This is a genomic window from Oligella sp. HMSC09E12, from assembly GCF_001808505.1.
GTDB classification, from domain to species: Bacteria; Pseudomonadota; Gammaproteobacteria; order Burkholderiales; family Burkholderiaceae_B; genus Oligella; species Oligella urethralis.
The window spans coordinates 1-57,671 of record NZ_KV793587.1 but is presented as its reverse complement, the minus strand read 5'-3'; the positions used below and the strand labels follow the sequence as shown (position 1 = coordinate 57,671).

The window sequence follows — 57,671 nt, the reverse complement described above, 5'->3', positions numbered from 1 at the left end:
CAGGCAATAAGCGATTTTCCCAAAGCTGTGAACGATCCTCAAGTAGACGCTCTTCTTTAGCCTGATAAAAGCGCAAAATCTCGGCTGAGGGATTAACCACAATATCACCACTTTCACCATCAATCACAATTAAATCATGATCATGAATGAGATGACGCGCATTGGTCGCACCACAGACCGCTGGTACACCCATACTTCTCGCCACAATGGCTGTGTGTGAGGTAGGTCCCCCAATATCGGTAATAAAGCCAGCAAAGTGTGCAGCACGCAGTTTAACCATCTCAGCAGGAGTGATATCTCGTGCCACCACAATCGTGGAAACCCCTTCGGAAATCTTGGACACGAGATCCATGGGCTTATTACCACCACCCTGCAACTCATTGATAACTAACTCTATGACTTGTCGAATATCTAAGGCCCGTTCACGCAAATAGGCGTCATCCATCGCCTCAAATTGATGCGCTAAATGCTGCCCCTGAGCACTCAAGGCCCATTCGGCATTATAGGCATTGTCACGAATTAAGACCTTACACTCTTGCGCCAGCATCGGGTCACTGACTAATAGGCTATGCACATTCAATAAGGGAGCAAGCTCCTTTGGCGCATCCTGAGGAAGCTCACGCTGTAACTGATCCAGTTCATCATAAACCGCTTGAATGGCACGATCGAGACGCTCACATTCGGCATCTAACTGAGCGGCATTAAGATAGTAATGGGGAATTTCTAAATCGCTCTCATCCACGATAATGGCGCGACCAATCACAACCCCTTTGGAGACCCCCTTTCCTTTAAGCAATAGCGTCGCTTTGCCTGTGGTCAAACTCTCCATTAAAACTCCTGCACGATGCTTTTAACTACCATAGGACTATTCACCTTCGCCGAATTTATCATCAAATAGCTGCTTAATCGCGCTCACAGCAGTCTCAGCATCCTCACCTTCGACCTCTAGCGTGATGGTCACACCCTTACCCGCTGCTAACATCATCACTCCCATAATGCTTTTAGCATTCACTCGTAGCTCGCCACGACGAATAAAAACTTCACTATTAAAGCTCGATGCCAATTGCGTCAATTTAGCCGCGGCTCTGGCGTGTAATCCTAATTTATTACTAATAACAATATCAACTGTCTGCATAGTTACGATTCGCTTGTGAAAATCAATTAATCGGCTCTGGCCTCAACCAAACTACGAATACTCTTAATACCACCCTCAATCACCTTTTGCGTAAGTTCGGATAACGCATGTGCCCGATAGGCAATCGCTGATAGGACCATGCCGGCATTTACCCCCCCGAGTAACTCAGTGGGTACTGCATGCTCATTTAACTTACTAGCAATCCGCACGGCGATATTAGCTGGTGTGGCACCGCATAAATCAGTCAAAATCAAGACCTTGCGCACATCCATGTCATAAAGCGCATCAAAAATCAGCTCACTGACGGCATCTGGGCAGCAATTTGCCTGAATATCAAAGGGATAAATATCTGTGGTTTCAGGAAACACATGCAAAGCCACATCCAGCAAAGCCGATGCCATGGGCTCATGGGCAATGATCGCAATACGAACCATAAGATACCTCTTAGGATGATAGGACTTGTTCCAATTGCTCGGCAAAATGATTGCCCACGTGGAAATCCGTCTGCTCCGTAATCTCAACAAAACACGTTGGACTCGTGACATTAATCTCCGTGATATGTTTACCGATCACATCAAGGCCGATCAGGAATAAACCGCGACCCTGCAGACGCTTAGCTACATCCTTGGCCATGGCCCTATCATGCTCATTAATCGGTTGCGCCACACCACGTCCACCGGCTGCTAAATTACCACGATGCTCGCCAGCTTTGGGAATACGTGCCAACACATAGGGAATCGGTTCCCCGTTAATAATAAGAATACGCTTATCACCCTCGCTAATGGCAGGAATAAATTGCTGCGCCATAATGCTCTGCGCGCCATTAACCGTCAGCATTTCGATCATCGTACTAAAATTACCGTCATTTGGCTTGACTCGGAAAATACCGCTCCCTCCCATGCCATCCAAAGGCTTAATAACGATATCCTGATGCTCATCATAAAAAGCGCGTAAACGATCCATCGAACGACTCACTAAGGTCGCTGCGGTGTATTCTGGAAATTCAGCAATTGCCAACTTCTCGGGATGATTACGCAAAGCCGAACCGCTATTAAAAATACGTGCGCCTTGCGCCGCCGCCAAATCAAAAAGATGCGTACTATATAAATACTCTAGATCAAACGGCGGATCCTTACGCATTAAGACAGCATCAAACTGAGCCAGCTCAGCTTCTACCCTTGGGCCGCTAAGACGCCACCAATGTGCTTGATGCAAATCCACATCCTCAGGAATCTCTATGCCTTGGGCTGAGGTCAAGACCTTACCATTAAGTAGGTACAAATCACCTTGTAAACAATAGCTTAGCTGATGACCACGTGCCAATAACGCCCGCATCATGGCAACAGAACTGTCTTTATAAGCGCTTAATTTCTCAATCGGGTCAATAATAAATAAAATATGCACAATTCGTCCTCAAATCGCTTATAAAAGCGGATAGCAAAAAATAAGCCTTAGTCCCTAACAAAATACGTAGGGACTAGGGCTAATCGCATAAAATCGCTTGTGACAAGATAGCTTAATGTCGGCAGCATTAAAGCTAAACGCTAAACTACTTCTTAGCGCCACCTGGGCTTAGGATCATCACCATCTGACGCCCTTCTAATTTGGGCATCGATTCTGGTGTACCAAGATCAACCACCTCATCACGCACTCGGTGCAACATCTGTAAACCCAGCTCCTGATGCGCCATCTCGCGGCCACGGAAGCGAAGGCTTACTTTGACCTTATCACCATCTGTTAAGAAACGTTTGACATTACGTAATTTAACCTGAAAGTCACCCTCATCCGTTGCCGGACGGAACTTAACCTCTTTGAGTTGAATTACTTTCTGCTTGGCGCGGGCTTCTTGTTGACGCTTTTGTTCTTGATAACGGAACTTACCATAGTCCATCAGACGACAAACGGGGGGCTTAGCATTTGGTGAAATTTCCACTAAATCTAAACCGACCTCTTCGGCCTGGCGCAATGCCTCTTGAATCTTAACAATGCCTAACTGCTCACCTTCAACGTCAATTAAACGAACCTCAGGGGCACGAATATCCGCATTGGTGCGGTGTTGTTTATCAGTTGCGATATTAATATCTCCTAATACGTTATTAATCAAACTAGCTGCTTTAAACGGTCACATCACGCTTTAAAGCAATATCATCAGCTAAACGCTGAATAAAATCTTCGACCGGCATCACACCTAAATTGTGGTTACCGCGGGCACGTACAGAGACGGTACCCTCGTCTCGTTCTTTTTCCCCTACCACTAAAATATAAGGGACTTTTTGCATGGCATTTTCACGCACTTTTTTATTGATTTTCTCGTTACGAATATCCGCCGAGGCACGGAAACCCATGTCCTTGAGACGTGCTACCACTGCCATGGCATAGTCATCGTACTGACCTGAAATGGTACAGACCCGAACATGCTCAGGGGCCAACCACGGTGGCATGGCACCGGCATAATGCTCAATCAACATCCCAATAAAGCGCTCTAAAGAACCTAGGATAGCACGGTGTAGCATCACCGGGGTCTGGCGCGTATCATCGGCAGCCACAAACTCCGCACCCAAACGCTTAGGCATGGAGAAGTCTACCTGAATTGTACCGCACTGCCAGTGACGACCGATGGCATCTCTCAGTGTATACTCAATCTTAGGACCGTAGAAAGCGCCCTCACCCGGTGAAATTTCAAACTCACAACCGGATTTCTTTAAACTCTCCATCAAGGCCGCTTCGGACTTATCCCATACCTCATCGCTACCAATACGCTTTTCAGGTCGTGTTGCTACCTTAAATAATACCTCGGTAAAGCCAAAATCACGGTAAACCTGCTGCAGCAACTCGGTAAACTTAGCACATTCCTCCTGCAACTGCTCCTCAGTACAGAAAATATGACCGTCATCCTGAGTAAAGCCGCGCACCCGCATCAAACCGTGCAGTGAGCCAGAGGGCTCATTACGGTGACATTGACCGAACTCACCATAGCGAATCGGCAACTCACGATAGGAGTGTAAGCCTGAATTAAAAATCTGCACATGGCCCGGACAGTTCATCGGCTTTAATCCGTAGACACGGTTCTCCGACTCGGTGGTGAACATATTATCCTGATAGTTGTCCCAGTGACCAGTCTTTTTCCACAGTGAGACATCAAGAATCTGCGGTGCCTTCACCTCTTGGTAGCCATTATCCACGTAGACACGACGCATGTACTGCTCGACCTGCTGCCAGATTTGCCAACCCTTGGCGTGCCAGAAAATCAGTCCTGGCGCCTCGTCTTGGAAGTGGAATAAGTCCAACTCACGGCCTAATTTACGATGATCGCGCTTTTCGGCCTCTTCAAGCATTTGCAAGTAATTATCCTGATCCTGCTTCGTCGCCCAGGCGGTACCATAAATGCGCTGTAACATCTCGTTATTCGAGTCACCACGCCAGTAAGCGCCAGCCACCTTCATCAACTTAAAGACTTTGAGCTTACCGGTTGAGGGTACGTGCGGACCACGACATAAGTCGATAAACTCACCCTCACGGTATAAAGAAATCGGCTCATCGCTAGGAATCGAAGCAATAATCTCAGCCTTATAGTCCTCACCGATGCTCTTAAAGAAACTTACCGCCTCTTGGCGATCCCAAAGCTCACGCGTCACCACCTCATCCTTGGCAGCAAGCTCGTGCATTTTCTTTTCAATCTTTGCTAGATCCTCAGGCGTAAAAGGACGCTCATAAGCGAAATCATAATAGAAGCCATTATCAATGACGGGACCAATGGTCACCTGCGCCTCAGGATAGAGCTCTTGTACTGCATAGGCCATCAAATGCGCAGTCGAGTGACGGATAATGTCCAAACCCTCTGTATCCTTGGCCGTAATAATCGATAAGGCCACATCCTCGTCGATCACATAACTGGTATCAACTAAACGGCCTTCGCTCTCCGTCTTGCTCGTCTGCTGCTCAGCGCTAGGGGTAATTTTACCGGCCAAGGCGGCCTTGGCCAGACCAGAGCCGATAGAGGCAGCGACCTCATGCACAGTAACGGGTTGCTCAAACTGTTTGATAGAACCGTCGGGTAAGCTTATATGAATCATTATGAACCTTAAAACACAAAAACGCGAACACAAAGGATCCGCGCCGCAAAGAAAAAGGATCTTCGCACAAATTAGCACTCGCTATTTTAACACTTAAACTAGAGAATTTTAAACCTAAAGGCTGTTAATACGCTATTTTCCTTAGTCCAGCACTGTGCTGCGGGAACGCGTGATTTAGCGATTGAATGCGACGAGTATGCTAAAATCCAACTATAATTCAATCGATTAGCCGGCTCTGCATGCCGGCGATTTTTTACTTAATGCATGATGAAAAAATCGCTATCCACCCTTGTCTTACTCGGCATCTCAGCCTTAATTATTCTTTTTATTTTAAGCTCTTTTTATAGGGTTCTGAATCGCGCCCCTAAATACAATCAAGAGCCTGCAATCGAAACCACCGTTGAGCAAGCAAACGCTCCTAGTGCAGCAGCGGATGACACTAGCCCAGCTGAAGCCGATGAAGCCGCAGCAGAAAACCCGATGAACAGCCTCGTCACTGCGCCTGCAAGTGCAGAGCAAGCTGAGGAAGCAGCAGAGCAAGAAACGAGCGATGATGAGGCCGAGCTCATGGGCACACCAGGTCAGTTAATTCATGACAACCCACATTTGCAAAATGCCGTGCCCCCAGTACCACAAGCACCACCTAGCCCACAAGGCTCGCCAGTAGTGACCGCACCCAATGAGCAATCCTACTCGGATACTGGTGATAGCGGCCAGCAAGGTAGCTTCCCACAACCGATTATCGTTGAGCCAACATTCCCTGACCGGGATAGCGGCGGCTCAACTAGCTTTCCGGCACCTGTCAGCCCTAATAACCAAGCAGCGATTTCCGATTTAACCCGCCCTGCCCCGGCACCTAGCGTGGCACCAACGGGCAATCGCTCCTTTCCAGCGCCGATTATTAACAACAATACCAGCGGTAGCTCGAATATCCGCAGCTCTAGCAGCTTCCCTGCCCCACAATAACTCTGCAAAAATTAAAGGTCGAGGAAAATGATTCGCTCGACCTTTTAACCCTATCAGTGAGGCATTAATGCTTTAACTTCGTCTCCGCATCATCTGTCGCACCACTGACCTTAGCACTCGCTGCGGCCTCAGCGGCCAACTGCTCAATCTCCTCATCACTTAAAGGGGTCGGCATATACTCAAGTGCCTCCTCAAGCACCTGATCAATCCACTTAACTGGAATGATCTCTAAACCACTTTTCACATTGTCAGGGATCTCCTGCAGATCCTTAACATTTTCCTGAGGAATCAGCACCTTCTTAATGCCGCCACGCAAGGCTGCCAAGAGCTTTTCCTTAAGACCACCAATGGCTAGTACCTCACCGCGCAAGGTGACCTCACCAGTCATTGCGACATCAGCACGCACCGGGATACCGGAGAGCGCAGAAACCAAGGCGGTAGTAATGGCAATACCGGCGGAAGGACCGTCTTTTGGTGTGGCTCCCTCTGGCACATGGATATGAATATCCTTTTTAGAGAAAATGCCATCCGCAAAACCTAAGCGTTGCGCACGCGCTCTGACCACGGTACGGGCGGCCTGCATGGACTCCTTCATGACATTACCTAAAGAACCGGTATGCTGAATTTGACCCTTGCCATTAACCACAGCAACCTCAATGGTCAGTAAATCACCGCCCACCTCAGTCCAAGCCAAACCAGTGACCTGACCTACTTGATTCTCAGCTTCGGCCAAACCAAAGCTAAAGCGTCTTACGCCTAAGAAATCAGATAAGTTATCCGCTGTCACCACAATAGCCTTAGGTCTAGCTGCTTTTTTAGCGGCTGCCTTCGTCGCTTTTTTGGCGGCTGTCGCGGTGCTCTTAGCTTTAGCCTCAGCACTCACAATTTGCTTAACCACCTTGCGGCAAATCTTACCAATCTCGCGCTCCAATGAACGTACACCCGCTTCACGCGTGTAGTATCGCACCACATCACGGATAGCCGATTCCTCAATGCGGAGTTCACCATCGTTAAGACCGTTATTCGTCATCAGCTTAGGAATCAAGTGATTACTTGCGATGGCCACTTTTTCATCTTCGGTATAACCTGAAAGACGGATCACCTCCATCCGGTCTAATAAAGCCGGTGGGATATTCAGCGTATTACTCGTGGCTACGAACATCACATCGGACAAATCGTAATCCACTTCGGCATAGTGATCCTGGAAGGTGTGATTTTGCTCGGGATCCAATACCTCTAATAAGGCTGAGGACGGGTCACCACGGAAGTCCATCCCCATCTTATCGATCTCATCCAATAAAAATAAGGGATTACGTACACCCACCTTGCTCATATTTTGCAGAATTTTACCCGGCATCGCACCAATATAGGTACGACGGTGACCACGGATTTCCGCCTCATCACGCACACCACCAAGTGCCATCCGCACATACTTACGGTTAGTCGCCTTGGCAATGGATTGGCCTAAGGAGGTTTTACCTACGCCCGGAGGACCAACCAAACACAAAATCGGCGCCTTAATTTTATCCACTCGTTGTTGCACTGCGAGATACTCTAAAATACGCTCTTTGACACGCTCTAAACCAGCATGATCCGCATCGAGCACTGCTTGCGCATCAGCTAAGGAGGTATTAATTTTGCTGCGCTTTTTCCAAGGTAAGCCGACTAAGGTCTCGATGTAATTACGAACCACCCCCGCCTCAGCCGACATCGGTGACATCAGACGCAATTTCTTTAGTTCACCCTCAGCTTTTTTGCGGGCTTCAGCCGGCATCCGCGCTGCTTCAATCTTGCGCTCCAACTCTTCAATATCAGCACCGTCTTCGCCCTCGCCCAATTCCTTTTGAATGGCTTTGACCTGCTCATTTAAATAGTAGTCACGCTGACTCTTTTCCATCTGCTTTTTAACGCGACTACGGATTCGGCGCTCAACCTGAAGAATTTCAATTTCACTCTCGATATGGTTAAGCAATAACTCTAAACGCGCATTAACATCTAAGGTCTCTAAGGCCTCTTGTTTTTGCTCTTGCTTCATTGCTAAGTGTGAAGCAATTAAATCGGCTAAGCGATGTACATCCGTCGTGGAAGCCACTGAAGCCACGAGCTCTGGCGCCAACTTTTTATTAAACTTGGCATATTGTTCAAATTGCTCTGTGATGGTGCGACGCATGGCCTCAAGATCAGGGCGCTCCTCTTCGTCGGGTAGCACCGGTAGGGCATCAGCCGCAAAAAAACTCTGACTATCGTCAATCGATTGCAAATGCGCACGTTGAATCCCCTCAACCAAGACTTTTAGCGTACCGTCAGGTAATTTCAATAGCTGCAATACATTAGCAATCACGCCCATCTGATAAATATCATCGGGGCCTGGCTCATCCTGATTGGCAGACTTTTGAGCCACCAACACTATACGCTTATCCGTATGTGCCACCGACTCCTCTAAGGCTGCAATTGAACGCGAGCGACCAACAAATAGTGGGATCACCATGTGTGGAAAAATCACCACATCGCGCAATGGCAACAAAGGCAAGGTAATTGGTGACTCGGGTAATAAATTAGTATTTGACATATATTCCTGTCCCATCAAAAGACTATTATTCAGACATAATGGGGCTTAAACATGAAAGTTCAAGCCCCAAACTGCGTTTGTCAAACAAATTTTAAAAAACTTGTAATATGCTATCGCTACGATACATCAGAGATTGAGCTAGCTACATCGTCAGCGGCGACTAGATTACGTTGCCCCTTAACCAATATTGGCTTAGCCAAACCTGCCACGGCCTCCTCAGTCAAGATGACTTTGGCAATTTCTTGATAAGACGGTAAGTCAAACATCACATCCAACAGGCTATTTTCAACAATAGAGCGTAGACCACGAGCGCCTGTCTTGCGCTCAATCGCACGCTTAGCAATGGCAGTCAACGCTTCATCCGTCACTTCAAGCTCAACACCCTCCATTGCGAAAAGATGCTGATACTGCTTGATAATGGCGTTTTTAGGACGCGTTAAAATCTGTACTAAGGCGTCTTCATCCAATTCCTGTAAGGCAGCAATCACCGGTAAACGACCCACCAACTCAGGAATCAAGCCAAACTTGATGATATCGCTAGGCTCAACTAACTGGAATAACTCACCGGTCGCACGCTCTTCCTTAGCGTGAACAGCCGCCCCAAAACCAATACCAGACTCCTCGGTACGATTCTGAATCACCCGATCAAGACCATCAAAGGCACCACCAACGATAAATAGGATATTAGTCGTATCGACTTGAATAAAGTCCTGATTAGGATGTTTTCGTCCACCCTGCGGTGGTACCGAAGCAACCGTACCCTCAATCAGTTTAAGTAAGGCTTGTTGTACCCCCTCACCTGAGACATCACGCGTGATGGAAGGATTTTCAGACTTACGTGTAATCTTATCGATCTCATCAATGTAAACAATCGCCCGCTCTGCTTTTTCCACATCATAGTCGCAATTTTGTAAGAGCTTGGTGATGATATTTTCCACATCCTCACCCACATAGCCTGCCTCGGTCAAGGTGGTCGCATCAGCCATCACAAAAGGCACATCCAACAAGCGTGAAATGGTTTGAGCTAATAAGGTCTTACCTGATCCGGTAGGTCCAATCAAGAAAATATTACTCTTAGCCAATTCGACCTCATCCTCGGTGCGATTCTGCTGATGACGAATCCGCTTATAATGGTTATAAACTGCGACTGCCAAATTACGCTTAGGCTTGTCCTGACCAATCACGTACTGATCAAGATGGGCCTTAATCTCTTGCGGCGTTGGTAACTCCTTTGCCATATCATCATGGACCGTCTGACGTACCGAATCAGCGATTAAATCGCTACTCATTGAGATACACTCGTCACAAATATAAGAGTTATTAATGCCTTTGATAAGGTGCCTAACCTCATCTGCACCTTTACCGCAAAAAGAACACTTCACATGCTTATCCGAAGATGAGCCACTTCTAGTCATAATCTATCTACTTAAAAAATCGTGCCAAAAAACTACTCGCGCTTAAGCAACACTTTATCCACAATACCAAATTGCTTGGCCTGCTCGGGATCCATGTAGTGATCGCGCTCGGTATGCTCACGAATCACTTCAATCGACTGACCGCTATGCTTAGCCAATAAAGCGTTCAAACGATCGCGTAGACTTAAGATCTCACGCGCCTGAATATCAATATCAGTGGCCTGACCCTGCGCACCACCTAAGGGCTGGTGAATCATAATCCGTGAATTCGGTAGGCTGTAACGCTTACCGGCGGCGCCTGCATTTAGCAAAAAAGCACCCATACTAGCCGCTAAACCAGTACACATCGTGGATACATCGGGCTTGATAAACTGCATCGTATCGTAAATGGCTAAGCCGGCATACACCCCACCACCCGGTGAGTTGATGTAGAGCGAAATATCCTTGTTAGGATTTTCAGACTCAAGAAATAATAACTGCGCCACCACTAGGTTGGCTGTTTGATCATTGACTGGGCCGACCATAAAGACGACACGCTCTTTAAGTAATCGTGAATAGATATCATAAGAGCGCTCACCGCGACCCGACTGCTCCACCACCATGGGGATATAGCCGAGTCCGTGCGGACGCACGGACTCATCACCATGAATGGAAGCATAAAAATCAGTAAACTGACGATTCATTAAGCTTGTCCCATTAACTCTTTAAAAGGCACCTCTTCCTCGGTGACTTTAGCTTTAGATAAGATGAAATCGATCATATTATCCTCAAGCACTAAGGCCTCTAAACCAGCACGCTGCTTTTGGTCGCTCAGGTAGTAGGCAACAACCTCTTCAGGTTTTTCATAGTTTTGAGCAAACTCTTCAATGCGTGCACGCACCTGTTCAGCGGTTGCTTGTAGTTTTTCCTGCTCAACAATTTCAGCGACTAATAGACCTAAACGCACACGACGCTCAGCTTCAGGCTTAAAGGTTTCAGTAGGAATCTGAGAGAAATCAAAGTCCTTCATGCCTTGAGCAGCGAACTCCTCACGTAAACTGTTTATACGCTCATTAATCTCATTATTCACCAAGGCAGTCGGCACTTCAAAATCAGTGGCATTAACTAAAGCGTCTAGTACATTAGACTTGGTGCGCTGTAATAAGCGGTTATCGCCCTCACGCTTGATATTGGCAAGAATTTCTTCGCGTAGCTTGGCCACATCGCCGTCTTCTTGACCTAAAGACTTAGCAAAGTCGGCATCTACCTCAGGCAACTCAGGCACAGCCACTTCCTTAACCTTAAGCGTAAACTCAGCAGTCTTACCAGCGACTTCCTGACCCTGATAATCCTCGGGGAAGTTTAATTCAAAAGTCTTTTCCTCACCCGCTTTAAGACCCTTGGCCGCTTCTTCAAACTCTGGCAACATCATGCCACGACCTAAGACAAAATTAAAGTCCTCAGCCTTGCCACCTTGGAACTCTTCGCCATCAATTTTACCGACGAAATCCACTAATAAGCGATCGCCATCCTGCGCAGCACGACCCTCTTCCGGCTTGTACTCAGCACGTTGCTCACGCAAAATAGCTAAGGTGTCTTCAAGCTGCTGCTCGCCGATGTCACTGGTGTACTTAGTCACTTCAAGTGTGCCTAAATCAGGGATCTCAACCGTTGGGAACACTTCGAACTTAGCGGTAAAAGCTAACTTACCGTCTTCTTTTTCAGCTTCGCTATCAACAATCTCAGGGAAACCGGCAACACGTAGATCGGTCTCTTTAATCACGCGATCAAACTCTTCACCAACGCGTCTATTAATCACATCATAACGGATACTTGGACCGTGTGAACGCTCAACCACCGCTAAAGGCGCTTTGCCAGGACGGAATCCATCGACTTTGACCTTACGGGCTACTTTTTGTAATTCCTGTTTTACTTCAGCCTCAATAGCATCAAGTGATAACACGAGATCAACTTGACGAGCTAGGCCTTCAAGAGTTTGAACTTCCATTGTATTTCAACCTTTAATTTTATGGTTTGATGAGATATTTATAAAATTTTAACCCTATATTCTACCTTGTAAACGCATGAAAGGGCTACAAATCTCACACTAACTGTCTAAAACATCCGCTATCGGCTAAGCAATCGCCGCTACGCATCACTAGAAGCGCATGCCGCCCCCAATGCCAACACCGATACCACTATTGCTGCTACCACCAATGCCTACGCCGCCACCGATACCCACGCCTGTGCCTGAGCTGCTGCAGGCACTAAGCAGTAAAAGACTGGCTAGCAATACATACTTAATAAACTTCATTTTATTCTCCAGATAAAATAAACGTTCGAACTCGCTCAAACACGATAAGTATTGATTTTTACCATGGCGATGAATGCAACATTGTAATTTTCTGTGTAAAATGCAGGTAGGCTGAGTGCAGGATTGATAGCCTAGGCTGAATCACTGCGCCACCCATTGCTTATTATATATTGTAGTGCTTATCTACTTATCAATAGACATATCAATACTGACCACACATTTTATAAAGATATAGGAGTTTTTATGAGTGAAAATCAAGTAGACCCTACACCAGCTGCTGAGGCATCGACTGAGCCACAGGATTTGCTGCAAGCAGCACCTAAAAAGACTTTATTCAGCAGCGGCACCTTTGTGATTGCGCTGATTGTTTTTTCTTTATTTATTACCTTAATTACTTGGTCAGTGAGCTTTTTATCCATGTTCTTCGGAGCAATTGGTGCCCTGATTATGGCGGCTAAGAACTGCCTCTGCCAGGATAGTGAGCTGCGATTTGCCGAGATGGATGGCGCTTGCTGCCGCCTCAGTGATGAAAACTTTGCCTATCTAGCCTTACGTGCCGTGATTGGTATGTTGACGGGTACCGCCTTGTATTTAATTGCTTTTCAAAATGTGGCCGCCCCTTGGGCTGCGATTGCTGCTTTAAGTATGTTTGGCGGTTTAATCTTTGATCGTCTGCTATTCGGTCGCAAATAAATTGCTGTTTCAAAGCACACTAGCCGATTATCAAGACTCGAATTTTGGGTCAATGATAATCGGCTTTATGATGCCCATCACTAATTGATAATAATTGGCGTCTCTTGTTGCTTGACATGATCCGGCACCAATTCAATCGGCTTTGAGGGTAACTCAATTTGCTTCAGTTCAGAGCCTTTGTCCTCTTTAGTATCACTTTGTGGCCTTGCCGGTATGGTCGGTGTCGAATCAGACTCTAGCATCTGAGTCTTGGTCTCACTTGCTTTAGACTGCTCAATCGGCACCCCATCAATATGAATCTCATCCAGTGTACCGCCCACCTTAAAGCGCTGAGTTAAACCCTGTTCTAAGGGACTTCGTAAAAGCCATTGTGATAAAAATGCCGCCACACCAACAGCCGGATTAACTAGGACCCCAGTTAACACGGCAGCACCACTAATATCCAGATGCGGTACCGCCACCACATCCAAATCAATGACTTTACTCGCTAAATTACCCTGTCCTTGCGCCACAATGGCGAGGAGCGGACTATCCAGTCTAAAGTCGGGCAACCATAAGACACCGTTTTTTAGCCCCAGATGAAAGCGTAAATAGCTGTAATTAATGGCATTTTTCCCCTCGGAACTAAATATCTTATGCAACTCGGGTAGCTTACTTAAGGCCTGCAATGATAGTAAGGACAAAATTCGCGTTGCACCATTGCTAACATGATTAATATGGCCATCACGCAATACGCCTAGCACATTTAATTCCATCTGCTCAGTCTCAAAATTCAGGACGTCGCGAACGGTTGCGCTCCCTTGAATATCCCCATGACCCGTGAGTAACTCCTCACCAGGCGCAAAAGCCTTAAATACAGCACCGGTATTTAAGGCATTGATATTAAAGTTAATATCCGCATTGAGTCTGTCTTTGACTTGACGCAAATAGGCTGCCCCAAAAAGATGCGCCTCCTGATCTTGAACAGCTAATTTATCTAGACGCCAATTGCGTGTATCCTCTGCCTCACCTTGAGCCTCAATATTCCTAAAATGATATTGATAAAAAGCTAGGTCCTTAATGTTTAAATGTAAACTATTAAGCCTCCAAGGACTATCAGCTGAGCTTTTAATGGGGCTATTGCTACTCGCCGTCTCATCCACTGGCGAGGGGGCTTGCTCATTTAAACGCCAATGCAAGTGCTGAATATCCGCCCTCACATCATAAGCACCCTTAGCCGTGCTACTTTCTTGAAGCTGTAGCTGCCCCGTGATGGTGGGACCTGATAAGGATAAGGGTAAATGTTTAACACTTTTTAGCTGACTGCTCACACGCACCTCAGGCAGTGTCAATCCACCCACGAGCAGCTCCTTTGCCCGCACATCAAAGCCACTAAGGACAGGCTCGCTGCCACCACTATCAGCAAAACCAAAGCGTTTAATCCAATCGCTTAGCGCGTCCACATCGACTGTATCAACGCTACCATGCAAATGCAAGCCACGCTCCGGCAATACCGGCGCTTCACTAAAGCCAAGGGCACCCCGGCTAAATGCTAAACCCTGACGGTTATCACTAAAAAACTCACTGCTTAGCTGCAATGCTTTTTTATCATAATCCGCACTGATACGATCAATAAACTGATTGGCAGCCTGAGCCGGACGACGTTGCCACTGCACCACTAAGGGCGCTGCACGGCTTGCCGCTTTTACATACACCTTAGGATAGTCAATGGCTAAGCCGACTAAATCGCTAGTCAGCTTCGCATCAAAAGCCTCCTTATCTAAAAATTGCAATCTAAATTCATAGGGCGTCAAACCCTTAAGCTGACGTAGGCCTGGCAATGAATAGTAATCATAAATCCCTTCACCACTCAATTGCCCACGCATCGTAAACGCATGACCAACACGACCGATATCACCACTCAATTGCACCGGACCACCCAACAATTGCGCGTTGACATTATCGACGCTCAAATAGCGTTCATTAAAGGATAAGCGTCCGTTCATTGCCGTCGCCTTTGGAAAAGCCGGTGTGAATCTAAAGCTAGCGTCCTGTGCGATTAGCGTACCCTCAATCGTGGCACTGTCCATCGCCTTGAATGGAATGCCTAGCTGCAAAGAGGCGCGCAGCTCACCCGTGGCCTCACTTTCATCTAAGGCATGATTCAATAAGGCACTGAGTGGCGTTTCCTTCATCAGCGCCAAAAATTGCTCAGCCGAACTCTCTGCAACCGCTGTGATTTGCAAGTTTGTGTCTGCTTCAAGGGAGTCAATCGTCGCGTGCAAATTATCATAGACAATGCTTTTCTCAGCAGCTGAATTATTCATCCAGCCACGATTCGCATCAATCACCATGCGATCATTTAAGAACTGAAAGGTACCCTGCTCCATATGCAGCACCGGCCATTTATCCCCTGTGGCTTGATGGTCAAAGTCCAGTGACATATCCTTAAAATGCGCAATAATGCGATTGACACCAGACTGTGGATAGCGTCCATAGGGATAGTGGTCGGCTAAACCATCAATTTCAAAATTGCCATGTTCCAAGGTACCATTAAGAAAAGCCCCATCTAACCAATCCAAGGCATCCGCCCCAATCACGATAGGGAGTAAACGTGGCAAATAAGCTGCCTGCAGCTGCTGAATATCACCTGATAGCTGTAGATGCCCACTGGCGTGATCTGGCACTGCATGCCAACTACCTTGTGCTTTTAGCTGCACATTTGGATCGTCCACCCGTAGTGCCTGCACGGACAAGACGGGTAAGGCTGCATCATCCAATTCATAGGCGCCATTGATACTGACTTGCGCTAATTCAAACTCATGGCGAAAATAATCCCTCGCATGCACCCGAGCATCTTCCAACCGGGCCTGAAAATGCAGAGGTGCATGTTGATGCCCCTGTCCACTCACAGCGGCTAAGGCATCCGCAACCTCACCACGTAGACTCAGGTCAAGCCCTTTAAACTGGGCTTGGGGCATGACAAAATCGCTTAATTGCACGGCGCTCTCAAAACGCTCCCAAAACCCCTGATGCAATTGCGCCTTGAGATCAAATTGGCGCACCACTAGCTGCTCAATTTGATACTGTGCCATTGCCATTGGTAATAATTGATCAGGCACGATGTCACGTGCATGCACACTTAAATGGCCTGATACCGCACGGTTTTTCTGCACTTCAAAGTCATGATAATCAATCAGACTATCGATAATAATGTCATGCTCAGATACCCTATCCGCATGTAGCACAAGCTCGCTTTTAATGCGCTGATTCTCTATCGTTAGCTGCGCTTTTTTCAATAACAGCTCAAAATCAAAGGCCGCATTTTCAGTAGAAGCATCACGCACGCTGAGCCTTAAATTCTCAATCGAGAGCTTTTTTAGCCATTTAAACAGTTTATCCCGCTCTAATAAATCAATTTGCTCACTAAAATCCTGGGTGAGAAAATTACTCAGTGCTGCAATAAAGGTCGCACTATCAGGCGCCTCCGTATCATGCGCCCGCTCGGGCAACTTACTAAAGCTAACATCACTCATTGGCAAACGATGCTGCCCTACCCACACATCACCTGTGCCATCAATAAATACCGGTAGCTGAGAATTACTCAGGCTAACACTAAGCAATTCACCTTGCCAAAATCTAAGTCCCAGCGCCAGACTCAGTCGCAGCTCCTCTGCCCAAGCGGGAGGCAATGCCTGGGTAGTATGCGCTTTAACGGGATTACGAAAATGGATATCACTCAGTATTAATTGCGGCTGTATCCCATCCCAACTCAAAGAGATGCCGCCAAACTCAATCGGCATGCCACTATGCTTTTGCACCATCGCTTGAATCGGCTCCCGCCATTGATCTAGACGTGGTGTAACATAGCCAACTAGGACGATGCTGATAAGCAACAAAAGCCCAATCAGGATGCCAAGTAGATAGGTAGTAAAACGTAATACGCTGGAAAAAGCCCGCTTCAAAACTAACTCTTAAGTGCCAAGATAATTTAATGAGAACGCCAATCATACTGCAGATTGCCGTAAAGCTTAATATTATATGCTAGTGAGATTCGATTTAAAGAAGCATTGCTATGAGCCTAGAGCAAAATAATCCGTATGATTTCATCAATAATGCCGCTAGCTGGTCACAATACCTAGCCAATCGTTTAAACGCCGAAAAGGGTTTCGGCGAACGTTTAGCCCAGGATATTCAAACGCCACTCTGCGCTGAAACTGTTGATAATTACTTAAAAGCAGCGTTTTCTGAGCTGCAAACATTGACTGAAAATGAGTTTCAGCAATTAAAGCATAGCGATCTTCGTGAGCTAAAGGAGCATGCAAAGGTTGCGGAGCTGCTGTCTATTGATAACTGCAAACTCGTTTTGCGCCAGGTGCGCAAGCGCGTTTTTTGCGCCCTTGCGGTACGTGATATTTGCCACCTAGCACCGCTTGAAGAGGTGCTAAGTACAATAAGTTACTTTGCCGATGTCGCCGTGCAAATGGCTTATCGTGCCGCCATGCTGCAATTGATTACGCGTCACGGCATACCCTTTGATCCCAAACGTAATGAAGCCGTGGAGATGCTAATTATCGGCATGGGCAAACTGGGTGGTAAGGAATTAAATGTCTCCTCGGATATTGATTTAATCATGCTCTACCCGCTTGAAGGTCAGACCCTGGCAAGCGCAGAGAAACGCGCCATTAGTCATCATGAATTCTTTAGCAAAGTCACCCAGCGCATTGCCAACATCCTCTCGGATCACACGGCTGAGGGCTATGTCTTTCGCTGTGACTTACGGCTACGACCTGATGGCGACGGTAGTGCTTTGGCCTGGAGTTTAGAGGCACTCAGTAGTTACTTAGTGAAACAAGGTCGTGAGTGGGAGCGCTATGCCTGGTTAAAGGCGCGTGCTATCCCGCTCAAAGCCTTTAAGAATAGCCGCGAGCAGCATTATATTCAGCAGTTTTTAAGCATCCAATCACCCTTTGTGTTCAGAAAATACTTTGATTTTGATACCTTGGCGGCATTACGTAGCTTGCGCGAACAGATTCGTGAGGATTGGCATCAACGCAACAATGGCCGAGCCCTGCTTGGAAACCAAGACAATATCAAATTAGGTGAAGGCGGCATTCGTGAAATTGAGTTTATTGTGCAATTGGCACAATTAGTACGTGGTGGGCAAATGCCCTCGCTGAGACAAGCAAGCTTTTTTAAGGCATTGGAAGCCGAGCTACAAGCGGGCATTATTGACGAGGATGAAAAGCAGCTGTTGGACGAGGTCTATCGCTTTTTTAGACGCATTGAACATTTATTGCAGTACAAAGCCGATCAGCAAACCCACCTCCTCCCGCAAGGTGCCGAGGAGCTCAGTCAGTTAGCAGCGCTATTTGATTTAAGCTTAAATGAGTTTAACAGCAAGCTACAACACTACCGTGCTGAGGTGAGCCGCATTTTCAAAGCCGCCTTTAGGCTCGTGGGGGTGGATAAGGACACGCCAAGCGCCAGTGCTAACGAAACAAGCCAAGGTCCAACAACGGACCATCCTAGCGCCCCTAAGATCCTCGCAAGCCAAGCTGAACTCACGGCAACCGAGCAACAAGCCTTCGCTCGTACCTTTGAGGATATTGCCTTTATCACGGCCATTGAGCCCATGCTCACTAGCTTACAGCAAAGCTACCGCATCAAAAATCTCAACCAACCAGCTAAACATCGCTTAGACTCATTAATTCCCAAAATGATTCAAGCGGTGCACCAAGCCAAACAACCGTTAAATACCTTTTCTCGCCTGATGGATTTAATCGAAAATGTAGTGCAGCGCAGCTCCTATATGGCCTTACTCGATGAGTACCCCGAAGTACTCGGGCGAATTATCCGCATGCTCGATACCAGTCCTTGGATTGCCGACTATATCACCCGCCACCCGATTGTGCTGGATAAGCTAATTGACTGGCAAGAGCTGTTACAACCGATTGATATTGATAGCATCATGCAGCAACTGCGATTAGATTTAGATGCGAGCGTGTTGGAGGACGGTAGTCCGGATATGGAGCTGCAGATGAATCTGATGCGTGATCTGAAAAAACAGGTCACCTTCCAACTGCTGGCGCAAGATCTTGAAGGCATTATTACAGTAGAGCATTTGGCGGATATTCTATCATTATTGGCCGATAATTTATTGGCCGAAAGCATGCGCCGGGTCTGGCCTCTGGTATGCCAACGTTATGACAACAGCTGCATGCCGGCGCAACCAAAATTTGCCATTATTTCCTATGGTCGCTTAGGCGGCAAGGAGTTAGGCTATGTGTCCGATCTTGATTTAGTGTTTTTATTCGATGATGCCTCGGTGCAAGGGATAGAAATATACACGCGCTTTGCACGGCGCTTAACCAATTGGCTCAGTACCATGACCTCCTCCGGCCGTCTCTATGATATTGATACGCGCCTCAGACCGGATGGCAATGCTGGCTTGTTAGCGGTGTCGATTGATGGTTTTGAAAACTATCAACTGCACTCGGCTTGGTTATGGGAGCATCAGGCGCTTACCCGCGCTCGTTTTACTGCCGGTGATGCGAGTATCGGGCAACGATTTGAAGCGATTAGGCAATCCATCTTGCTACGCCAGCGCGACTTAGCTACACTTAAGCAAGGTATTGTCGATATGCGGCAACGTATCCATGAGGGCTACCCTAACCACAGTGCTTTTTTTGATCTGAAGCACGACCAAGGCGGTATGGTGGATATTGAGTTTATCACGCAATATATTGTGCTTGCCTATAGTCACCGCTACCCCGACTTAACTAGAAACTTGGGTAATATTGCCTTACTCAAAATGGCTGGTAATTACGGTCTATTACCTGAGCCTTTGGCCCATCAGGTTGCGGATATTTATCGTGTTTATCGTGCCAAGCAGCATAGCCTGCGCTTACAAGGCGATGAGCGTGCCCGTACCGCCCCACAATCTATGCAAAATGAACGTCAAGCCGTTCGTGAGCTTTGGGAGCATGTCTTTCCAGAAGCTCAAACCTTACATCGGAGTGAATTCTAATGACTAACAGCAATCGCCCGCGTTTGGACGATAAGATTATCGCTAAACCGGAATTACCCGCCACCCCACGCGTCACGGAGATTGAACGTCCCAAATTAGCCTTACCCAAGGGGCGTCACAAGGTTCTGCTACATTCCTGCTGCGCTCCTTGTTCGGGCGAGGTGATGGAGGCCATGTTAGCCTCGGGTATTGATTACAGCATTTATTTTTATAATCCTAATATTCATCCTAAGCGTGAGTATGAGATTCGCAAGGAGGAAAATATCCGTTTTGCCCAAGCGCATGGCATTGATTTTATAGATGCCGATTACGATACGGATAATTGGTTCGAGCGTGTTAAGGGGATGGAGTGGGAGCCAGAGCGCGGCATTCGCTGCACGGAGTGTTTTGATATGCGCTTTGAGCGTACTGCTCTCTATGCCGCTGAAAATGGCTTTGATACGATCACTAGCTCACTCGGCATTTCGCGCTGGAAAAATATGCAGCAGATTAATGACTGCGGTCAACGTGCTGCTGCCCGTTATCCCGAGCTCATTTATTGGACCTATAACTGGCGTAAAGGGGGTGGTTCAGCGCGTATGATTGAAATCAGTAAACGGGAAGAATTTTATCAGCAGGAATATTGTGGCTGTATTTACTCGCTACGAGATACTAACCACCATCGACGCCAAAACGGTCGAGAAAAAATTGAGATCGGCGTTAAGTTTTACAGCCACGACGATCTCAAACAGGAAGAAAATCGCTAATTAGCGGGCACAGCATCTGCTGTGGCCGCATTCGATTGAGCTGCGCCTGATGCTGGCGCAGCGGTTGAGGGGGCCGTGCGATGTTCACTTGTTGGCGTTGCATTTGCGCCTGAGCTAGCCGTATCAGCACTAGAAGCTGTGGGCGTAGACGCTTTGGTGGCCTCAATTGCCCGTTGATCGGCCTTACTCACATCGGGTGTGGTGATAAAGCCCAAGCGCTTAACACCGGTGTTTCTGGCAGTAGCCATCACTTGAGCAATGTGCTCATAAAACACCTCACCATCAGCGCGAATGCGCAGATTGATGGTTTTTTCCTCTTGCTCCTTGACCAATTGCGTCATTTTTTCGCTTAACTGATCCATATCAAGCGGCTCATTATTCCAATACATTTCACCGCTCGCCTTAATCGCTAAATCAATGCTTTCTGGATCCTGTTCTGCAGGTTGGCTACTAACACGTGGCACATCAATTTTAATAGCATGTGTTAATAAAGGCGCCGTAATCATAAAGATGATTAACAGCACCAACATCACATCAATCAAGGGAATCATATTGATTTCCGAGACAGTACCCATTTGTTGGCGATTCGAACTAAAGCCTCCGAATGATGACATGAGCTATTCCTTTATAGATTGAGGCTGAGTCTGTACCGGTGTGGCCACAGCTTTTGACACAGTTAAGCTATCCGTCGTTTGAATGGTGGCGCCCGTAGAAACAAAGGCAAACACATCGTGTGCAAAGCTATCAATTTTGGACAGCATGACACGGTTTCTACGCACAAAAGCATTCAAAGCCAACACCGCTGGAATGGCCACCGCCAAACCTAAACCGGTCATAATCAAAGCCTCACCCACCGGCCCAGCTACCTCGTTAATATTGACCCCATCCGACATCCCGATATTAATTAAGGCATGATAAACACCCCAAACCGTACCGAATAAACCGATAAAGGGCGAGGTCGCACCGATCGAAGCCATCACGGTCAAACCATTTTCCATACGAGCCGTTTCCTCATCAATCACACGGCGCATATTGCGAATCGTAAAATCTGCACTGCTACCGATATCCGATAAGCGTGAACCGCCGTATTGCTGATGATAATGACTGGCCTTAATCGCATGGTGAGCTAAACGTCCAAAGGGATTGTTATAGCCGTTTTGTTCAAGATCAGCGGCCACTTCATCGAGTGATTTGGCGTTCCAAAAGCGCTTTAAAAAACGCTTACTACGAATACTCTGAATTCGATTGGAGATACCCTTTACAAAAATCAAATACCACGTCAGCATAGACATCAAACACAAAATCACAAAAAGCGTCTTGCCGACAACATCACTTTGCTCTACAAAATGCAGCATATTCTGTTGAGTGGTTAGCTGTTCAGCTGCCTTAGCCGTAGCTTCCGTACTTGCCTGCGCTGCCGGCTCCGCAATTTGATTTAAAATGGTTTTGACTAGGTTCATAATTTGCACTTCAAAATTAAATAAAAAGAAAAACTATCTCACTTGAATATTAATGGTGAAATCACCCCGTGCCTTACGCGCCACACCATTGACCACATGTGGCTTAAAGGCTAGTTGTTGACGCAATTGACGCAATAGATCACGATTTAAACGAGGATTACCGCCCGATAAAATATTGACATCCATCAGCCGCCCTTTCTCGTCCACCGTCACCCGCACACGAATTGCTACCGTTTGCCCACGGGCAAAGCCATGACTACTGTCCACCCGCAAGTTTGGACGACGCGCAAAATTCAAAGCCGAGACATTAACTGCTTGACCACTCACGGGGGCGGCCGGTTTCGCATTAGGCTGACCGGTGGGTGTGCCGAATGGTTTCGTCGTCTTCGTTAACGACTTAAATTGTTGTGGTGCTTGAGGCTTGGGCTGTGGTTTAGGCCGCTCCACTGCTTTAGGTTTTGGTTTCGGTTTCGGTTTTGGTTTCGGCTTGGGCTCAACAATGGGTTCCGGTTCCGGTTCGGGTTCGTGTTCCGGCTCAGGCTCAGGCTCAGGTTCGGGTTCCGGCTCAGGTTCGGGTTCCGGCTCAGGCTCCGGTTCTGGTTCCGGTTCAGGCTCCGGTTCCGGTTCTGGTTCTTCCAACTGCTCACCTAAAGGTATTGGCGCCTCTGGCTCAAAGAATGCGACCTCTACAATCTCCTCCTGCCCTTTGGGCTCGGGGACATTGAAAGCATAACTATAACTAATCAAGGAATAAACACCAGCAAATAAAGCGCCCACGCAAACAGCACTTAATAGGCGGATTTTCCAAGTTGATTCAGGGTAAATATAATTCGATTCCGGATGCACTTTTTTCTAAAGATACTCTTTAAACAAGCAAAGCTCAGGGCTGCTTATCATCATTCCAAACAAATGAAATGATAACAATTATCATTTATAGTGTCTAGTGCAATCATCGTCTATCCTGTTATTAGATCCAAAATAAAACACCCAGCTCAGATTAAATCCAAGCTGGGTGTGAAATAAGCAGCCCTAATAAAGGCTATCGACTAGGCTATCGTACTAGGCAATCAGCGAAGCGACTACTTAGCGACTGGGGTCACCTCTTTGGCCTGAGGGCCTTTAGGGCCATCAGCCACGACAAAACTAACTTCCTGATTTTCCTCTAAGGTACGGTAACCCTCGGTATCAATATCCGTGTGATGTACAAATAAATCCTGACCACCTGAAGCCGGTTTAATAAAACCAAAACCCTTTTGATTGTTAAACCACTTAACAACGCCGTTTTCTTTAGACATGTATAACTCTCGTAAAACTAAAAAACAAAATGAATTCTAACTTACTAAAATGACGTTAATATGACTAGACGGCAAAAGTAATTCAGAAGTCCATAATAGTGTACCTTAACTCCCTATCTTGTGAATACAAAAAAACCCTTAATAATTTACTATTAAGGGTTTTCCTGATTACGTATTTGTCTTAAATCAAATACATATAGCCTTAAGCCTTATTAAACACAAGCTCACCGTCTTTGGCATCAACCACAATCACATCTTTTTCAGCAAATTTACCTTCAAGAATCAACTTAGACAGTGGATTCTCAACCTTTTGCTGTATTGCACGTTTTAACGGTCTAGCACCAAACACCGGATCAAAACCAGCCTCCGCCAATACCGCTAAAGCAGCATCCGTGATCTGCAGATCCATTTCCATGGCTTGAACTCGTTCAACCAAACGATCAATCTGAATTTTAGCAATGGCTTGGATATTTTTCTGATCCAGTGAGTGGAACACCACCACCTCATCAATACGGTTTAGGAACTCTGGACGGAAAGACTGCTTAACCTCTTCCCATACCACCGCTTTAACCGCATCATAAGGCTCATCCTGCATGCGTTGAATATGCTCCGAACCAAGGTTGGAGGTCATGATGATAACGGTATTTCTAAAGCTCACCGTACGACCCTGACCGTCGGTCAAGCGACCATCATCCAACACTTGCAAGAGCACGTTAAAGACGTCTGGATGTGCTTTTTCAACCTCATCCAACAGCACCACGCTATAAGGCTTACGACGTACTGCTTCAGTTAAATAACCACCCTCTTCATAGCCCACATAGCCCGGAGGCGCACCGATTAAACGAGCCACGGAGTGTTTTTCCATAAACTCACTCATATCGATACGAATCATATGATCGTCCGAGTCAAATAAGAAATTAGCCAAGCTCTTCGTAAGCTCGGTTTTACCCACACCGGTAGGTCCTAGGAATAAGAAAGAACCATAAGGGCGATTCGGATCGGATAAACCAGAACGAGAGCGACGAATCGCATCGGCAATCAGATTAACTGCTTCATTCTGACCAACCACACGTTGCTCTAATTTCTCTTCCATGCTGAGTAACTTGGCACGCTCACCCTGCATCATTTTAGAGACTGGAATACCGGTAGCCCGTGATACCACCTCAGCAATTTCTTCGGAACCAACCTCAGTCCGCAGTAAGCGCGGTTTTTCCTCTGATGCCACTGCTTCAGCCTCTTTCAGGCGATGTTCAAGTTTAGGTAGTAAGCTGTATTGAATTTCAGCCAACTTCTCGAACTCACCATTACGCTGGCATTCGGCCATTTCTGCACGCGCTTTTTCAATTTCCTCTTTAATCGACTGCGCACCTTGTACCGCCGCTTTCTCAGCTTTCCATACTTCTTCGTAGTCGTTATACTCACGCTGCAGTTGCTCTAACTCATCTTCGATATGCTTTAGACGGCGTTAGGAGGCATCATCCTCTTCCTTGCGCACTGCTTCACGCTCGATCTTCAATTGAATGATGCGACGATCAAGCTTATCCATCACCTCTGGTTTAGAGTCGATTTCCATACGGATGCGCGCCGCTGCCTCATCAATTAAGTCAATGGCTTTGTCCGGCAAGAAACGGTCGGAAATATAACGATGTGAAAGCTCAGCCGCCGCCACAATCGCTGGGTCAGTAATTAAGACCCCGTGATGCACTTCATAACGCTCTTTTAGACCGCGCAGAATCGCAATGGTCGACTCAACATCGGGCTCACCCACCAAGACCTTTTGGAAACGACGCTCCAAGGCCGCATCCTTTTCAATATACTGACGATACTCATCTAGCGTAGTTGCACCCACACAATGTAACTCACCACGTGCTAATGCAGGTTTTAGCATATTGCCCGCATCCATCGCACCTTCTGCCTTACCGGCACCCACCATGGTGTGCAATTCATCAATAAAGACGATATTTTGACCATCGTCTTGGGCTAGCTCCTTAAGCACCGCTTTGAGGCGCTCCTCAAACTCACCACGGAACTTAGCGCCAGCTAATAAAGCCGCCAAGTCCAAGGATAAGACACGCTTGCCACGCAAACTTTCTGGTACCTCATTATTCACAATACGCTGCGCCAAACCCTCGACAATGGCCGTTTTACCCACACCCGGCTCACCAATTAAGACCGGGTTATTTTTGCTGCGACGCTGGAGGATCTGGATAACGCGACGAATTTCATCATCACGCCCAATCACCGGATCGAGTTTACCTAGACGGGCACGTTCAGTTAAGTCTAAGGTATACTTTTTCAATGCCTCACGATTGGACTCGCCCTCGGCATCCGTGACATTTTCACCGCCACGCACATCATCAATGGCTTTGGCTAAGGCTGCCTTATTCATACCGGCGGCTTGTAACGCACGACCAGCAGGTCCTTTATCGTCAGCAAGGGCTAGTAAAAACAGCTCGCTTGCCACAAACTCATCGCCACGGTCTAAGGCCTCCTTATCCGTGCGATTAAGTAAATTATTTAAGTCTCTACTGATTTGTAGATTCGTATCGCCGCTTACCTGTGGTAGCTGGCTAATTTCTGTATCCAAGGCAGTGCGCAGACGATTCACTTGTACCCCAGCACGGGCCAATAAACTACTGGCTCCACTGTCAGGATCGGAAATAAGAGCCATCAACACATGCACTGGCTCGATATACGCATTGTCGTGGTGTACAGCAAGACTTTGAGCATCACCCAAAGCCTGTTGAAACTTAGTAGTTAATTTATCAAATCTCATAATGAATACACCTTCAAAAATAATTATCGGGAGCTAGGACCTATTTGTCTTAGTTACTACAAACTGTCGACTCCCTTGCTATGCTTAGTAGATAAGGTGAGCTTCTGTTTTTTCAAGGGCTTATCATGAGATTTTCAAAAGAATTTGCTAAACTGCAGATTCTAATTTTAGTCTTTACCACGGTACGATAATCACAGATTGTATGTATACCCCTTTACCAACGCCCCATTATGTTGTACTTGATACCTGCGTACTTATTTCCAATACCGTTAGAAAGCTGTTGATGCGTCTAGCCCAACATCAATGCATTGCACCAATCTGGGGTGAGTATATCGGCGAGGAGTGGCGGCGCAATATCCCAAAGATCTGGGATGTGAGTGAGGATTTTGCCGAGCGTGAGTGGAATTTTATGCAGCAGCAATTTCCTGAGGCCAATATGGGCGTGGTGCACGCCTATGAAAAGCACTTGCGCTACAGTGATAAAAAGGATCATCACGTCATTGCCTGCGGTCTATGTATGCAACAAAAAGCGCCGCAGCATATGATTTCCATTATTACTTGGAACCTAAGGGACTTTGCCCGACGGGAGATTCGCGAACTAGGCCTCTCTTTATACAGTCCCGATCAACTGCTGAGCATGCTCTGGCCCGAGCATAAGGCTCTGATGATGGATTTATTCGAGCTCTTTGCGATTGATGCGATGGAGGTCGCCAAGCCAGTACTGAGTGTGCCCGAGTTTCTTAAGCGTGAACGCTTATTTTCCCTCAAAAAGCTCTATGAGCTTGAACTTGAGCAGCAGGCACACCTCAATTAGCAGCTAGCCCGCCGGGCAATAGTCCGGATAGCGCGCCTCTGGATGCAATAAGGCTGCGCCTAGCGCCTGTATATCCTCTAGCGTCGCCTGCTTGTGCTGATTTTCAACCCAACGGCTCAATTGTCCGCAATGCATCCACGCAATGCGATCCCCCATGGCTAAAGCCTCGGACTGATGGTGCGTAACTAAAATGGCGGAGAGATTATTTTGCTTAAGAATATCGCGCACCTCCATGGCTAAACGCTCACGGGTGTCCACATCCAGATTAGAAAAGGCTTCATCTAAGAGCAATAATCTTGGTTTTGGCGCAATCGCCCGGGCCAAGGCCACTCGCTGCTGCTGCCCACCAGATAACTCATGCGGATAGCGCTTGATAAACCGGCTTAAACCAACCAACTCAAGCATTTCTTCCACGCGCGCCTTGGCGGCTTTTTTATCCCATTTATGTAGACCGAAACGAATATTACTTTCCACCGTAAGGTGCGGAAACAGCGCATAATCCTGAAACATCATGCCGATATGACGTTCTTCCGGCGCCAATAACCGCCCAGGTAGCGATAACACGCGCTCATCTAATAAAATACGACCCGCAGTAATTGGCTCAAAACCGGCAATGGCTCGTAAGACCGTGGTTTTACCACAACCGGAAGGTCCAAGCAGACAGACTATCTCACCTTGCTCCAAGCGCATACTAAAGTCATGCACTACACGATTGCTGGTATTTGCATTCGCATAAACAACATCAACGCTTTCTAAGCTTAATAAACTCATACTTAATCTTAATACTTAATCTTCTCTTGACTGCGGGCTAGGAAAATCACCGGAATCAATCCCACTGCCACAATTAATAAGGCAGCAATCACACCCTCTTCGTAGGTACCACGCGCCGCTTCGGCATACAGCCAAGTGGCTAAGGTTTCAAAATTCATGGGGCGCAGCAATAAGGTAATCGATAATTCCTTCATGGTATCGACAAAAACCAATACCGCACCCGTACCAATGGCCGGCTTTAATAGCGGCAAATGCACCAGCAAAAAGGTCTCTCTATAACTACGACCCAAATTACGCGCAGCGGTATCCAGTTGGGGTGGAATACGCTCATACCCAGCTTCTAAGGCACCGATGGTCATTGCCAAAAAACGTACCATATAAGCAATCACCAAACCGCTAATCCCACCCATAATATATAGCTGTGGCGGCAAACTAAAGAGCTTAGTCAACACACTTGCAAGTGCTGAATCGGCCCAAGCATACGGGCTTAATAAGCCGATAGCCAAGACCGTCCCAGGAATGGCATAGCCTAAACTGCCGATACGCGCAAAATGCTTTTTAAACTTAAAGCGAGGGTCCCGCATCACCCACACAATTAATAGGCCGACTAGCACCGTGATCACGGTCGCCACCAAGGATACGTAAACCGTATTCCATGCGCTCTTCCATAAATTCGCAGAAATCACTTGCCCCTGGGCTAAGCGCTTATAAGCTTCCCAAGACAAATACCATACCGGCGCAACAAAGCCTATGAGAATCGGCAACCAGCAATACAGCATCGCAGCCATCGCTTGCCATCCCTTAAGCTGACGTGGTTTAACAGTCGTCATACGCTGCGCATTACTATAGCGTTGACGCCGCCGCGCTTGTCGCTCAATATAAATTAACAACACCACCACCGACAGCATAATACAGGCAATTTGCGCTGCCCCACCCAAATTAGAACGAGCAACCCAGGTATTAAAAATCGATGTCGTCAGGGTTTGAATGCCTAAAAATTCTGACGCGCCAATGTCATTCAAGGTTTCTAATAAAGCCAGTACCACGCCGATCACAATCGCCGGTCGCGCCAATGGCAAAATCAAACGAAAAAAAGCTTGTCGCTGGTTACAACCTAACACCCGGGCAGCCTCGATTAAATTAACCGGCTGATTGATAAACATCGCCCGCGTCGTAAAATACACATAGGGATAGAGTGACATACTCATCACTAAAATCCCACCCCACATTGAACGCGCATCCGGAAGTCGGAATTGACGCGGTGAACTATAACCTAATAAGTCACGTATAAAGCCTTGAATTGGCCCTAAAGGATGCAATAAATCCACATAGGCAAAGGCCATAATATAGGCTGGTAAACTGAGCGGCAACAATAAGGCCCAAACGAGGATATTCCTTGTGGGAAAATGAAAGGCAGTGACCAACCATGAGGTAGTCGTGCCCACAATAGAGACCACCAAGGCTACCCCGCCCAATAAAATCAGGGTATTCTTAGTGGCTGCCGGCAACACATAACGCCAGAGATTAGCCCAGTGATCCACACCGGAGCTTATCGCATGCACAGCTAAGGCGGCAATGGGCAAAAAAACAATAAGCACAAAAAGAAGCGCAAGGATGGAACCCATACTCCAACCTTGCACCCTTTGTAGCTTGGCTTGATGACTAAACATGTGAACTTGTAAAACTCTCCAAGCTAGCTATTTTACATGAATATTACTGATCAAAACCAACTTTGTCAGCCAATTCACTTGCTTCTTGACGATGTTTAGCAATTTCTAGAATATGAATTTCATCGATTTTCAATGGACCGAAGCTTGCAACCACGGGATCCAACTCAACACCCGCACGCACTGGGTATTCATAATTACTCTTGGCGTACATTGATTGACCCTTTTCAGAAATCAGGAAATTCAATAATTTAATCGCATTATCATGGTTAGGCGCATTCTTAGCAATCGCTGCCCCCGTGATGTTGGCATGGGTGCCGTTAGATTTAGAGTTTTTGAAAGTAGGACGAATCACATTGATGGCTTCACCCCATTTATGCTGATCCGAACCCGCCTCCGCATTTTTCATACGACCGACGTAATAGGCATTACCAATTGCTAAATCACAAATGCCGGCTAAAATATCACGCGCTCCCTCACGATCACCGCCAGCAGCCTTGCGAGCTAAGTTATTTTTAACGCCTTTGAGCCACTCCTCAGCAGCCTCAACGCCGTCGTGAGCGATTTTAGCAGCGATTAAGCTGGTGTTATAGGGGTGTTGACCAGAGCGCGAGCAAACCTTACCCTTGTACTTAGGATCAGCCAAATCCTCATAGTTCATTTCTTTAAGATCTAAATCTTTAGCCACATAAACCACGCGATCACGTAGGGACAAAGCGTACCAATGCTTATTTGGATCCTTAAAGGCGGCAGGCACGTGCTCTTCTAAATCTGCCGAATCAATTGCCTGGGTTAAACCCGCATCCACCACGTCTAATAAACGACCGATATCCACTGTCATCAACACATCTGCTGGTGAATTGGCCCCCTCGGACTTAACGCGCTCGGTTAAACCGTCTTTAACAAACACCGTATTTGCTTTAATCCCGGTTTCTTTAGTGAATTCGTCGAGTAATGGCTGAATTAAGCCCGGCTCGCGCGTGGTGTAAATATTAACCTCATCAGCAGCTAAGGCATTAAAAGAAGCAACACCTAAAACGGCTGCGGCAAAAACAGAAGAAAACTTAAACATACACTCTCCATGTAAATGATAACTATTAGCAATTAGTTTTATGAATTATAAGGGAGCTAGTTAAATTTTCAAGCCTTTTAACTATAAATTTCCAAAAAAAATGACTGCCTCAGCAGTCACTAATATCATGGATTTAAACAAGGACATCACTCATCTGAATCTTTATCAGGCAAGAGCTGTACTAAATTCTCATTGTCTAGAATCATATTTAATTGCACCCGTGCTCTTTCTTCTAGCGCCTCGGTACCACCTCGCAGATCATCAATTTCCGCTTGCATCGCATTGTTGCGCGCTTCAAGGGCCTTATTATGCTGTAGCTGCGCCTCCAACTGCTGCTCTAATACATTGACCTGGGCATAGCCAAAGCCGCCCCAACGCAGGGGAATCTGTATTGCTAAACAAGCCAGCACAATGACTAAAAGCAGCAGTCTCATCGCTTAAATCGTATATTAATCAGCGCAATTACTTACGAATATTATAAAAAGCCTCTATCCCAGGATAAACAGCGACTTCGGCTAATTCCTCTTCAATTCGTAAGAGTTGATTGTACTTCGCCATACGATCCGAACGGCATAAAGAACCGGTCTTGATTTGCATGGCATTGCTACCTACCGCTAGGTCAGCGATGGTGGCATCTTCGGTCTCGCCCGAACGGTGCGAGATGACGGCGGTATAACCCGCACGTTTAGCCATTTCAATGGCTTCAAAGGTTTCAGTTAAAGTACCAATCTGATTGATTTTAATCAGAATAGAATTCGCCACACCTTGTTGGATGCCCTTTTTAAGGATTTTGGTATTGGTAACAAATAAATCGTCACCCACTAACTGAACCTTATCGCCCAGCTTTTCAGTAAGGATTTTCCAACCTTCCCAGTCATCCTCAGCCATACCATCTTCAATGGTGATGATTGGATATTTATCACACCAAGAAGCAAGTAAATTTGCGAATTCCTCAGAGCTAAGCGCAATATCACCCTCACCTGCTAAGTGATATTTACCGTCACGATAGAACTCAGAACTAGCGCAGTCTAAGCCAATCGCAATTTGTGAACCAGCTTCATAACCCGCCTTATCAATGGCTTGAAGAATTAACTGAATCGCCGCTTCGTGATTTTCAACGTTAGGCGCAAATCCGCCCTCATCACCTGTAGCAGTCGGCATGCCCTGATCATGAATCAAGCTTTTTAATGCATGAAATACCTCGGTCCCCATGCGGAGGGCTTCACGAAAACTCTCGGCACCCACCGGCAGAATCATGAACTCCTGCATATCGAGGTTATTATTGGCATGTGCGCCACCATTAATCACATTCATCATGGGTACTGGTAGGCTAAATAAGCCAGAGCCACCAAAGTAGCGATACAAGGATAAGCCCGCCTCTTCAGCCGCCGCTTTAGCCACAGCAATACTAACGGCTAAAATCGCATTGGCACCTAAACGTGACTTATTTTCTGTGCCGTCTAAATCAATTAAGGTGCGATCGATAAAGCTTTGCTCCTGCGCATCTAAGCCTAACAATACCTCAGAGATTTCAGTATTGATATACTCAACGGCTTTTAACACACCCTTGCCCAAGTAGCGACTTTTATCGCCATCGCGCAACTCATGCGCTTCCAGGGCACCGGTTGAAGCACCGGAGGGAACAGCAGCACGACCCATGGCCCCGGATTCTAGTAGTACATCACATTCAACGGTAGGATTGCCGCGAGAATCTAAAATTTCGCGACCAATAATATCGACAATTGCACTCATGAGATATCTTCCTGTTTAAATAAAAAAATCATTGCTAGCTAAGCAATTAGCTAAATTGTATTAAAGGCCAAAATCATCTTCCAGTAATGGCTGAGACTTCACTGTCTCATCTAACACCTTGAGGGTTTGCAGTAAGTCCCGCATTTTGCCAAGTGGTACGGCATTAGGGCCATCGGATAAGGCATGCACTGGGTCTGGATGGGTCTCCATAAATAAGCCGCTAATGCCTACGGCCACTGCTGCTCTAGCTAAGACCGGCACAAATTCGCGCTGACCGCCAGAAGAAGTACCCTGCCCACCCGGCAATTGTACCGAGTGCGTCGCATCAAAAACAACTGGGCAATCGGTTTGGCGCATTAAGGCAAGCGAACGCATATCGGAAACCAAGTTATTGTAGCCAAAACTAGCTCCTCGCTCGCAAACTAAGATATTCTTACCATCACCGCCAGCCTCAAGCGCAGCCTCACGCGCTTTATTGACCACTTGCAGCATATCTAATGGCGCTAAAAACTGCCCTTTTTTGATATTAACCGGCTTTAAGGTAGCCGCGCAGGCACGAATAAAATCCGTTTGACGACATAAAAAAGCTGGGGTCTGTAGCACATCCACCGCTTCCGCCACTGCAGCCACCTGAGATTGATCGTGCACATCGGTTAACACCGGTACCCCCAGGCTCTCACGTACTTGCGCCAAAATATCCAGGCCCTCGGCCATACCTAAGCCACGGAATGAAGCGCTGGAGCTTCGATTTGCCTTATCAAATGAGCTTTTAAAAATAAATGGGATTTGCAAGTCATCGGTGATTGCCTTTAATTCGGCAGCGATATCCATGATCATGGCTCGCGATTCAATCACGCAAGGACCAGCAATTAAGAAGAAGGGTTTATCTAAACCCACTTCATATCCTACTAAATTCATTTTTCACCCTTGGCCGCTAATGCAGCTTTGATATAACTCGTAAACAAAGGATGACCGGTACGTGGCTTCGAGGTAAACTCAGGATGGAACTGCACGCCTAAGAACCACGGATGGTCGGCTATCTCGATGATTTCAGGTAAGTTATCCTCAGGCGTACGCGCACTGATGATCAAACCGGCCTTTTCAAGCGGCTCGGCGTAGACATTATTTACCTCATAGCGGTGGCGATGGCGCTCATTCACCGTGTCACCGTAAATCTCGGCAGCTAAGGTGCCTGGCTTAACCGGACAAGACTGCAAGCCCTTACGCATGGTACCACCTAAATCACTCTTGGCATCACGTCTTTCGACATGACCCTCACGGTCCTGCCACTCGGTAATCAAGGCCACCACAGGATGGGCAGTTGAAGGATCAAGCTCGGTGCTATTGGCGCCACTAAAGCCCGCCACATGACGTGCGAATTCAATGGTTGCTAACTGCATACCCAAACAAATACCAAGATAAGGCACGCCATTTTCGCGAGCGTATTGAATCGCTTTGATCTTACCCTCGGTGCCGCGCTTACCGAAGCCACCGGGCACAAGAATCGCATCTAGCTGCTCAAGTAACTCAGTCTTACCCTCTTCAATATCCGTGGCATCAATGTACTCGATAACAACCTGAGTATCCGTCTGCACCCCAGCATGCATCAAGGCCTCGTTAAGCGACTTATAGGATTCGGTTAACTCAACGTATTTACCCACCATCCCAATGGTCACGCAATGCTTAGGATGCTCCATGGCATAAACAAGATTATCCCAGCTACTGAGGTCAGCGGCTGGTGCATCAATGCCCAGCGCATCTAATAAAATCTCATCCAACTTTTGCTGATGCAACATGGAAGGGATTTTGTAAATACTGGTCTCATCCCAAACTGAAATCACTGCATCAAAAGGAACATTGGAAAATAAAGAAATCTTACCCCGCTCATCATCTGGAATTCGACGATCAGCACGACAGAGTAAAGCATTAGGATATAAACCTATTTCGCGCATCTTTTGTACCGAATGCTGGGTCGGTTTCGTCTTAAGCTCACCCGCCGATGGGATAAATGGTACCAAGGTCAAATGCACAAAGGCCGCCCCCTGGCGTCCCAAACGTAAACTCATCTGACGAGCAGCCTCCAAAAACGGCAGGGACTCGATATCACCCACGGTCCCGCCAATCTCTACAATGGCAATATCTGCTTCACCATCAAAGGCGCGCTTGGCACCGCGGACAATAAAATCTTGAATTTCATTGGTAATGTGAGGAATCACCTGAACCGTCTTGCCCAAGTACTCGCCACGACGCTCCTTACGCAGCACCGACTCATAAATTTGGCCGGTGGTGAAGTTATTCTGCTTATGCATCTTGGCAGAGACGAAACGCTCATAGTGCCCCAAGTCGAGGTCGGTTTCTGCACCGTCTTCAGTCACAAAAACCTCACCATGCTGCAGCGGACTCATGGTCCCGGGGTCAACATTAATATAGGGATCTAATTTGAGCATCGTGACCTTAAGGCCACGTGATTCGAGAATAGCACCAAGCGATGCAGCGGCGATCCCCTTGCCCAAAGAAGATACCACACCGCCGGTTACGAATATGTATTTTGTAGACATGTCGATAATGCGCCCTCTAAGGGCCTAGCCGGAAATTTAGATTATAGCCGAGGGCGCCAAAGGATTTCATGATTAAGCGCTTCTCAGCTAAATTTAATCCTACATAAAAAATCCCCGAATTGTCTAATAACAACTCGGGGATGAGTCTGAAAAGCCAAACAACTACTCGGTGGTCTTACCGTCGAAATGCTCTTCTTTTTCGTTGGCTTTGACATCAACCACCACACCATCACGATGCTCTGGCGGGCCATAAATCGTATACAGTCTTAAGGGCTCATCGCCAGTATTAATCACATTGTGCTTGGCACCGGCAGGTACAATGGCACCGAAATCAGCCTTGATCTCGTACTCATTATCATCAATAACAAGCTTACCCTTACCCTCTTCGAAGCGAAAAAACTGATCATGCGTTTCATGCACCTCAGCCCCGATCTCCTCGCCCGGTTGTAAAGTCATTAATACAAGCTGCAAATTCTTGCCTGTGTAGAGTACCTTACGATATAAGTCATTTTCCTCGGTTAATTTCTCAATATCGTCACAAAAGCCTTTTTTAGACATAAGACATTCTCCTGTTTAGGTGAAATAATTTAGAAGAAGCATAAGCTACCTTATGCTTCATACCTAAATCATAATCGCTTCGCGCAAAAGAACCTGTGTTGAATTGTAAATTATCGGAAAAAATCAACCGCCCACAGGTGCTTATTTAGCCTCTAGAAACTCTTTTACATCCAACAAAATCAACTCATTATCGTCGGCTACATTAGGCTCACGACTGCTTGATTTAGGATAGTTATTATCATTGCCGACAACGATATAGCGGTCACCGACTACATCGACATTTTCAATGGTAAAGAAAGGAAACTGAAACTTGCCATCAATCAAATCAAACTGAGATTTGCCGTCCGGATCCTGGATATCCATCAAGTCAATATAAGCTACCTTACGGATCATCTGCTCTTCCGGTTTAAGCTCGATCTTATAAACACGCTTGAAGTTCGCCACATTATCAAAACAGCGTGTTTTATCATCGCCCTCTTTACATGCTTTATTCGCAGTCCCTTCTGTATCGTCGCGTTCAATAATCAAGCCGTAACGCTCATCGATCATATTAAAGTCACCAATTGAGTGCTTGGCATCTTCTAATGGATAGAACCATGACTTAGCGCTGTATTTCTCATCAGCTAAATTAAACTCTAACATGCGTAAGACCGGTTTACCTTCTACTTCCTCAAAGGCTTTTTTCTCGCTATCCCACAGCACCCCCTCTAATAGCGGATATAAGCTTTTACCATCAGCAGATAAGGCCATCCCCTCAAACCCTTTGGAACGACGCACTTGAAACTCCGGTAACTTGGCATCGGGACTGCCTGGTAAGGTCATACCAGGATAGTCAGGTGATTTCACTACCTTGCCATCCACCTCAGTTTCGAACACCTTAAGGACATTACCTTGACGGTCTAATTTTAATAAAAATGGACCAAACTCCTCGCCCACCCAAAAATTATCCCCAACTACCTGCAAGCTTTCAGGATCAAAATCAGCACCCGTTAAATAACGCGCTTCCGTGTCTTCGTGCGTAATACGGAACGGGATATTTTTTTGTGGATCCTTAATAAAGACCGTCTCCAAATGCTCCCATTGATCCTTGTCAAAATCAATTTTATATAAATTAAAATATAAGGCACTATCGCTCGAGTTTAATTTATTACCCAGGCCATTATCCGTTAGCAACCAAAAGGTACCATCACCATTATTAACAATACCGGAATGTCCTTGAATGGCTTGACCTTTAAATGGAAAGCTCACACCAGTGGGACGACCATTAGATTTACCCTCAATCGCACCCAAGTCATCAACACGATGCTTTTCATGGAACTTACCATTCACCTGCAAATCCTTGGGCGCATCCTCAGGCACTTGAATTTTAGTATCACCGGCTAATATCAAATGACCGGCTAGTTTTGCTGGGTATTGCTCAGCAGCCTGTAGCGCTGTCATACCAGCAGTTAAAGCAAAAAAAGTGCTTGCAACATAAGCGCTAATCGTTTTTAACTTCATCATGTCCTCTACGTGTGAGTTAAGTGGATATCGATGAAGCAGTATAAAAAGCTTTGATGACAAGCTTAGGTCGCTGTGATGACAGTTTAATGTCAATTATTTTTCAGGAATAAGACGACGGAAAAAGGGCTTATCCTCCGGATCAGCCTGCGGTGTTGCCACGATTAAATCCTTACAGACTCCCTCCGTGGTACCGCTAATAAAGCGCTGCATCTCTCGATACGTTTCAATTTGAGCGGCATCACTTAATTCCGACTCATCTGCCACCCCACCCAAGGCAATGACATTATCCTGACCAAATTCCTTGAGCATCTCATCATAAGCACAACCACAGAAATTAGCATTGCGCTTACCCGCATAAAAGGTACAAGCATTAATAAAGTTAAAACGAATTACCGTCAATTGATGCTGTGGATCGTCCTTAGCATCACCGCAAGCACTTAAGCTTAGCGCCGCTAATATAGGGATTAAAAATTTGCTGTATGGTGTCATCATAAACATCCGCTAAACTGAGATAGCGCTATTTTATAATGGCTTTTTGGCAATTAGGGTGGCAAATTGCTGCTTTATAAAACTACCGTCAGGATTACGTCGATGCAACTCGCCTACGTCCTCGTTATACTTCAGAAGCTCCCAGCCTTGATAGTAATTACGCAACTCACCCGCTTTGAAACTGAAACTGAAATCTGACTTCGCCGGATAAGCTTCGGTATCCATCGCGCAGACGATAATATTCAAGCCGCCCGCTTTGGTGGCTGCTTGCATCTGCTCGATCAGCTGAGGAATGGTTGCCGCTTTTAAGAACATCATCACCACGGTACAAAGCAACACATCATACTGTCCATCAATGCTCGGATCCTGATTAAGATCCTTGATAAAGGTGCGAATACTTTGAATGCCCTCTTGTTCGATAATCGTGTCAAGGATTTGAATCGCCTGCGGATTCACATCAAAGGCATCCACCTGATAACCATGCTGGGCCAAATACAGACTATTACGCCCACGCCCAGAGCCGATATCCAGTGCCCTATCTCCAACAAAATAAGGTGTCGCCGCCAACAACTCCGAATGGGTCAAGCTGAGACCGTAAGTGTCTTTAAAATAATTAGCGGGTAAATTGCGAAAAGATAAAGCATTGTTTTGAGTCATCGCGCTTAAGGTCCTTAACTAGATCATGGGCATATACAAAAACAGTATATTTAGATTATTGTATATGTCATAATATTTAAATATTAAACTATTAATATAATAGGATCTTTTGATAATACACCTTTTGAGAGGATACTTATGGATAACGACTTTATTGAAACGCTAAGCTATAACAAAACCGCATTACCGCTCGGCTACTATCGCCTTAAATGTGAGCTTGGCACCCTAGATGTATTAGGCCACGCTTTAATCTGGATTTTACTGACGATCGTGACCTTTGGATTGGCGCTAATTGTATTCCCCTACTATATGCAGCGCTATATTATCAATAAAACCTATGTATATGATCCCAATGACAATCGAGTAGGTCGTGTTGTTTGTGATATTGGCTTAGATAGCATGCTTGGCTATATTATTTTGTGGACGATACTATCCATTATTAGCTTTGGTATTTTATATTTTGTTTTTCTATACAAAATATATGCACATTGCTATTCTAAGAGCAAGATCGTGCCTGAGCCTGTTTAAGCTGGGATAGGCTGTCCGCTGTCTTTAAGCGATGCGTTTCGTTGAGCTTGGGGAAAGATTTCTGAACCACATGCAAAATCAAGTTACATAATATCTTACAACCTCACTTTGGAGGCACTAAGTACCTCAGTGATGGTATTTCTGAGATGCGTATTCACTTTGGACCAGGTTATCGGGTGTATTACGCTCGTGAAGATTACGTTGTTTACTTGCTACTGTGTGGTGGTGATAAGTCCTCTCAGAAACGTGACATAAAAACCGCCATCGATATGTGGAAACAAATTCAAAAGGAACGCTCATGACAACGATAGAAATTAGCCCCTACGACGCAGCAGAATATTTAAAAAGTGAGGACGCGATCATCGAATATCTTTCAGCCGCATTAGATGAAAATGATCCGGCACTCTTCTTAGCTGCGCTTTCTGATGTCGCAAGAGCACGTGGTATGACCCAGGTTGCTAAGGAGGCTGGTATTGGTCGTGAGAGCCTATATAAAGCCCTTGCCCCCAACGCTAAACCTCGCTATGACACCGTGCTAAAGCTCATGACCTCAATGGGAATTCGCCTTTCCATTAAACCTACAACTGCCCCATAAAGAGAGCTTGGTGATCACATTCGCCCGTAAATTGGTCAAAAATTGAGCAATGCACAATAAAAAGCTGCGCAGGAATTAAGCAACTGAGTTTAAATCATCTAAAATTACAAAGGGAGTGTTGCATTTTTTAGACGCAGTACTCCCGACAATTTTATTATTTAACATAAAAATCGCTTGTGAACAATAAAAACAACGACTTAGTAGCATATACTACTTTCTATTAATTCCCCAGTTCGCCCTTGCTTATCAACTCTGTGTAGCTCATAAACTCGAATCTAAAATTGAACTGACTGATGGCACCCCACTTATCCTAATCGGCATCGACAGCTTTAGAGTTTTAGGCAGCAATACCACATTAACAGTAGACACAAAAAAACCGCTTAAAGCTGTCAACGCTTAAGCGGCTAATCAATTGATTTACTTAGAATTTAGTGGCTCCCCCAACTGGACTTGAACCAGTGACCTGCGGATTAACAGTCCGTCGCTCTACCGACTGAGCTACGGGGGAACTGAACTAAGTAAAATAGTATTATGCAACTATTAAACAGATATTGCAAGTCTTTTTTAAAGAATTTTTAATTTTTATTGTTTAAATGTGCGTTTTAACAACATTCATAAAAACAGTGATAAAAACTCAAACACTTTTTAAGCAGCAAGTGATTGCTTTAAACGTAAAACCAAATCACTCACAAGGCTTAGCAGACTTGAATAAGAGCATAACTGTAGCACATATTGCAAGCTTAGGGAAGTCATATGGCTAGTTCACAAAAAAACCACTGCCCAGCTTCGCTCTTGAGAAGACGCAAAGGTCTTAATACGTGCCCCTTTCTTTAGCCATTGCAGGTGCCGCCGGCGCAGGAAAATGTATTGGGTCAAAGTGTGTCAACACACTCATTACCAAAGGCACCTCGTTTTTAATCCGTGCCTCAATCCTATCAGAAATATCATGCCCCTCGGCAATGGTCATTGTCCCTGGCAGATCAAGATGCAGCTCAACCAGGATAAAATCCCCTGCTTTACGCGTTTTAAGATCATGAAAATCAACCACACCGGGCGTTTCACGAATCGCATTGCTAATCTTATCCAAGGTCTCCTTATCCACGGAACGGTCGGCCAAGTCCATTAAGGCACTCCAGCCCATTCTCAGTCCCATGATAGCAATCATTGAGCCGACAATTAGCGACGCCACCAAATCCGCATGCATAATACCGAAAAAATGCGCCGCCAGACCAATGGCCACAACCAATGATGAAATGGAATCTGAACGGGCGTGTAGCGCATTAGCCATCAGCATCGCCGATTCAACCCGCTTTGCCTCGTGTGCCATATAACGGTATAAAAGCTCCTTAGCTACAATAGCCACCACAGCAATAAAAAAAGCAAGACCCGCATTAATTTCGAGCACCACCCCACTTTGCATGCGCTCCACACTGGTCATAATAATCTGCGCCCCAACCACAAATAGCAGTACCGCAATGATCAGCACGGCAATGGTTTCAAAGCGAAAATGTCCGAACGGGTGCTTAGCATTTGGCTTTTGCTTAGCAAAGCGGTTTGCGACTAATACCACGACATCCGATACAAGATCGGATAAGCTATGCAAAGCATCTGCAATCAAAGAATATGAAGAGGTGATTAAACCGAAGATTATTTGCAGTATCGTCAGCAGTATATTGACTAAGACACTGACAAAGGTGGATCTATTAGCCACCCTACTTCTTTCACTGGCACTTACTTTAGCCACCATAAACCTAGCTTCCTTAAAAAATCTATCTCTCAGCCCGATTGATTCATCGCACTGCGTCAATTTTGAACATTGTAGCTGATTTTATTTCAGCACCATCTAAGCTATTTAATAATCAATCTCAGTCCCAATCACGAATTTAGCCTTAGCTTAATTAAGGTGGAAAATGACTTTCAAAGCAACTTTAGCTCAAGCGGTTTTGCTATAATCAAAAAAAATACATGACTAAGCAGCAATCACCCAAATGATTTCTCCGCTAGCTTTCTCTTTAAATAACAACATCAATCGAGCAAAGTACAGTCATCCGCAGTGCACATAGAGCCACATGGCATAAGGAGGCGCAATGACAAAGGTACTTTTTACTTTAAAAAATAGGGTCGCAGATACTATCATGCTCACCTTATACGCTCGTGCCCTTGAGTCACAGCAGGCTCACCCTATTCTTTATGATGAATTTGCCCTCAAATTAGTAGCGCAGATTGATTATGATTTTTCAATTTTTGACAATATCAGCACCACAGCGGTAGGTGTCGCAATACGCAGCAAGCATTTTGATACGATCAGCCATGAGTTTATTGAAAGCCATGCACAACCAATCGTGGTGATTATCGGTTGTGGTCTGGATACACGTAAACAACGGCTAGGTCCCATCGCTGATAAAGCAGTATTTATTCAATTAGACTTGCCGGAGGTGATTGACTTTAGACGCCAGCTATTACCACCTGGACCTAATGAGCAGCTTATCCGTGCCAGTTTATTGGAAACAGCATGGATGGACGAGTTACTGGCACACTATCCACAGGGTGATTTTCTTTTTATCGTTGAGGGTGTGCTGATGTATCTTAGCCAGGAGGAGAATCAGCAATTCTTTTATGCGCTCGCAGAGCGTTTTATCGGGGCGCAGCTGCACTTTGATATATTCAACCAATGGATGAGTCAACACACAGCTTGGCATCAGGGTGTCAATCGCACCCAAGCTAGCTTTAATTTCGGCCTCAATAACAGTAAACTGATTGAAAGATGGCACCCAAGACTACACCAAGAAGCCTCGTGGCTTTTAAATGATTTCCCCGAGTGGTATCGCATGGGACTTCCCTTTGTGAGCTTATATCTGCTATCTTATCCTATTCGCACCGCTTGTAAATTTCTTAAATTCACCATCAAGCAGCCAGAGAATTAAGCAGGAGTTTTTCACGTGAAGCCGATTTTATTAAGTTTATTAAATATCGCAGCCGAGGATAAAGCAAGGCTCAATGCGCACTATGAGATTATCGAGATTAAAAATTTAGATGAGGCTTCTACGCTAAGCCCTGAGACCTTAGCACGGGTCACGGCACTGTACGGCTCGGCCACTAAGCCATTGAGCCTCGAATTTCTAGAGGCGCTGCCTAATTTACAGGTCATTAGTAGCTTCGGTGTCGGTTACGATCCCTATGATGAAGAATATATCCGCCGTCGCCAAATCCGCCTCGGCTACACGCCCGATGTCTTAAATGACTGTGTGGCTGATTTAGCCATGGCCCTGATGCTAGATGTGGCTCGTCAAGTTAGCGTCTCCGATCGCTATGTGCGCGCAGGTCGCTGGCTGAGTGACGGTCCCTATCCGCTAGGCGTCAGTGTGACGGGCAAGCGCCTAGGTATTTTAGGCATGGGTCGCATTGGTTTAGAAATCGCAGCGCGCGCCAAGGGTTTCCGCATGCAGATTTATTATCATAATCGCAACCCTCGCCAAGACCTGGCCGAGGACTATCACTATATCGCCTCGCCCATTGAACTCGCTAAAGCTGTCGATTATTTAATCGTCGCCACCCCAGCCACTGCTGAGACTGAGAAAATCGTCAATCAACAAGTATTAGAAGCGCTTGGACCACAATCCTATTTAATTAATATTGCGCGCGGTGCGGTAGTTGATGAAGCCGCCTTAGTCAAGGCATTACAAAACAAAACCATCGCCGGCGCTGGGCTGGATGTTTTTGTTAATGAGCCGCAGGTACCAGAGGCCCTCTTTGCCTTAGACAATGTAGTGATCACTCCGCATGTAGCCAGTGCGACGGTAGAGACGCGCAACGCCATGCGTGAACTATCAATTCAGAACTTTCTACACTTTGCCGAGTTCGGTGAGGTCAAAGTAGCCGTGCCTTGGGCGCAGTATGGTGCGTAATTAGCGTAATCCTCTACCGCCACGCTTAGCCTTGCGTTTCAAACCATTCAAACGCAATTCACTCACAATCACGCCAAGCACGATCAAGCCGGCACCGATAATAGACAAAAACGGTAGACGTTCACCATAGAGTCTACCGAAAACCCCACCCCATACCGGCTCAGCAGCATAAATCAAGGTTGCCCGAGTGGCTGAAACATGCTTTTGCGCCCAATTCATGGTCGTTTGTATCACTGCACTAGCAAAGCCCATCAATAATACAATCGCCATCAAGCCCCACGAAAAATCAGGCACCTGCTCACCCACCCCGGCGGACACAGTAAAAGCAATGATTGAGGTAACCAACAACTGCAGCACCGTGACACGAATTAAATTAATTTTACCGGCATAGCAACTAATTAAAATAATTTCAGCGGCGATAGCGAGCGCACCTAAAATCGTGAATAACTCCCCTCGCCCAAGTAGCGTACCTTCCAAACCATCAGGGCCAGCAAGACAAGCTAAACCCATAAACGCAAGCATAATGCCCAAGGCATTCAGCCGAGTCGGGCGTCGCTTTAAAAACAACCATTGCAACAAAGGCACCAATGGCACATAGAGTGCTGTTAAAAAAGCGGATTTACTACTGGGGATCGTCTGCAATCCCAATGTCTGTAGACTATATCCTAGAAATATACAAACACCGATCGCGATACCAGCCTTTAGCTCCTCAAAACTCAAGCCCCTTAACACCTTTGGCGAACAAAGTGCGACTGCAGCCGCTGCGCAGGCAAAGCGCAAACCCACAAAGAAAAAGGGCTCGCTCATACTCAGTGCGATCTGCACAATCAAAAATGTGCCGCCCCAGAAAACCGTAATGAGCATTAAGGCCAATTCGGCTTTACCGAATGGCCTATACTCTGTCGAAGACTGCTTCACCAACACACCGAATTAAAAAAGCATTTAGCTCACGGTTTTTTTAAGACCCGCAGCAGATAAAATCAAGCCTACAAGCATACCCAGCAAAGCCGGTACAATCCAGCCTAAACCAATCGCATGCCAAGGTAAATAACTCGCTAACCACGCCTTGGCCTCTGGGCTAAGCGTAAATGCCGCATCCCACGCATCTACCAGACTGACCGCAAGCGTTGCCAGCATGGTACAAATATAGACAATACGACGCCCTTTAAAAAGCGAATTGGCAAAGGTCAAAAGAATTAGTACAACCGTCAAGGGATATAAGAGCATCAATACCGGAATAGAGAAATTGATGATCCCTTCGAGCCCCTTATTCGCTAAGCCACAAGAAATTAATGTGAAAATAATCACAAACAACTTATAACTGAGCTGTGGCATCAACCGACTAAAATACTCAGCACACGCAGCAATCAAGCCCACCGCCGTACTTAAGCAAGCCAACAGAATGATCACCAATAACAGCAAATTACCCATGCTGCCCCAATAGTAATGAGCCGTTTCAGAGAGCACGGCGGCGCCGTTAGACAGCCAGCCAGTCACCTCCACACTGCCTGCACCCAAATACGTCACTAAACCATAAACCACGGCTAAACAAAGCGCTGCCAACAAACCGGCACCCATCGTTAGGCGCATCAATTGCTCATTCGCTTTTACCCCTTCGGCTTGTAACACACCAATCACAACAATCGCAAACACTAAGGAAGCCAAGGCATCCATGGTTTGATAACCGGCTAAGAAACCCTCAACTACCGGGTGCATCGCATAGGCACCTTGGGGGGCTGTCAGTTCACCCATTGGGTCAAGCAACGATTTAAAGGCTAAAATCGCAATACTCACTAATAGCACGGGAGTTAATATCTTACCAATACGGTCTAATAACTTACTGGGGGACATCGCCAGCCAGAAAGCCACTGCAAAAAAAACGATACTAAACAGCAATAAACCCCAAGTACTAGATGTCTCCGAACCTAGATATGGGCTCACACCAACCTCATAGGCCACCGTAGCCGTCCGCGGCATGGCAAATAAGGGACCGATAGAGAGATAAAGGGTGACAGCAAAAAAGACACCAAAAAGCGGACTCACACGCGAAGCTAAATGCTGCACATCACGAGCGCCTGAGTAAGACATGGCCAAAATACCGAGCAAAGGCAAACCGGCACCGGTGAGGACAAAACCCATGACCGCTTCTAAATAATTGGCTCCAGCCTGCTGCCCCATATGCGCAGGGAAAATAAGATTACCGGCACCAAAAAATAATGCAAACAGCATTAAGCCGGTGCTGACAAATAAGGCTAAGGGTGATTTTTTTGACGCTTGAACGGACATAAAAATGATATAAATTTAAAACAAAATAAACAATAAAATCCTAGCACAAAACAAACAAAGTGCCCTTGCTACTAAAGCCAAGGATACAACTTAGTACCACCGATAAAGCGCAAACAGCAAGCTCACAAAAATCGTCAAGGCAATAATGATTTTCATCATCAGATCGCCATTGATCCCTAGCCATTTAAAAAAAGCACCAATGGTACTTTGCCAGTAAATATCAACGCTACGACTGAAAAATCGCAAAACCCAAAAGGCGATAAGAAATAAAAATAAAAAACGAATAACAACTGCCATCGCAAGCCACTACAATAAAAAAGACGACCATCATGATTTTACTACGAGGTCGTCTTTTAGTTCAGCAACACAAGTCTGTTGACTTGCTTACACGCATTTATGCATTTTCCTCACGAGCGGCACGCTTACGCTCATGCTCTAATAAATAACGCTTACGCAAACGAATACTCTTTGGTGTGACTTCAACCAATTCATCATCGTTAATAAACTCGACTGCATACTCAAGCGTCAATTGCACTGGAGGCGTTAAGCGAATCGCTTCATCATTACCCGAGGCGCGCACGTTAGTGAGTGCTTTGGTACGGATGGGGTTCACCACCAAGTCATTATCACGATTGTGAATACCCACAATCATGCCCTCATACAAAGGCTCACCCGGTGATACGAACATACGACCGCGATCTTGCAAATACCAGAGCGCATAGGCTACCGCTTCACCATGATTCTGACTAATCAGTACGCCATTACGACGACCACCAATCATTCCCTCTTTGGCCGGTGCATAGCTATCAAAGATATGGCTAATTAAACCCGTCCCATGCGTTAAGGACATGAACTCCGTTGAAAAACCGATGAGGCCACGTGCGGGGATACGGTATTCGAGACGGGTACGACCACGACCATCCGACTCCATATTTAATAACTCACCGCGACGACGACCGATCTCCTCCATGATGCCGCCCTGATGATCGTCATCCAAGTCAATGGTTAACAGCTCCATCGGTTCACAGCGCACCCCGTCAATCTCGCGATATACCACACGCGGACGAGAAACCGCCAACTCATAACCCTCGCGGCGCATATTTTCTAATAAAATGGTTAAATGTAACTCACCGCGACCGGCCACTTCGAACACCGTTTCATCATCCGTATCACGCACACGCAAGGCCACATTCGTCTTAGTTTCACGCTCTAAGCGCTCGCGAATTTGACGACTGGTGACAAACTTACCTTCACGACCCGCCAGTGGTGAGGTGTTCACCATAAAATTCATGGTTAAGGTAGGCTCATCAATTTTTAGCATGGGTAAGGCTTCGGGGTGATCAATATCACAGATGGTGCAACCGATACCGATATCCTCAATCCCGTTAATTAAAACAATATCACCAGCCTGAGCCTCTTTAACCAACTCACGCTGTAAGCCCTTAAACTTAAGCACTTGGTTAATGCTGGCATTAAACTGTTTGCCCTCTGGACCAAATTTTACCGTGACTCGCTGCCCTGGTTTGATAGTACCGCGATTAACCCGACCAATGCCGATAACGCCCACATAGCTGTTATAGTCTAAGGAAGTAATCTGTAACTGTAAGGGCTCATCGGCCTTTTCATCACGCACCGGCACATACTTAAGAATCGTTTCAAAAAGTGGTGCTAGGGTTCCCTCACGTACATCTGGCTCCAAACCAGCATAACCTGATAAGCCTGAAGCGTACACAATCGGGAAGTCCAACTGTTCATCAGTCGCACCTAGCTTATCAAATAGATCAAAGGTCACATCAATCACATGATCCGGACGCGCACCCGGGCGGTCGATTTTATTAATAACCACAATCGGCTTTAAACCTAAGGCTAAGGCTTTTTGCGTCACAAAACGCGTTTGTGGCATCGGTCCTTCAACCGCATCCACCAGTAACAAGACCCCATCCACCATTGACAGCACACGCTCTACTTCACCACCGAAGTCAGCGTGTCCCGGGGTGTCAATAATATTAATATGGGTACCCTCATACTCGACCGCACAGTTTTTGGATAAGATCGTAATACCACGCTCTTTTTCAATATCACCGGAGTCCATCACACGGTCATCAACCGCCTCATGGGCTTCAAAAGTACCGGATTGGCGTAACAACTGATCAACCATTGTTGTTTTACCATGGTCAACGTGAGCAATAATTGCAATATTACGAAGCGCTCGGCTCATAAAGATTTCCTATTTTAAAAGTTTCTCGGGCACCCAACGAGCGGGTACTTTTTCTAAGGGAATTAAATGTTGTTGTAAGGTGGCGGGATCAGTTTCCACCTCAGCGTGTAGTTGGTCGAGGGTGACGGCATTGTCCAAATAAAAATCGCCAACGCTTAAACGACGCAAGGCCTTTAAATACGCAAAGCAACCAAGTGCTCTGCCAATATCCTGAGCCAAGGTGCGGATATAGGTCCCCTTGGAGCAAGCAACATCAAGCACCAGCTGAGCACCTGCCAATTCAATTAAATCAATGCTATAAATCGTCACTTGGCGTGGCTCACGCTCAAGCTCAATGCCCTGTCTGGCATATTCATAAAGCGGCTTACCATCCCGTTTTAAGGCTGAGTGCATCGGTGGGATCTGTTGAATCTCGCCAATAAACTGCTGCAGCACCGCTAATACTCGGTCTTTAGTTAAATCAATGCCAGCAAGTTCAGCTTGGGCTACTATCTCACCAGTTAAATCACCAGAATCGGTTTCCGCTCCCAGACTTAAAGTGGCACGATAGCTTTTATCGGCTGCCAACATGTTGGTCGATATTTTAGTTGCTCGACCAAAACAGCAGACTAATAAGCCGGTTGCAAAGGGATCTAAGGTACCCGTATGACCGGCTTTGTTGGCATTAAACAGCCGTCTCGCACGTTGCAATGCCTGATTACTGGATAAATCAACGGCTTTATCCAACAACAAGACCCCCGTGATATCCTCACCGCGACGTCTTCTTGCCATGAACTACCCCTTGATTTCAGTATTGTCAAAGGCGTCTAATTCACCATCATCAGCCGATGACTCAACGCCCATCGCCTTATCAATTAAGCGACTCATTTCGATGCCACGCAATAAATGATCATCATGAAAAAAACGCAAGGTCGGCACCGTATGAATATGCAGCATTTTAAATAATAAAGAGTGTAAATAACCCGCCTTTTCATTTAATGCTTGCTCTGACACCTCTGGCGCTTGACCAATGACCGTAAAGTATACTTTGGCATGCGCATAATCAGCGCTTAATTCTACGTGGCTTAAGGTAACCAGACCCACGGCGCTCACACTCAGTTCGCGCTGGATCAAACCGGCCAAGTCCTTTTGAATTTGCTCGGCCAAGCGCGTATTGCGACTGCCGGCTTGCTTGGCCTTAGACTTATGTCTACTCATAAAAAACTCTAATTAAAGACTACGTGCAATCTCTTTGATTTCGAAGACCTCAAACTGGTCGCCAATCTCAATATCATTATTGCCACGTAAGGTGATACCACAATCAAAGCCGGAGCGAACCTCACGCGCATCGTCCTTGAAGCGCTTCAAGGAATCCAAGGCACCTGTCCAAATCACCACGTTATTACGTAATTGACGGATGGAGGAATCACGTCGCACCACACCCTCAGTCACCATACAACCAGCAACCTTGCCAATACGAGAAATGGTGTACACCTCACGTACCTCGACCATACCGATCACATCCTCACGCTTCTCTGGCGCAAGCATACCGGACATCGCCGCTTTGACCTCATCGATCGCATCATAAATAACATTATAGAAGTGCATATCAATGCCATTTGACTCAGCCACACGGCGAGCCTGTACATCAGCACGTACGTTAAAGCCGATAATGACTGCATTCGATGCGGTTGCCAAGTTCACATCACTTTCGGACACGCCGCCCACACCGGAATAAACCACATCTACCCGCACCTCATCGGTTGACAGCTTTTGCAATGACTGTACTAAGGCCTCTAAGGAACCCTGTACATCCGTCTTCACAATTAAGGCTAAGGTCTGTAAGCCCTCTTGGATATTATCAAACATGGACTCCAGCTTCGCTGCTTGCTGACGGGCTAATTTCACATCACGATACTTACCTTGACGGAATAAGGCAATTTCACGTGCCTTACGCTCATCAGGAATCACCTGCACTTCATCCCCTGCCTTAGGCACATCGGATAAACCTTGAATCTCGACCGGATAGGAAGGACCCGCTGCTTCGACCGCCTGGTTATTTTCATCCACCATAGCGCGGACACGACCATAGCTAGCACCCGCTAACACCACATCGGTACGACGTAAGGTACCGTTTTGTACCAAAATTGTCGCCACCGGACCGCGACCTCTATCTAATTGTGCCTCAATCACAATACCGCTAGCAGGAATATCTTCTTGCGCTTTTAACTCCAATATCTCGGCTTGTAGTAAGACGTTTTCTAATAAATCATCAATGCCTTGACCGGTTTTAGCAGACACCGGCACAAAGGGCACATCACCACCGTACTCCTCAGGAATCACACCCTCAGCAACCAACTCCTGCTTCACACGCTCAGGATTGGCTTCCGGTTTATCAATCTTGTTGATAGCAACAACCATCGGCACATTAGCCGCTTTAGCATGACTGATCGCCTCACGTGTTTGCGGCATCACACCGTCATCTGAGGCAACCACCAGAATCACCACGTCGGTTACTTCGGCACCACGTGCACGCATTGCGGTAAAGGCCTCATGCCCCGGGGTATCGAGGAACGTCATCCAGCCACCCTCGGTCTTAACGCGATACGCACCGATATGCTGCGTAATACCACCGGCCTCACCAACTGCTGTTTTTGAGCGACGAATATAGTCAAGCAAGCTGGTTTTACCATGATCCACGTGACCCATCACGGTCACCACGGGAGCGCGCGGCACCAATGGCACATCACTAAAGTCAAAACCCTCTTCCAAAAAGGTCTCGGGGTCGTCCAATTTGGCCACCACGGCCTTATGACCTAATTCCTCCACCACAATCATGGCGGTTTCCTGATCCAAGACCTGATTGATGGTAACCATTTGGCCTAACATCATCATGCGCTTAATTACTTCGGATGCCTTAACTGACATCTTATGTGCTAAGTCGGCAACGGTAATGGTTTCCGGCACATGAATTTCGCGTGAGATAAACTCTGGCTCAGGACGTGGTTGCTGCTGTTGACGTTGACGGCCCCCGCGGTTACGATTACGCCCACGACCACCGGCGGCGCGCCAACCGTCTTCCTGCTCAGCAGCGGCGGCACCGCCACCACGGCGCTCTTCAGCAACGGCTGAACGACGGCCACGGGCACCATCGGTAAAGCCACTGTCAGCCCGATCGCCACGACGTGATGGTGTGGAAGATTTGCTTTCTTTTTTAGGTGCCTTTTTAGTTTGTACCTTTTCTTCGGGCGCAGCTTCTGCACGCATCGCCTTGCGCGGTCGATTTAACATGGCACTAATGGCTTGAGCCTCTTCCTCGGCTTTGCGGCGCGCTGCTTCGCGTGCTTCTTCAGCCGCTTGCTCGGCTGCCTCTTGACGAGCCTGCTCATCTGCGACTTTTTTAGCGGCTGCAGCCGATTTTTGAGTCTGCGCTTCTGTAGCTTGCGCTTGTTGCTGAGCCGCACGTTCCTCCGCTTTGGCCTTAGCCTCTGCGGCTGCTTTGCGCTCAGCCTCAGCCCTTGCTTTGGCCTCTTGCTGTGCTTTCTCCTCAGCTAATTTAGCCTCTGCGGCAGCCTTGGCTGCTTGAGCCGCCCGAGCCGCTTCCTCTTCAGCTGCCTTCTTCATAGCAGCTAAATCCTCGGCCTTGCGCTGCTCAATCGCGGATTTTTGCGCATCCAAAGAAATACTACGTCGCTTGCGCACCTCGACCTGTACACGGCTACCATCGGCCTGACGGATTTCCGAGGTCTTACGACGGGTAAGTGTAATTTTCTTTGCTGCTGAACCAGTGCCGTGACTTGATTGCAGTTTATCCAACAATTTTTTCTTGGCCGCTGGCGTCACAATATCATCCACAGAATTAAGCTCCACCCCGGCAGAACGTAATTGCTCTAATAACGTGTCAGCAGGCATATTTAAATCTCGGGCGAATTGTGAAACAGTAATTTTAGTCATTCGGCTCTCTTTATCAACAACAAACTATTTTATATAAATTAATCAATCCGATGCATCAGGCACGGCACTACTTACTTAGAGGTACTATCCTCAGCCCCATCTTCAAACCAATGGGCTCGTGCTTTACTAATCAACTCAGCCGCAACCTCCGGCTCTAAACCGGTGTATTCAACTAACTCATCGGTCGCCAAATCCGCCAAATCATCGCGACTACGAATGCCACGATCAAATAGCTCGGCAATAAGCGTCGGAGTCAATTCCTCGAACTCACGCAGATCCGGCGCTTCTTCTAGCTTTTCCTCAGTTTCAATGGCTTGTACTAGGAGTGAATTACGCGCACGACTACGTAACTCATTAACCAAATCCTCATCAAAACCATCAATGGACAATAGCTCTTCGACTGGTACATAAGCCACCTCTTCAAGACTACTAAAGCCCTCGTCAATCAAGATTTCAGCGATTTCGGCATCAACATCTAATTGCTCAACAAAAAGCTGAGAAAGACGCTGATTCTCCTGCTCCTGACGTTGCTGACTCTGTTCTGGGGTAAGAATATTAATCTGCCAACCGGTCAACTCCGAGGCAAGACGCACGTTTTGACCACGTGTACCAATCGCCTTTGGTAGGTTCTCTTCATCAACCACCACATCCATGGAATGTCTATCCACATCAACTAAAATCGACTCAACAATGGCTGGCGCCAATGCGCTAATCACAAACTGCGCGGGCTCGTCATCCCATAAAACGATATCAATCATTTCTTCGCCGATTTCCTTACGCACTTCCATCACACGTGAACCACGCATACCGACGCAAGTACCAATCGGGTCAATCCGCTTATCGTAAGCTACCACCGCAATTTTAGAACGCAAACCAGGCTCACGCGAGACTGCTTTAATCTCTAATAAACCCTGCTCAATCTCAGGCACTTCATTTTCAAATAGCGCACGTACAAACTCAGGTGCGGTACGCGAAACAATAATTGGCTGACTACGTGACTCACGATCCACGCTAGTAATATAAGCGCGTACACGGTCGCCATTGCGTAAATTTTCGCGAGGCAACATCTCAGAGCGTGGTAGACGCGCCTCCACACGACCACTTTCTAAAATCACATCGCCACGGTCAAGGCGCTTCACTGTACCGGAGAAGATCTCCTCACCGCGCTGTAAGAACTCCTCTAAAATCTGCTCACGTTCGGCATCACGGATACGCTGCATAATCGCCTGACGAGCAACTTGCGCACCGATACGACCGACTTCGGCAGCGCCTAAAGGCTCAACAATATACTCACCCACCTGAATGCCTGGCTGTATCTCTTGTGCATCCGAGTAAATCTCCTGACGATCTGGCTCCTGCAAACCGGCCTCATCAGGCACCACTAACCAACGGCGAAAGCCTGAGAACTCACCGGTACTACGATCGATTTTAACCACCACATCGGCACCCTCTTCGTCCAGCTGTCTACGCATCGCTGACGCTAAAGCAGCCTCAACCGACTCATAAACCACATTGACATCAAGGGACTTTTCACGCGCTAGTGAATCCACAAGGATTAAAATTTCTCGACTCATTTCTTTTTACCTTTTCTGAAATCTAGTACAGGATCCAACTTAGCTTTTTCTACATCGCTATAACAAAAAAGCAAAGTCTGAGTATTTTTTTTGTCTTCAATTATCAAACTAAAAACAGGATTTGATTCAGCATCTGCTTTGACCGCTAAATCCTCTGGCAGCTCTGCTGGACCAGCCTCTAACACACCAGTAAACACCTTGCGATTATCAATGGCGTGGCGCAGACGACACTCGACCCGCTGCCCAATAAATCGCTTAAAATCTGCTATCGTACGTAAAGGACGATCAACCCCTGGAGAACCCACCTCCAGACGCTTATAGTCGATATCCTCCACCTCGAAGATCCGCGACAAAAGACGTGAGACCTGCTCACAGTCATCAATCGTAACACCGCCCTGCTTGTCAATAGTAACGCGTAACAGACCTAACGGCGCACGCTCCACCTCAACAAGCTCAAGCTCTAAGGCAAGCCCCTGAATGGCTTGCTCAGTTAGGGTAAATAAATCACTCATACATCAGAAATAAAAAATGGGCTTAAAGCCCATCATAAACAATCAGCCACTGCTATCGCCCATGTCGAGATAGAACTCAAGACACCAGCGAGGGCCATAGGCTCTGCCATATGATATCGGTGATATCGGCTAAATCAATCACAGTCACAGCAAAACGATCGACTTTAAAGGCTACTCGCTATAACGCTAATATAGTGGTTAGCAAGTAATTATAACAAAACAATCAATTACTTGCTAGATTATTGTGGCAAAGGCCATAATTCACTATAGAATGAGGGCGGCTAATTAGGTTTATCGTAATCCAGGCTTGAGCGACGCTTTTTATGCTCAATTTTCACATCCCGTGGGGCACGACGCTGATAGGCATAATCCAGTGCTGCATCGCTTAAGATCGGCTCATGCCCACCGGCTGCCGGACGGGCATTACGCCGCGCACCAGCGCGCACCGCCTTTTGTGGCGCCGTCACAGTACGCGCACGATGACGAGCAGAGGCGGCATCAGAGCCAGTAACCGTCAAGGCACGACGCTGATAAGCACCGGTCACTGCGGTGGCGCGACTGCGGCTTGGTGGCTGAGCACCCTCAAATCCCGGCGGCATCGCATTAGCGTTAGAGATTGGTTGGCGTGGTTGCTGACGAGCTTGACGCATAGATTGCCGGCGAGCATTTCTACCCTTGGGCGCCCCTTCGGCTTCTGGCAGGACCATACCCATCTCAGCCATCAAAGCCAAGACCACATCTACCTCTAGTTCCTGCCAACGACCACGACTCAAATTACGCGGTAAGCTAATATCACCAAATCGGGTACGCAACAAACGTGAGACGGTCAGGCCAAAGCTCTCGAACATCCGCCGCACCTCTCGATTACGTCCTTCAAATAAGGTGACACGATACCAACGATTACTGCCCTCTCCACCAATAAAGTCGACCGTGTTAAATTTGGCAGGACCGTCTTCTAAGCTAATACCTTTGAGCATTTGCTCGCGTTGACTCTCTTCGAGTTCACCTAAAATGCGCACCGCATATTCACGCTCATAGCCGTAGCGTGGATGCATCATGCGATTAGCAAAATCACCGGAAGTAGTAAATATCAACAAGCCCTCGGTATTTAAATCCAAACGACCAACCGATAACCATTTGCCACTTTTTAAATTTGGTAAGCGCGAGAATACCGTTGGGCGACCCTCCGGATCATCGTGCGTCACAATTTCACCGGCTGGCTTGTAATATAAAATCACCCGCGGTGGGCGCCCTACGCGCGGACGTCGCACCACACGACCATTGACCTTAACCACATCCTCTTGACCCACACGCTGACCCACATGCGCAGGCTCTCCATTGACGCTAACACGACCAGCAATAATTAGTTGCTCCATGTCGCGACGGGAACCTACACCTGCATCAGCTAGCACTTTATGCAATTTAGGTCGAATTTGATCGTTGTTTAAAAACTTGGCAACACGCTGCTCGCTGTCGGCCGCTAGATTGTAACGACCTAAATCAAGCTCCTCTTCTTGTAATAAGGCCGTATCTAATGTCTCTTCGATAAACTCAAGCGCCTCTGGTGAGCTTGAGCGACGCGCTTGACGACGCATTGTGTGAGGCTTGGTTGGCTTACCATCTTGCGCTTGGCGTGGCGCCTGCGTACGACCACGACGCGCACCAGACGCTGCGGATTTAGTGTGGCGCCGTGCCCCTTGCTGCGACGCAACTCGCTTGCCACCAGCAGATGCGCTTGCTTGCAATCCCTCGCTAGGCGTACTCATCGATTGCGTGGCAGTATGCTCCGCTGCTTGCAGCTCTTTTGATGGCGAAACACGACGAGTACGTCGACCTGCCAGTTCGACTTGACGCTCACGACGAGCACTAGAAGCACCGCTAGGACGGGATTTTTTAGTGGAAGCGACTGCCTCAGCACCTACTGCGGCACCCTGAGTTGCTTGTGGGTTGGCTTTAGCTTCAACACTGGCATCAGCACGGCGACGACGAAAAGGCGTTCTCAACTTACGTCCACGACGCTGTTCAACAGGCTTAGTAGCCGAGGTTTGAGTTGTTTCAATATCCATTATTATAAATAAACCTACCTATTGATCACTTTCGGATCGATTTTCTAATTGTTCATTGACAGGCGCTATCTCATTGGCACTGTCTGCCGTCATCGCCACCTCATCGTCCGAGGATGAACTAGACAGTTGTGGCGCTTTCCCCGCTTCGTCAAGGGCCAGGGCTATTTCCTGCTGCAAAGAAGCGTATGACTCATCATCTGCGACCAAAGCGTCATGAAAGGACTCTAACGGTGGCAAATCAGCACGTGATTGCAAACCCAAATCGCTCCAAAACTGCTCAGTAATGCCGAGCAATGAAGGGCGCCCCGGACCATCTCGATAGCCTACGACCTCGATCCACCCTCGATCCTCTAAGGTTTTAATGATCTGCGAGGATACGGTAACACCACGAATACTTTCAATATCTCCCCGGGTCACGGGATAACACCAAGCGATAATTGCTAATGTCTCCATCACAGCCCGAGAATATCGCGGCGGTCGCTCCGGATTAATTAATTCGAAGTACTTTTGCATGGCCGGTCGGCTCTGAAAACGCCACCCCTCAGCCACCTCAACCAATGCCAAGCCCCTATCCACCCAAGCCAATTGCAATTGCTCAATGGCTTGCAACACCATCGCCCGATCAACTTCCTCGTGTTCGGCAAATAACTTGGTAATTTGATTAGTACTCATCGGCTCATCGGCGCATAACAAAACCGCCTCTACGACTCGCCCAAGCTCTGGTAGATCCATGAATTTAAATAACGGGGGACAAAAACTCAGTCTAAGGTATCGCTGTCACTTGGATTGATTCTTTTTAAAATTCCCAAGCACTCGGTTGATGAGACATTTTAGCAACATCCGCTCGGCTAAAGCAATTTAAAAAGACATTTCTGACAATAAAAACAACGAACAAGCACAATTAAACACCCCAGATAGCCTTTTACTATGTAAACACACCCTCGGCATTACTCAATTCCTGCCCACTTGTGCGTTTGCACACTCAATTGCCAATGCACCTTATTTGTTTGAACAGTGGCATTGAGTAAGCCTATCAAACGAATCGTCTGATGAATATTCATCTCCCTCTCTTCTTCCAAGGGTGATAAATAATAATGCTGAGCCTTAATTTTCTCTGCCATCGTTTGAGCAAAATGCATAAACTGTCGTTCTTTTTCCGTGACCTCAAAAGGGTAATACTCTCCGAAAATCGAAACACCGATGAGTGGAAAATTTCGTTAAACTATTTGTTATATTTAAATTTAAAGGAATTTTTCATGCGTAGAAAACAATTTACCGAGCGACAAATCTTATCTATTCTTAAACAGCATGAGAGCGGCGTGAGCGTTGCTGATTTGTGTCGTGAGCACGGCATGAGCCAATCTGCTTTTTACAAATGGCGTAGCAAATATGCCGGCATGGACTCGTCAATGCTCAATGAGCTAAAACGCCTACAGGAAGAGAATGCGAAGCCTAAGAAGCTTTACGCTGAGGAGCGGTTAGTTTTCGAGGCGAGAAAGGAGCTACTTGAGGGAAAGTGGTAAAGCCATCGCTACGAAAAGCGATGGCAAGAACACTTGTATCACGTCAAGGCTTTGCTGTCAGGTTAGCTTGCCGAACGGTGGGTATTAGCACATCAAGTTATTACTATCAAAGTAAAGGAAAGGCTGAGGACGAGCAGATTGCCGATTGCTTGATTAAACTTACCCAAGCCAATAAGCGTTGGGGCTTTAAACTATGCTTTTTTTATCTTAGAAATGTCCAAGGCGTTGTTTGGAATCATAACCGTGTTTACCGCATCTAC

General features: G+C 46.7%; 51 protein-coding genes, 1 tRNA gene and 2 pseudogenes (1 of these 54 running past the window's edge). 12 read left to right on the top strand and 42 right to left on the bottom strand.

The features are described 5' to 3' along the window. The 6 genes from ptsP to thrS all read right to left on the bottom strand — a co-directional run. Positions 1-829: the start of a phosphoenolpyruvate--protein phosphotransferase gene (gene ptsP / locus HMPREF3179_RS07085; RefSeq protein ID WP_070470351.1), read on the bottom strand. It extends 926 nt beyond the left edge of the window; only the first 829 of its 1,755 coding nucleotides appear in the window; the start codon lies at positions 827-829; the stop codon falls past the left edge of the window. 36 nt (positions 830-865) lie between these two features. Beyond that, the gene (locus tag HMPREF3179_RS07080) at positions 866-1,135 is read right to left on the bottom strand and encodes an HPr family phosphocarrier protein (protein WP_018026322.1); all 270 of its coding nucleotides are present in this window, start codon (positions 1,133-1,135) and stop codon (positions 866-868) included. 26 nt (positions 1,136-1,161) lie between these two features. Continuing rightward, complete coding sequence (locus HMPREF3179_RS07075; RefSeq protein ID WP_070470350.1) at positions 1,162-1,569, bottom strand: PTS sugar transporter subunit IIA; 408 nt, start codon at positions 1,567-1,569, stop codon at positions 1,162-1,164. A gap of 10 nt (positions 1,570-1,579) precedes the next feature. Then, on the bottom strand, positions 1,580-2,539 hold the full coding sequence (gshB, locus tag HMPREF3179_RS07070; protein ID WP_070470347.1) for a glutathione synthase: 960 nt from the start codon (positions 2,537-2,539) through the stop codon (positions 1,580-1,582). 145 nt (positions 2,540-2,684) lie between these two features. After that, positions 2,685-3,239 (bottom strand): translation initiation factor IF-3, encoded by a 555-nt coding sequence (infC, locus tag HMPREF3179_RS07065; protein WP_246824411.1) that lies wholly within the window; start codon positions 3,237-3,239, stop codon positions 2,685-2,687. Between the two features lie 10 nt (positions 3,240-3,249). Beyond that, a complete protein-coding gene (gene thrS / locus HMPREF3179_RS07060) occupies positions 3,250-5,208 on the bottom strand; it encodes a threonine--tRNA ligase (protein WP_070470345.1) in 1,959 nt (652 codons plus the stop codon). Positions 5,209-5,472: 264 nt separating this feature from the next. Here thrS and HMPREF3179_RS07055 point away from each other — a divergent pair, with 264 nt between their 5' ends. Beyond that, positions 5,473-6,174 (top strand): hypothetical protein, encoded by a 702-nt coding sequence (locus HMPREF3179_RS07055; protein WP_018026317.1) that lies wholly within the window; start codon positions 5,473-5,475, stop codon positions 6,172-6,174. Between the two features lie 64 nt (positions 6,175-6,238). Here HMPREF3179_RS07055 and lon read toward each other — a convergent pair whose 3' ends face one another. The 5 genes from lon to HMPREF3179_RS12290 all read right to left on the bottom strand — a co-directional run bounded on the left by lon (position 6,239) and on the right by HMPREF3179_RS12290 (position 12,451). Next, positions 6,239-8,743, bottom strand: coding sequence for an endopeptidase La (gene lon / locus HMPREF3179_RS07050; protein WP_070470343.1), 2,505 nt, complete (start codon positions 8,741-8,743; stop codon positions 6,239-6,241). Between the two features lie 116 nt (positions 8,744-8,859). Then, positions 8,860-10,161, bottom strand: coding sequence for an ATP-dependent Clp protease ATP-binding subunit ClpX (clpX, locus tag HMPREF3179_RS07045; protein WP_168160363.1), 1,302 nt, complete (start codon positions 10,159-10,161; stop codon positions 8,860-8,862). A 29-nt stretch (positions 10,162-10,190) separates the two neighbouring features. Then, positions 10,191-10,841 (bottom strand): ATP-dependent Clp endopeptidase proteolytic subunit ClpP, encoded by a 651-nt coding sequence (clpP, locus tag HMPREF3179_RS07040; protein WP_018026314.1) that lies wholly within the window; start codon positions 10,839-10,841, stop codon positions 10,191-10,193. After that, positions 10,841-12,145, bottom strand: coding sequence for a trigger factor (tig, locus tag HMPREF3179_RS07035; RefSeq protein WP_070470339.1), 1,305 nt, complete (start codon positions 12,143-12,145; stop codon positions 10,841-10,843). Before tig ends, clpP begins: the two co-directional genes overlap by 1 nt. A gap of 150 nt (positions 12,146-12,295) precedes the next feature. After that, positions 12,296-12,451, bottom strand: a complete 156-nt coding sequence (locus HMPREF3179_RS12290; RefSeq protein ID WP_168160362.1) for a hypothetical protein — start codon at positions 12,449-12,451, stop codon at positions 12,296-12,298. 243 nt (positions 12,452-12,694) lie between these two features. Here HMPREF3179_RS12290 and HMPREF3179_RS07030 point away from each other — a divergent pair, with 243 nt between their 5' ends. Next, positions 12,695-13,144 carry a hypothetical protein gene (locus HMPREF3179_RS07030; protein ID WP_083290717.1) on the top strand — a complete coding sequence of 150 codons (450 nt, stop codon included), beginning with the start codon at positions 12,695-12,697 and terminating at the stop codon, positions 13,142-13,144. 80 nt (positions 13,145-13,224) lie between these two features. Here the strand turns inward: HMPREF3179_RS07030 and HMPREF3179_RS07025 are convergent, their stop codons facing one another. After that, positions 13,225-17,088, bottom strand: coding sequence for a YhdP family phospholipid transporter (locus HMPREF3179_RS07025; protein ID WP_070470336.1), 3,864 nt, complete (start codon positions 17,086-17,088; stop codon positions 13,225-13,227). Between the two features lie 110 nt (positions 17,089-17,198). On the opposite strand from HMPREF3179_RS07025, the gene glnE reads away from it, so the two are divergent. Together glnE and HMPREF3179_RS07015 are read left to right on the top strand one after the other, a co-directional pair. Continuing rightward, entirely contained in the window at positions 17,199-20,153 is a 2,955-nt protein-coding gene (glnE, locus tag HMPREF3179_RS07020; RefSeq protein WP_070470334.1) for a bifunctional [glutamate--ammonia ligase]-adenylyl-L-tyrosine phosphorylase/[glutamate--ammonia-ligase] adenylyltransferase, read from the top strand. Then, entirely contained in the window at positions 20,153-20,899 is a 747-nt protein-coding gene (locus HMPREF3179_RS07015; RefSeq protein WP_246824409.1) for an epoxyqueuosine reductase QueH, read from the top strand. Before glnE ends, HMPREF3179_RS07015 begins: the two co-directional genes overlap by 1 nt. Here the strand turns inward: HMPREF3179_RS07015 and HMPREF3179_RS07010 are convergent. The 5 genes and pseudogenes from HMPREF3179_RS07010 to clpB all read right to left on the bottom strand — a co-directional run bounded on the left by HMPREF3179_RS07010 (position 20,896) and on the right by clpB (position 26,430). Then, positions 20,896-21,513, bottom strand: coding sequence for an ExbD/TolR family protein (locus tag HMPREF3179_RS07010; RefSeq protein WP_070470332.1), 618 nt, complete (start codon positions 21,511-21,513; stop codon positions 20,896-20,898). The genes HMPREF3179_RS07015 and HMPREF3179_RS07010 overlap by 4 nt on opposite strands. 3 nt (positions 21,514-21,516) lie before the next feature. Further along, entirely contained in the window at positions 21,517-22,359 is an 843-nt protein-coding gene (locus HMPREF3179_RS07005) for a MotA/TolQ/ExbB proton channel family protein (RefSeq protein WP_070470330.1), read from the bottom strand. Positions 22,360-22,392: 33 nt separating this feature from the next. Next, a complete protein-coding gene (locus HMPREF3179_RS07000; RefSeq protein WP_246824407.1) occupies positions 22,393-23,205 on the bottom strand; it encodes an energy transducer TonB in 813 nt (270 codons plus the stop codon). Positions 23,206-23,438: 233 nt separating this feature from the next. Further along, positions 23,439-23,654: a cold-shock protein gene (locus tag HMPREF3179_RS06995; protein WP_018026304.1), complete on the bottom strand. Its 216-nt coding sequence runs from the start codon at positions 23,652-23,654 to the stop codon at positions 23,439-23,441. A 202-nt stretch (positions 23,655-23,856) separates the two neighbouring features. Beyond that, positions 23,857-26,430, bottom strand: a pseudogene (clpB, locus tag HMPREF3179_RS06990) (ATP-dependent chaperone ClpB). A 202-nt stretch (positions 26,431-26,632) separates the two neighbouring features. Here clpB and HMPREF3179_RS06985 point away from each other — a divergent pair. Further along, positions 26,633-27,244 carry a PIN domain-containing protein gene (locus HMPREF3179_RS06985; protein WP_083290716.1) on the top strand — a complete coding sequence of 204 codons (612 nt, stop codon included), beginning with the start codon at positions 26,633-26,635 and terminating at the stop codon, positions 27,242-27,244. Positions 27,245-27,247: 3 nt separating this feature from the next. Here HMPREF3179_RS06985 and HMPREF3179_RS06980 read toward each other — a convergent pair whose 3' ends face one another. From HMPREF3179_RS06980 to tehB, 11 genes are all read right to left on the bottom strand, one after another. Further along, a complete protein-coding gene (locus tag HMPREF3179_RS06980; protein ID WP_070470323.1) occupies positions 27,248-28,015 on the bottom strand; it encodes an ABC transporter ATP-binding protein in 768 nt (255 codons plus the stop codon). A gap of 8 nt (positions 28,016-28,023) precedes the next feature. Further along, complete coding sequence (locus tag HMPREF3179_RS06975; protein WP_018026300.1) at positions 28,024-29,685, bottom strand: ABC transporter permease; 1,662 nt, start codon at positions 29,683-29,685, stop codon at positions 28,024-28,026. Positions 29,686-29,728: 43 nt separating this feature from the next. Then, on the bottom strand, positions 29,729-30,754 hold the full coding sequence (locus HMPREF3179_RS06970; protein WP_070470318.1) for an extracellular solute-binding protein: 1,026 nt from the start codon (positions 30,752-30,754) through the stop codon (positions 29,729-29,731). Between the two features lie 146 nt (positions 30,755-30,900). Beyond that, positions 30,901-31,188 (bottom strand): septum formation initiator family protein, encoded by a 288-nt coding sequence (locus HMPREF3179_RS06965; RefSeq protein WP_018026298.1) that lies wholly within the window; start codon positions 31,186-31,188, stop codon positions 30,901-30,903. Positions 31,189-31,216: 28 nt separating this feature from the next. Beyond that, positions 31,217-32,506 carry a phosphopyruvate hydratase gene (eno, locus tag HMPREF3179_RS06960; RefSeq protein ID WP_070470316.1) on the bottom strand — a complete coding sequence of 430 codons (1,290 nt, stop codon included), beginning with the start codon at positions 32,504-32,506 and terminating at the stop codon, positions 31,217-31,219. 60 nt (positions 32,507-32,566) lie between these two features. After that, positions 32,567-33,424: a 3-deoxy-8-phosphooctulonate synthase gene (gene kdsA / locus HMPREF3179_RS06955; RefSeq protein WP_048768387.1), complete on the bottom strand. Its 858-nt coding sequence runs from the start codon at positions 33,422-33,424 to the stop codon at positions 32,567-32,569. Next, the gene (locus HMPREF3179_RS06950; protein ID WP_070470313.1) at positions 33,421-35,064 is read right to left on the bottom strand and encodes a CTP synthase; all 1,644 of its coding nucleotides are present in this window, start codon (positions 35,062-35,064) and stop codon (positions 33,421-33,423) included. The genes kdsA and HMPREF3179_RS06950 overlap by 4 nt, the downstream gene beginning before the upstream one ends. A 162-nt stretch (positions 35,065-35,226) precedes the next feature. After that, positions 35,227-35,622 carry a cupin domain-containing protein gene (locus tag HMPREF3179_RS06945; protein ID WP_070470310.1) on the bottom strand — a complete coding sequence of 132 codons (396 nt, stop codon included), beginning with the start codon at positions 35,620-35,622 and terminating at the stop codon, positions 35,227-35,229. A 141-nt stretch (positions 35,623-35,763) separates the two neighbouring features. After that, the gene (locus tag HMPREF3179_RS06940) at positions 35,764-37,122 is read right to left on the bottom strand and encodes an esterase-like activity of phytase family protein (protein ID WP_210398759.1); all 1,359 of its coding nucleotides are present in this window, start codon (positions 37,120-37,122) and stop codon (positions 35,764-35,766) included. Positions 37,123-37,218: 96 nt separating this feature from the next. After that, positions 37,219-37,617, bottom strand: coding sequence for a hypothetical protein (locus HMPREF3179_RS06935; RefSeq protein WP_048768385.1), 399 nt, complete (start codon positions 37,615-37,617; stop codon positions 37,219-37,221). Positions 37,618-37,647: 30 nt separating this feature from the next. Continuing rightward, positions 37,648-38,271 carry a tellurite resistance methyltransferase TehB gene (gene tehB / locus HMPREF3179_RS06930; RefSeq protein WP_070470307.1) on the bottom strand — a complete coding sequence of 208 codons (624 nt, stop codon included), beginning with the start codon at positions 38,269-38,271 and terminating at the stop codon, positions 37,648-37,650. Between the two features lie 138 nt (positions 38,272-38,409). On the opposite strand from tehB, the gene HMPREF3179_RS06925 reads away from it, so the two are divergent. The 3 genes from HMPREF3179_RS06925 to HMPREF3179_RS06920 all read left to right on the top strand — a co-directional run bounded on the left by HMPREF3179_RS06925 (position 38,410) and on the right by HMPREF3179_RS06920 (position 39,394). Next, positions 38,410-38,799 carry a DUF6693 family protein gene (locus tag HMPREF3179_RS06925; protein WP_036560808.1) on the top strand — a complete coding sequence of 130 codons (390 nt, stop codon included), beginning with the start codon at positions 38,410-38,412 and terminating at the stop codon, positions 38,797-38,799. Positions 38,800-38,876: 77 nt separating this feature from the next. After that, complete coding sequence (locus tag HMPREF3179_RS11995) at positions 38,877-39,101, top strand: type II toxin-antitoxin system RelE/ParE family toxin (RefSeq protein WP_256388749.1); 225 nt, start codon at positions 38,877-38,879, stop codon at positions 39,099-39,101. Then, positions 39,098-39,394: an addiction module antidote protein gene (locus tag HMPREF3179_RS06920; RefSeq protein ID WP_036560810.1), complete on the top strand. Its 297-nt coding sequence runs from the start codon at positions 39,098-39,100 to the stop codon at positions 39,392-39,394. Before HMPREF3179_RS11995 ends, HMPREF3179_RS06920 begins: the two co-directional genes overlap by 4 nt. A 432-nt stretch (positions 39,395-39,826) precedes the next feature. Here HMPREF3179_RS06920 and HMPREF3179_RS06915 read toward each other — a convergent pair. Both HMPREF3179_RS06915 and HMPREF3179_RS06910 read right to left on the bottom strand, forming a co-directional pair. Further along, positions 39,827-39,902 (bottom strand) — tRNA-Asn (locus HMPREF3179_RS06915). A gap of 303 nt (positions 39,903-40,205) precedes the next feature. Further along, entirely contained in the window at positions 40,206-41,141 is a 936-nt protein-coding gene (locus HMPREF3179_RS06910) for a cation diffusion facilitator family transporter (RefSeq protein WP_070470304.1), read from the bottom strand. Between the two features lie 340 nt (positions 41,142-41,481). Between HMPREF3179_RS06910 and HMPREF3179_RS06905 the strand changes: the two genes are divergently transcribed. Together HMPREF3179_RS06905 and HMPREF3179_RS06900 are read left to right on the top strand one after the other, a co-directional pair. After that, positions 41,482-42,318, top strand: coding sequence for a class I SAM-dependent methyltransferase (locus HMPREF3179_RS06905; protein ID WP_070470302.1), 837 nt, complete (start codon positions 41,482-41,484; stop codon positions 42,316-42,318). Positions 42,319-42,333: 15 nt separating this feature from the next. Then, on the top strand, positions 42,334-43,299 hold the full coding sequence (locus HMPREF3179_RS06900; RefSeq protein WP_048768378.1) for a 2-hydroxyacid dehydrogenase: 966 nt from the start codon (positions 42,334-42,336) through the stop codon (positions 43,297-43,299). Here the strand turns inward: HMPREF3179_RS06900 and HMPREF3179_RS06895 are convergent, their stop codons facing one another. The 12 genes from HMPREF3179_RS06895 to HMPREF3179_RS06840 all read right to left on the bottom strand — a co-directional run bounded on the left by HMPREF3179_RS06895 (position 43,300) and on the right by HMPREF3179_RS06840 (position 57,027). Further along, positions 43,300-44,217: a DMT family transporter gene (locus HMPREF3179_RS06895; RefSeq protein ID WP_040614087.1), complete on the bottom strand. Its 918-nt coding sequence runs from the start codon at positions 44,215-44,217 to the stop codon at positions 43,300-43,302. It lies immediately after the preceding gene. Positions 44,218-44,241: 24 nt separating this feature from the next. Beyond that, the gene (brnQ, locus tag HMPREF3179_RS06890) at positions 44,242-45,585 is read right to left on the bottom strand and encodes a branched-chain amino acid transport system II carrier protein (protein WP_070470298.1); all 1,344 of its coding nucleotides are present in this window, start codon (positions 45,583-45,585) and stop codon (positions 44,242-44,244) included. 90 nt (positions 45,586-45,675) lie between these two features. Then, positions 45,676-45,882 carry a hypothetical protein gene (locus tag HMPREF3179_RS06885; RefSeq protein ID WP_018026282.1) on the bottom strand — a complete coding sequence of 69 codons (207 nt, stop codon included), beginning with the start codon at positions 45,880-45,882 and terminating at the stop codon, positions 45,676-45,678. A 97-nt stretch (positions 45,883-45,979) separates the two neighbouring features. Then, a complete protein-coding gene (gene typA, locus HMPREF3179_RS06880) occupies positions 45,980-47,803 on the bottom strand; it encodes a translational GTPase TypA (RefSeq protein ID WP_070470294.1) in 1,824 nt (607 codons plus the stop codon). Between the two features lie 9 nt (positions 47,804-47,812). Next, positions 47,813-48,574 (bottom strand): tRNA pseudouridine(55) synthase TruB, encoded by a 762-nt coding sequence (truB, locus tag HMPREF3179_RS06875; protein WP_070470291.1) that lies wholly within the window; start codon positions 48,572-48,574, stop codon positions 47,813-47,815. A gap of 3 nt (positions 48,575-48,577) precedes the next feature. Then, a complete protein-coding gene (gene rbfA / locus HMPREF3179_RS06870; RefSeq protein WP_018026279.1) occupies positions 48,578-49,000 on the bottom strand; it encodes a 30S ribosome-binding factor RbfA in 423 nt (140 codons plus the stop codon). A gap of 12 nt (positions 49,001-49,012) precedes the next feature. After that, positions 49,013-51,736 (bottom strand): translation initiation factor IF-2, encoded by a 2,724-nt coding sequence (gene infB, locus HMPREF3179_RS06865; RefSeq protein ID WP_070470288.1) that lies wholly within the window; start codon positions 51,734-51,736, stop codon positions 49,013-49,015. Between the two features lie 71 nt (positions 51,737-51,807). Continuing rightward, a complete protein-coding gene (nusA, locus tag HMPREF3179_RS06860; RefSeq protein ID WP_018026277.1) occupies positions 51,808-53,310 on the bottom strand; it encodes a transcription termination factor NusA in 1,503 nt (500 codons plus the stop codon). Next, on the bottom strand, positions 53,307-53,822 hold the full coding sequence (gene rimP, locus HMPREF3179_RS06855; RefSeq protein WP_070470285.1) for a ribosome maturation factor RimP: 516 nt from the start codon (positions 53,820-53,822) through the stop codon (positions 53,307-53,309). Before rimP ends, nusA begins: the two co-directional genes overlap by 4 nt. A 281-nt stretch (positions 53,823-54,103) precedes the next feature. After that, the gene (gene rluB / locus HMPREF3179_RS06850; protein WP_070470282.1) at positions 54,104-55,888 is read right to left on the bottom strand and encodes a 23S rRNA pseudouridine(2605) synthase RluB; all 1,785 of its coding nucleotides are present in this window, start codon (positions 55,886-55,888) and stop codon (positions 54,104-54,106) included. Between the two features lie 18 nt (positions 55,889-55,906). After that, positions 55,907-56,560: an SMC-Scp complex subunit ScpB gene (scpB, locus tag HMPREF3179_RS06845; RefSeq protein ID WP_246824406.1), complete on the bottom strand. Its 654-nt coding sequence runs from the start codon at positions 56,558-56,560 to the stop codon at positions 55,907-55,909. 275 nt (positions 56,561-56,835) lie between these two features. Then, positions 56,836-57,027: a hypothetical protein gene (locus tag HMPREF3179_RS06840; protein WP_070470276.1), complete on the bottom strand. Its 192-nt coding sequence runs from the start codon at positions 57,025-57,027 to the stop codon at positions 56,836-56,838. Positions 57,028-57,144: 117 nt separating this feature from the next. Here HMPREF3179_RS06840 and HMPREF3179_RS12285 point away from each other — a divergent pair, with 117 nt between their 5' ends. Both HMPREF3179_RS12285 and HMPREF3179_RS06830 read left to right on the top strand, forming a co-directional pair. After that, positions 57,145-57,411 (top strand): IS66 family insertion sequence element accessory protein TnpA, encoded by a 267-nt coding sequence (locus HMPREF3179_RS12285; RefSeq protein ID WP_070470492.1) that lies wholly within the window; start codon positions 57,145-57,147, stop codon positions 57,409-57,411. A gap of 20 nt (positions 57,412-57,431) precedes the next feature. Beyond that, positions 57,432-57,671, top strand: a pseudogene (locus tag HMPREF3179_RS06830) (IS3 family transposase); the annotation flags it as partial.

Bases quoted from the DNA above. Each gene is read 5' to 3' on its own strand.
- HMPREF3179_RS07080 (WP_018026322.1), bottom strand. From the start codon at position 1,135: ATGCAGACAGTTGATATTGTTATTAGTAATAAATTAGGATTACACGCC.
- HMPREF3179_RS07075 (WP_070470350.1), bottom strand. From the start codon at position 1,569: ATGGTTCGTATTGCGATCATTGCCCATGAGCCCATGGCATCGGCTTTG.
- thrS (WP_070470345.1), bottom strand. From the start codon at position 5,208: ATGATTCATATAAGCTTACCCGACGGTTCTATCAAACAGTTTGAGCAA.
- HMPREF3179_RS07055 (WP_018026317.1), top strand. From the start codon at position 5,473: ATGATGAAAAAATCGCTATCCACCCTTGTCTTACTCGGCATCTCAGCC.
- lon (WP_070470343.1), bottom strand. From the start codon at position 8,743: ATGTCAAATACTAATTTATTACCCGAGTCACCAATTACCTTGCCTTTG.
- clpP (WP_018026314.1), bottom strand. From the start codon at position 10,841: ATGAATCGTCAGTTTACTGATTTTTATGCTTCCATTCATGGTGATGAG.
- tig (WP_070470339.1), bottom strand. From the start codon at position 12,145: ATGGAAGTTCAAACTCTTGAAGGCCTAGCTCGTCAAGTTGATCTCGTG.
- HMPREF3179_RS12290 (WP_168160362.1), bottom strand. From the start codon at position 12,451: ATGAAGTTTATTAAGTATGTATTGCTAGCCAGTCTTTTACTGCTTAGT.
- HMPREF3179_RS07030 (WP_083290717.1), top strand. From the start codon at position 12,695: ATGAGTGAAAATCAAGTAGACCCTACACCAGCTGCTGAGGCATCGACT.
- glnE (WP_070470334.1), top strand. From the start codon at position 17,199: ATGAGCCTAGAGCAAAATAATCCGTATGATTTCATCAATAATGCCGCT.
- HMPREF3179_RS07015 (WP_246824409.1), top strand. From the start codon at position 20,153: ATGACTAACAGCAATCGCCCGCGTTTGGACGATAAGATTATCGCTAAA.
- HMPREF3179_RS07010 (WP_070470332.1), bottom strand. From the start codon at position 21,513: ATGTCATCATTCGGAGGCTTTAGTTCGAATCGCCAACAAATGGGTACT.
- HMPREF3179_RS07005 (WP_070470330.1), bottom strand. From the start codon at position 22,359: ATGAACCTAGTCAAAACCATTTTAAATCAAATTGCGGAGCCGGCAGCG.
- HMPREF3179_RS06995 (WP_018026304.1), bottom strand. From the start codon at position 23,654: ATGTCTAAAGAAAACGGCGTTGTTAAGTGGTTTAACAATCAAAAGGGT.
- HMPREF3179_RS06985 (WP_083290716.1), top strand. From the start codon at position 26,633: ATGTATACCCCTTTACCAACGCCCCATTATGTTGTACTTGATACCTGC.
- HMPREF3179_RS06980 (WP_070470323.1), bottom strand. From the start codon at position 28,015: ATGAGTTTATTAAGCTTAGAAAGCGTTGATGTTGTTTATGCGAATGCA.
- HMPREF3179_RS06975 (WP_018026300.1), bottom strand. From the start codon at position 29,685: ATGTTTAGTCATCAAGCCAAGCTACAAAGGGTGCAAGGTTGGAGTATG.
- HMPREF3179_RS06970 (WP_070470318.1), bottom strand. From the start codon at position 30,754: ATGTTTAAGTTTTCTTCTGTTTTTGCCGCAGCCGTTTTAGGTGTTGCT.
- HMPREF3179_RS06965 (WP_018026298.1), bottom strand. From the start codon at position 31,188: ATGAGACTGCTGCTTTTAGTCATTGTGCTGGCTTGTTTAGCAATACAG.
- eno (WP_070470316.1), bottom strand. From the start codon at position 32,506: ATGAGTGCAATTGTCGATATTATTGGTCGCGAAATTTTAGATTCTCGC.
- kdsA (WP_048768387.1), bottom strand. From the start codon at position 33,424: ATGAATTTAGTAGGATATGAAGTGGGTTTAGATAAACCCTTCTTCTTA.
- HMPREF3179_RS06950 (WP_070470313.1), bottom strand. From the start codon at position 35,064: ATGTCTACAAAATACATATTCGTAACCGGCGGTGTGGTATCTTCTTTG.
- HMPREF3179_RS06945 (WP_070470310.1), bottom strand. From the start codon at position 35,622: ATGTCTAAAAAAGGCTTTTGTGACGATATTGAGAAATTAACCGAGGAA.
- HMPREF3179_RS06940 (WP_210398759.1), bottom strand. From the start codon at position 37,122: ATGAAGTTAAAAACGATTAGCGCTTATGTTGCAAGCACTTTTTTTGCT.
- HMPREF3179_RS06935 (WP_048768385.1), bottom strand. From the start codon at position 37,617: ATGATGACACCATACAGCAAATTTTTAATCCCTATATTAGCGGCGCTA.
- tehB (WP_070470307.1), bottom strand. From the start codon at position 38,271: ATGACTCAAAACAATGCTTTATCTTTTCGCAATTTACCCGCTAATTAT.
- HMPREF3179_RS06925 (WP_036560808.1), top strand. From the start codon at position 38,410: ATGGATAACGACTTTATTGAAACGCTAAGCTATAACAAAACCGCATTA.
- HMPREF3179_RS06920 (WP_036560810.1), top strand. From the start codon at position 39,098: ATGACAACGATAGAAATTAGCCCCTACGACGCAGCAGAATATTTAAAA.
- HMPREF3179_RS06910 (WP_070470304.1), bottom strand. From the start codon at position 41,141: ATGGTGGCTAAAGTAAGTGCCAGTGAAAGAAGTAGGGTGGCTAATAGA.
- HMPREF3179_RS06905 (WP_070470302.1), top strand. From the start codon at position 41,482: ATGACAAAGGTACTTTTTACTTTAAAAAATAGGGTCGCAGATACTATC.
- brnQ (WP_070470298.1), bottom strand. From the start codon at position 45,585: ATGTCCGTTCAAGCGTCAAAAAAATCACCCTTAGCCTTATTTGTCAGC.
- HMPREF3179_RS06885 (WP_018026282.1), bottom strand. From the start codon at position 45,882: ATGGCAGTTGTTATTCGTTTTTTATTTTTATTTCTTATCGCCTTTTGG.
- typA (WP_070470294.1), bottom strand. From the start codon at position 47,803: ATGAGCCGAGCGCTTCGTAATATTGCAATTATTGCTCACGTTGACCAT.
- truB (WP_070470291.1), bottom strand. From the start codon at position 48,574: ATGGCAAGAAGACGTCGCGGTGAGGATATCACGGGGGTCTTGTTGTTG.
- rbfA (WP_018026279.1), bottom strand. From the start codon at position 49,000: ATGAGTAGACATAAGTCTAAGGCCAAGCAAGCCGGCAGTCGCAATACG.
- infB (WP_070470288.1), bottom strand. From the start codon at position 51,736: ATGACTAAAATTACTGTTTCACAATTCGCCCGAGATTTAAATATGCCT.
- nusA (WP_018026277.1), bottom strand. From the start codon at position 53,310: ATGAGTCGAGAAATTTTAATCCTTGTGGATTCACTAGCGCGTGAAAAG.
- rimP (WP_070470285.1), bottom strand. From the start codon at position 53,822: ATGAGTGATTTATTTACCCTAACTGAGCAAGCCATTCAGGGGCTTGCC.
- rluB (WP_070470282.1), bottom strand. From the start codon at position 55,888: ATGGATATTGAAACAACTCAAACCTCGGCTACTAAGCCTGTTGAACAG.
- scpB (WP_246824406.1), bottom strand. From the start codon at position 56,560: ATGAGTACTAATCAAATTACCAAGTTATTTGCCGAACACGAGGAAGTT.
- HMPREF3179_RS06840 (WP_070470276.1), bottom strand. From the start codon at position 57,027: ATGCATTTTGCTCAAACGATGGCAGAGAAAATTAAGGCTCAGCATTAT.
- HMPREF3179_RS12285 (WP_070470492.1), top strand. From the start codon at position 57,145: ATGCGTAGAAAACAATTTACCGAGCGACAAATCTTATCTATTCTTAAA.